This is a genomic window from Bacillus sp. SRB3LM, from assembly GCF_015712745.1.
Classification (GTDB): Bacteria; Bacillota; Bacilli; order Bacillales; family Bacillaceae_G; genus Bacillus_A; species Bacillus_A thuringiensis_K.
Genome location: NZ_VWVQ01000103.1, coordinates 892501 through 950001, shown reverse-complemented (window position 1 = coordinate 950001; position 57501 = coordinate 892501). Strand labels below are relative to the sequence as shown.

Below are 57501 nucleotides of genomic sequence, written 5' to 3'. Positions count from 1 at the left end.
TGAAAGAAATTGGTGGCACAAGTTCCAATATCGGATTTGTTGTCGGCATGTTTACCGTTGCGGCACTTTTTGTTAGACCGCTAACTGGGAACGCCTTGCAAAAATTTAATAAAAAAATCATTTTAATGATCGGTACTGCTATTTGTTTACTCGCTATGGGCAGTTACCTTTTCGCCTCAACAATCTTTCTCTTGCTTGCTGTTCGTATTTTACACGGAGCTGGTTTCGGTGTTACAACGACTACATATGGAACTGTCGTTTCTGATTTAATTCCCTCAGCTCGCCGCGGAGAAGGCATGGGATATTTTGGCCTTTCTGGAACAATTGCAATGGCCCTCGGTCCACTTATCGGACTATGGCTTATGCAAACATATAATTTCACAATTCTTTTTTTATGTGCATTATCGTGCACAATTGTTTCATTAATATTAACAAAGCTACTTCAAATCCAAAAAACGAAACAGCCGCCACAACAATCATCTAGTACTTTTCTCGATGGATTTATTGAGCGTAAAGCTTTACTTCCTTCATTATTAATATTATGTATTACATTAATGTACGGAGGAATCGGAAGTTTTATCACACTATTTGCTACAGAAGTCGGCATAGCTGATATTAGTCTCTTCTTTTTATGTAACGCACTAGCAATCGCTGTGACTCGTCCATTCTCTGGAAAGCTATATGATGCGAAAGGGCATACATTCGTCATCATTCCGGGAGTTATTATAACGTTTACAGGCATTATTTTATTGTCGTATACGACGACAATTCCGAGCTTAATTATTGCTGCAGCATGTTACGGAAGTGGTTTTGGAGCGATCCAACCTGCACTACAAGCATGGATGATTGACCGCGTAGCACCCCATCGACGCGGCGTAGCAACTGCTACATTTTTCTCCGCATTTGACCTTGGAATAGGCGCTGGAGCAATTATATTTGGATTTATTGCTCACTTTACAAACTATGCAACTGTATATCGTTACTCCTCTCTATTACTTATTGCTTTTCTCTTCATTTACATTACAAGCATAAGAAAACAAAAGCATGGCGATAAAAACACGGAAAAAGCTGCTGGATAATTCAGTGGCTTTTTTATCGTGTTAAAAAAATTGTTTTTCCTCGCTTTGCTATTATAAAACTACATGCATTTTCCTACATATTTTTTTAACTTTCCTCAAAAAATATACGATGAACTCGCAGACGCTTTCCTTGATATTCGACTGAACAATATTATTCTAAAAAGTGTGATTTCTTTACAAAATTAAGATTTAAATAAGATGTAAACCAATAAAATACAGCTGTTTCTTTAAGGGATTGTAAACTTTTCTTCTCTTTGTAAATTTAGTGTAAATTTTACTAGCAAACCGTTTACAGTAACTCAAGGTTCAGTTAATAATTACATCGTACATGAAATTTAAGGAGTGGAATGCGTGGAATATAATGTTCAAGATATGATCTTCCAGTTCATTGGTGGATTAGGTATTTTCTTATTCGGGATTAAATACATGGGCGATGGACTGCAACAAGCAGCTGGAGATCGTCTTCGCGATATTCTAGATCGCTTTACAACAAACCCACTAATGGGTGTACTAGCTGGTATGTTAGTTACTGTATTAATCCAATCCAGTTCAGGAACAACCGCTTTAACAGTCGGACTTGTAAGTGCCGGATTTATGACATTAAGACAAGCAATCGGTGTTATTATGGGTGCAAACATCGGTACGACGGTTACTGCATTTATTATCGGAATTAAAATCGGAGAATATGCTCTTCCAATTATGGCAGTTGGAGCAATCTTACTATTCTTCTTTAAAAATAAAAAAGTACATTCTTTAGGTCAAGTTATATTCGGTTTTGGTATGTTATTCTTCGGTTTAGAATTAATGAGCACAGGCATGAAACCTCTTCGCTCTTTAGAATCATTCCAAGAATTAACAGTTAGCATGAGTGATAATCCAATTTTAGGTATTGTTGTTGGTACAGTCTTTACTTTAATTGTACAAAGTTCAAGTGCAACAATCGGTATTTTACAAGAACTATTCGGTCAAGGTGCAATCGATTTACAAGCTGCCCTTCCTGTATTGTTTGGTGATAACATCGGTACAACAATTACAGCTGTATTAGCAGCAATCGGTACTTCAATTGCTGCAAGACGCGCAGCATTAGTTCACGTTATCTTTAATATCGTCGGTACAATCATCTTTACAATTTTATTAATACCTTTTACAAATTTAATTCTATACTTCCAAACGTCATTAAACTTGAATCCAGAAATGACAATTGCATTTGCACATGGAACGTTTAACGTAACGAATACTATTATTCAATTTCCGTTTATTGCAGTATTAGCATGGATTGTAACAAAAATTATTCGCGGGGAAGATGCAGCTATTGACTTCAAACCGCAACATTTAAATCCAATCTTTATTGAACAATCTCCTGCTATCGCATTAACAGAAGCACAAAAAGAGATTATTCGTATGGCTGAGTTTTCATTACATGGATTAAAAGAAGCAAACCAATTTTTGAACACACAAGATAAAAAACACGCTGACATGGCTACTCAATTAGAAGGAGCTATTAACAATTTAGATAAAAAAATTACCGAGTATTTAGTTTTACTATCAGAAAAGCCACTTTCACCTACGGATTCTGAAAAACATTCCGTTTTAGCAGGTGTTGTTGGAGATATTGAACGTGTCGGTGATCATGTAGAAAACCTTGTAGAACTTGTAGATTTCCAAATTTCAAACCGTGTTTCACTATCAGATGAAGCATTAGCTGAATTAAACGAAATGCTAGAATTAACTATTTCAACACTGCAAGACTCAGTTGAAGCTTTAACAAACTTCGATACTGAACTAGCTCAAACTGTTATTGCAAAAGAACGTAAAATCGATCAAATGGAACGTGTTCTTCGTAAACGTCACGTATTACGTCTGAACGAACGTAGCTGTTCAGGTGATGCAAGTATCATCTTCGTTGATATGGTAAGTAACTTAGAGCGCATTGGTGATCATGCTGTAAATATTGCTGATGGTGTTTTAGGTGAACAAGGTAAAATCAATTTAAAACAATCATTATGATAAGAAAGAGACGCTAACTTAAGCGTCTCTTTTTTCATTATATTTTAACAACTGTTCTTCCTTTTAACTTTCCTTGCAATATAAGTGCAAACTTCTTCTCTAGTTCTTCTAATGTACATTCCTCTGTATAAGATAGTAACTCTTTATTTCCCCATTCATTCGCTAAAAGCGTCCACACATCACTTCTCACATCTGCTGGACATTGCACAGAATCTATCCCTAAAAGGCTTATGCCTCGTAAAATAAACGGATATACCGTTGTTTGTAATTGCTGACCTGCCACATTACCGCATGTCGTTACACAACCACCATACTTTACTGTTTTTAAAGCTGTTTCTAACATACGTCCACCTACAGTATCGATAACCCCCGCGTATATCCCTTTTAACATTGGTCTTCCTGATTCATCATTCAATTCCACGCGATGAATCACTTTTTTCGCGCCTAGACGTAGTAGCATATCTTCCTCTTCCATTTTCCCTGTCGCTCCTACTACGTTAAACCCTAACTTACTTAATATACTAACAGCTACACTCCCTACGCCGCCTGTAGCACCCGTTACTAAAACATCCCCCATACTAGGGGTTATACCTGCTCTCATAAGCTTATATACTGATAAAGCCGCTGTAAAACCTGCTGTTCCGTACATCATACTTTCCTTTAATGACATTCCCTCTGGTAAAGGGACAATCCAAGATGATGGCACGCGAATATACTCTCCGAAACCACCAGAAGTATTCATTCCTAAATCATATCCCGTTACAATGACTTGATCTCCTGCCTTAATGGTAGCATCTTTACTACTTATAACCACTCCTGCTGCATCAATTCCTGGCGTATGAGGATATGTTCTCGTAACACCTTTATTACCAGTAGCTGAAAGAGCATCTTTATAATTTAATGAAGAATAATGAACTTGTATGAATACGTCTCCCTCAGGTAAACTACTTACTTCTCTCTCAACAACTTTTCTTACAAACTGATGATTTTCCTTTTCGTTCACAATGATTGCTCGGAATGATGTATGATTCATTATGCTCTCTCCTTTATCCGTCAAATTCTTCTTTATTATATAGAAGAAATAAGTAAGCTTACTCATTTCTTCTTGGCTATATTTCAACAAATCTTACTTCCCTATCACTTTCTCATAATATATATTTTCATTTCTACTAAAAGCCCTTATACTTATTCTACATCTAAAAAATAACATATAGAAAATCTGACTTTTTATAAATAAATTGAATTTTTACGAAATGTAAATGATTTGTAATGTTTTTTTTCGCTAAATTTCATTATAATAAGTGGATATGAGTGTCGTATTTCAATCCAAATGAAGGAGTACAGGAAATGGAGCAAAACCCATCTTTGCAAGAAAATACACGCAATAAACCGAAAAAAAATAAGAAAAAAATAAAAATTATTATAAGCGCTATACTATTCGTTTTATTAATAGGCGGCGGTTATACTTGGTTTTTAGTAAATAAAGCATCTTCTGCTGTTCGAAATGCCGCACACGATTTAGCACGCGGTGATAAATCTGATTTACGTGATAAGGCTGTAAAACCTATTACAAACAATGTCTCTGTTTTAATAATGGGTGTTGATGAAAGCGATGTCCGTGGAAAAGAATATGGTGAAGCTATAAGAACAGACGCGCTTTTACTTGCAACATTTAATAAAGATAGCAAAACTGTTAAACTATTAAGTATCCCACGTGACACATATACTTATATTCCAATAGAAAAGAAAAAAGATAAAATTACACACGCTCATGCATTCGGTTCTGCTAAAAATGGAAAAAATGGTGGACCACAAGCAAGCATTGATGCAGTTGAAAAATTAATGAATGTTCCTGTTGATTATTTTGTGAAATTTAACTTTAAATCATTTATAAAAATCGTCGATGACTTGGGCGGTGTTGAAGTTGATGTACCAGTTGAATTTACTGAGCAAGATAGCAATGATAATGCTGAGGCAATTCACCTAGAAAAAGGTGTTCAAAAGTTAAATGGCGAAGAAGCTCTTGCTCTTGCTAGAACAAGACACATCGATAGTGATGCAATGCGTGGACAACGTCAACAACTCGTTATCGAGGCTATTTTAAAGAAACTAACAAGTGTTGGTTCTGTAACAAAAGTTGGCAGCATCATTGATGATATTAACGGACAATTCGTTACAAACTTAACATTTGATGATATGCTTTCATTCTATAAATATGGATCGGATTCGGAAATTGAGAAATTACAAATCCAAGGTGATGATTGCTATATGGCAAAAGGTGACGATACTTGTAGCAAATCTGCTGGTGGTGGTCGAACTTACTATTACAATCCAGATAAAAAAGAATTAGCTAATGTTACAAATGAACTTCGTACTCATCTTGGACTACCTGCATATACAAAGTCTGACTCAGACTCTGATTCGAAAAAGACAAAAGAATCTAAGTCTGAAAATAAGAACGAGCACAAATCAAGCAAAAATGAAAATAGTAGTGAAGGTACAGAAACATCGTCTAATGACAATGAATAAAAGAAGCGGTTCTCTATGGAGGTAGAGAACCGCTTCTTTTATTCTTCCAAATACAAAAATCAGAACTTTCTAACTATCTTTTTTAATATTTTTAAATTATAATAAATAGTAGCAATCTATTCCAATTATCAGGGGGCTCATACATATGAAAGCTGCAGTAAAACATAACATCTCAGATTTTAAAGACTACTTAAAATCCAACGATATATACATGGAAGAAAATATAGATGAAAATGATGGCTCTGTTCATTTTTCAGTAGGATTAGAGACTGAAGCTGGCGCAAAAATTCAACTTATCGCTGCTTTCCAAAACGAACATCCTACGGTGGATATATACTGCTTCAATGTTGCTCACGTGCCTGATGCAACATCAACAAATGATATTTTACATGTCATCAATGAATTAAATACATCTTATCGCTTTGCAAAATTCACATTAAACAAGCAAAATGCAATTGATATTTCAACATCTCTTGCATTCTCAGAACCAAATTTTAATCCAGCACTTGTCTTTGAACATACAAGAATGCTATATAAATTAGCAAATGACGAGTATAAAAACTTAATGAAAGTTATTTGGGCATAAATTAAAACTATAATCCGTGGGGTTTACGGGTAATAAATAAAAGGATGGGCTGTAAGCAGCACCATCCTTTTATTTTGATAGCATATCGACCCACATTTTAACAGCGGTGCCTACAATTAAAATCGATAACATATATTGTAGTGCTTTTTGATTTATCCTCTTCCCGACTCGTGCTCCAAGTGGCGCAGCAAATATACTTGCAACCGCAATAATTAGAGCTGGAATCACAACTACTTGTCCAGTAATCATTTTTCCAGTCGTAATCCCTACTGAAGAAATAAACGTAATAGCGATAGATGTTGCTATCGTCATGCGCAATGGTAATTTTAAAATAACTAGCATAATAGGAACTAAAAGAAATGCACCGCCAGCTCCAATAATGCCCGAAACACCTCCTACAATAAACGCTAACACACTTGCTAACCATTTATTATAATTAATTGCTCCGCTATTATTTTTCTTCGGTACAAACATCATCATAGCTGCAATGGTCGCTAATACTGTATAAACAACATTTACAGCATGTTCATCTAATAGATTTGCACTAAAACTTCCTATAAAACTTCCTATTAATATACTAGCTCCCATATACACAACTAACGTTTTATTCATATCAGTACTTTTCCGATATGCCCACGCACCTGCAAAAGTTGCAAAGAATACTTGTACCGCTGTAATACCGCTCACTTCATGAGACGTATAGCCAGTAAATCCTAACAGTACTGGAATGTATAAAATCATTGGATAGTTAATAATTGCACCGCCAATTCCAACCATTCCTGATATAAACGATCCTATAAACCCAATTATAAAAAGTAATAATACTAAACTCACCTTACATCCCCCTCCTTCTAAAAAGAAGGTGATTTAAATGAATAAGTTCACATTCCCATCCGAAGCATCTGCTAAATATGCCCCTACACCTGCAAACTCTACCCCTTCCATAATCTCTTCCTCTTTTAACCCTAATAAATCTACTGTCATTTGACAAGCTACAAGTTTAATCCCCTGTTCCTTTGCCAAATCAATTAAATCTGGCAAAGGCATTGCATTATGTTTTTTCATAATGCCTTTAATCATCTTTGGTCCCATACCAGCAAAATTCATTTTAGATAACCCCATCTTATCAGCACCGCGTGGCATCATTTTTCCAAATACTTTTTCTATAAATGTTTTCTTTACATTCACATGTTCATCTTTCCTTAAAGCATTTAATCCCCAGAAAGTATGAAAAATAGTTACCTCTTGATCATACGCCGCTGCACCATTTGCAATAATATAAGCAGCCATTGCTTTATCGTAATCTCCGCTAAATAACACGATTGTCGTTTTCTTCTGTTGTTCCATATTGTTCTCCCTCCAATTACCTATAGGGGTATTTTTTTATTTATAAAAAATTGTTTCTCCCTATTCTACTTTTCCTTCCCAAGCTAACATACCGCCTACCATATTGATTACTCGAAAACCGTAACTTTCTAAAAATTGAACAGCTCTTGCACTTCTCCCGCCTGAACGACAAACGATAATATATTCCTGATTTTTATTTAATTCATGCATACGAAACTCTAATAGTCCTAGTGGAATATTACATCCTTCTGGAATTTTCCCTTCAGCTACTTCTTCTACTTCACGTACGTCCACAATATTTACCACTTCTTTACGCAACAATTTTTCTTCTAATTCTTTTGTAGTCATTTCTTTCATTTTAAAGTCCCTCCTCACAAACTATTCATACCACCTGAAACGTTTATTACTTGCTGAAACCCTAGTTTTTTCAATATCTTTGCTGCTTGCTTACTTCTCATTCCACTTTGGCAAATAACGATTACTTCCTTATTCTTATCTAATTGATTCGCCTTGCTTGCTAGATCATTTAGGGGGATATTTTGAAAGCCTTCCATATGATTCCCTCTATATTCACCTACTGTACGGACATCAATAAAATACTTCCCCTTTTTTCCCACTATACTTTTCAATTCTTTGCCATTTATATTTTGAACACCTTTCACTGGTAAAAATCGTGAAATAACAAACCATGCAGCAAGTACAATGAAAAGCGTACTTAATATTGTGTTCATATAACCAACCTCTCTATATTTACAAAACTATTGCTTCACTACGCCTTCTTAATCCAAAACTTCAGCACATCAGCTTCTTCTACATGCTTTACGATGTCATGACCAGTTTTATTTGCCCACGCTGGAATATCTTTCACTGATCCTTTATCCGTTACCTGTATTTCTAACACTTCTCCAGTTTGTAAAGTATCCATCGCTTTCTTCGTTCTTACAATCGGTATTGGACATGCTAATCCTTTCGCATCTAATACTTGTTTTACATTCATCATCTATTCCTCCATGTTTTATTTATTTTATTATTCATGAACTGCACAACGATTTGGACCAATCTCCATTTCACGTTCTTCCTCTGCACTCGGATGAATTTTACCCATATTCGTTTGACGAATTTCTTCGTAAGCATTTGGCTGAGGTGGTAAATTCTCCGTTACAACTTTACGAAACTCTCCCTCATCCTCAATATTTAATCCTGCATTATACGCAAATAAATCTTTTAATTTAGCACTAACAATACCACTCTCGTCCATTTCACTTATTTTTGAATAATGAGCCGGTAACACAACTAAGTTTTGAGATAGTTCTTTATATCGGCTATACAAAGTAGTACGTAAATCACTTACCCAATCTTCAGCTTTCCCAGCAAGGTCTGGACGTCCAATTGAATCTACAAATAAAATATCACCTGATAATAAATAGGAATCATCTACAATAAATGACGTACTCCCAATCGTATGCCCCGGTGAGTATAATGCGTCAATTTCAATTTTAGTACCCCCCACCGTAATAACAGATCCTTCAACAAGCGGTTTATATGAGAACACAACCTCCTCTGCATCTTTTGGCGGCAAACAATACGTACCACCTACTTTTTCCGCTAACTTACGTCCGCCAGAAATATGGTCTGCATGTAAATGTGTATCCATTACATTCGTAATCGTAACGCCATGCTCTTTCGCAAACTCTTCGTATGCTTCAACTGTTCTTACTGCATCAATAACTGCTGCTTCACCATTTGAAACGACCATATAAGATAAACAGCCTTTTCCAAGGCGGTTAAACTGATACATACTTCCACCATTTTTTAAATCTCCCACTTTTATAGGCTTTACATATTCACTCCAAGCCTTCATACCACCAGCTAAATAATAAATATTTTCTAATCCAGCCTCTGTTAATTGCTCTGCCACAAATATAGAAGATCCTTCTTTTGCACATACTACTAAAACATCTTTATCTTTAGGTAGTTCACCGATAATATGATCTACCCCCTCTAATAAATCAAAGTACGGTACATTTATTGAAGTAACTTCTTTTCCTTCAATTTTCCAATCTTCATAATCCGTCTCATTACGAACATCTAAAATAAACAACTCCCCGAATAAAACTTTCTCTGCAACATCTTTTGCTTGTAATGCTTTAACACTCATCTAATTACCCCCATAGGTATGTTTTTGTTTAAAAAATTTTATCCCGCTTTAATGGGCAGTAAGACCCCACTGATTAAAGTTTCACTTTATTTTTCCACATTCCCTTGCCACTCTAACATGCCTGGAATGACATTTTTCACATTTGCATAACCTTTCTCTTTCAACATGTGGCAAGCTACATCACTACGGTTGCCAGTTCGGCAAACAACATAAATTTGCTTCGTTTGATCTAACACTGCACCGTCTAATTCTCCTAACGGTATGGAAACAGCCGATGGAATATGACCAAAAGCGAATTCCGCCGCTTCACGAACATCTACTACAATACACTCTTCACCACTTAATACTATCTCTTCCACTTCCGAATTCGTAATTGTATGAGGATATTTCACTATTTCATTCATTTCATGCTCATTTGCTTTTCTAACGTAATGCATCAATACATCACCTTCATGTTTCGTCCCGATATATTGATGACCTACTTTACTCGCCCAACTTTGTATATCCACAATAGACCCTTTATCTGTTGCCTGAACCTCAATCACTTGCCCTGACGTCAATCCTTCCATCGCCTTCTTCGTCTTTACAATCGGCATCGGACAAGCCAAACCTTTACAATCTAGATTCATATCCACTTTTATACTCATAGTCGATTCCTCCATAATTTATATACATATACCCGTATGGGTATATGAAGGTGTTTTTGAAAATCTGTCAACAATTATGTTTGACAGATTATCGGCTTTTTACAAGTAATTGAACAGCTTCTTTAATTAATTCTTCATTTGAACCATTACCGCTTTCAAACTGCTCACGCAAACATTGCTCTAAATTCGTTCCAACAACGAGCCCAATTGTACGATCAAGGGCAGAACGAGATGCTGTTAACTGTGTAATAACTTCTCGGCAATCTTTTCCTTCTTCCATCATACGAAGCACACCACGAACTTGACCTTCAATACGTTTCAATCTATTTTTCATATCTTGATTATATTCCATGCTATAATCACCTCATTACCATTATGTCACTATTTATAGCCTATGACAATATATTATACCCTACAGGGTATTTTGTAAACCCCTATTTTAAATTTTCACCTTATATGTTCGCAAAACAAAAAATAAAACCTTAATCTATAAGTTTTTATCTTCCACTAAATCTTGAAGTAGCAGATGAAAAATATCAATATACAACACGTTCTGGCAGTACTGTCCCATACAATTTAAAACCACCATCTACATTCTTTACCTTATATCCTTTTTCCATTAACATGCGCGCTGCAACATACCCTCTCATACCAAGTTGACAAGTGATATATATTTCTTTGTCCATTGGCACTTCATCCAATCGATCACGTAATTCATCTAACGGAATATTAATAGAGCCTTTAATCATTCCTTGTTTTAGTTCATTGGGCTCCCGAACATCTATAAGATATCCACCATTGTCAACAATGTGATCTATTTCATGCCATTGTACCGTTTCCACAAAACCATCTACTATATTACTTGCGGCATACCCCACCATGTTTACTGGATCTTTTGCAGAAGAATACGGCGGGGCATATGATAATTCTAAATCCGGTAAATCGATTACAGTTAAGTTTGCCTTCATTGCCGTCGCGATAACATCTATACGCTTATCTACCCCGTCACGCCCTAAAGCCTGTGCTCCGTAAATTTTTCCGCTTTCTTTATTAAAGATTAATTTTATTAGTACTGGCGTAGCATTCGGATAGTATCCTGCATGCGAATTTGCCTGTACATGTACTACCTCATAGGGTATATTTAATCGTTTTAATATTTTCTCATTTACTCCAGTCGAAGCAACTGTTAAACCAAAAACTTTAGCCACAGAAGTTCCCATTGTACCTTTATATAAAGAATCTGTATGGCCATGAATAATATCTGCTAACATGCGACCTTGACGATTAGCGGGCCACGCTAAAGGAATCATCGTTTCTGTTTCTGTAACAAAATCTTTCACTTCAATCGCATCACCAATTGCATATACATATGGGTCAGATGTTTGAAATTTCTCATTTACCTTTATCGTTCCTCTAACTCCCAATGCTAATCCTGCATCTTTCGCTAAACTACTCTCTGGTTGTACACCAATTGCTAAAATAATCATATCTGTTTTTATAACTGAGCCACTTTTTAAACGTAAAACAGTCCCATTCTCTTCTAACGCATCTACACCATCTTCAAAAACAAGCTCAACATTGTGCACCTTCATATGCTCATGTACATATGCCGCCATTTCGTAATCAATTGGTGGCATCACTTGATTTGCCATCTCTACAAGAGTAACCTCAATCCCGCGTTCTCTTAAATTCTCAACCATTTCCACTCCAATAAATCCTCCACCAATAACCGTCGCATGACGTGGTTTCTTCTCATCAATGTACGCTTTTATACGATCTGTATCAGGTACATTTCGTAACGTAAACAACGCCTTCGCTTCTTCAATGCCCGGAATAGGTGGAACAATTGGTTTCGCCCCTGGTGAAAGAATCAAAACATCATATTCCTCGTTATATGTTTCATCTGTAGTTACACTCTTTATCGTAATTGTTTTCTCTTCTTTATTAATCTTTACAACTTCACTCAATACACGTATATCTAAATTAAAACGTTTTGACATCCTTTCAACAGTTTGTACTAATAACTTTTGTCTTTCTGTAATGACACCGCCAATATAATATGGCAATCCACAGTTTGCGAACGAAATGTATTCACCGCGTTCAACCATAATAATTTCATCTTCCTCACTTAAACGACGAAGCCTTGCAGCTACTGATGCCCCGCCAGCAACTCCGCCTACTACTATAATTTTTCTAGACATATTTCGAACCTCCATATTATTTAATTTTCTCATGCATCACACAGAAAAACCTATACCTGTATGGGTATATGATAGAGTATAAAAAATTTATTTTCAAGCAATATGTCTTTCTTTCACAAATTTGAAACAAAAAAAGAACTTAGATATTTCCAAGTTCTTTACGAATGAATCAATCCATCGTTCTATTGTCATACTTCCTATAATCTCTTTGTAAAACTATACTCCATGTTCCCGCCTAGGGCTGCCGCTGTATCACCAGTTTCTCTAAAATCATGTGTATATATTTTTTCAAATGAACCGAAATCTACTTGCTTATAAAATTCAAAACAAGGGAATCCATCATGCTCCCCTTGAATATCAATACTACCATCCTGTTTCACACATACATTTAATACATAATCCACAGGAGGTGCATATACATTTAATGGATTACTTGCACTCGCACTCATTTTGAATTGCACACCTTCAGAATTCCATGTGATATCAGTGCACACAATATTTTCTGTACTTGCTTTCCCTGTTCTTTTACTCACAGAACCATCTGGACTTGTAATCTTCTCGGTCGTAATACCCGTGTTCGCATATGAAAACACTTCTTCTTTATAGAAATCAACTACTACCTCTTGCTCAACTCTAGAGCGCATCGCATTTACCGCATACGGTGTGAATTCACGTGAATCACCTTCGAATTGAATTACTTTTCCTGTTTCCATATCCTTCTTAGCCTCAGTCCAAGACATTGGAATAAATACACTGGCTCTAATTTTCACGATATTAGTCATAAGAAACACCTCTATAATTTTATTTTAGATGCTGAATGCTTATTAAATAAAACAGACCATAATTTCAATCCTAAAACCAATAGATTTCTCTTTTACTTTTCTATTTCCTTCTAAAAAATAGCGCTATATTTATGTTTAGACTGTCGTTTTAAAGCTATATTCCATCTCTCCAGCTAGTGCTGCTGGGGTATCATCCGTTTTTCTGAAATCATGTGTGTATATCAATTCAAACGAACCAAAATCTACTTGTTTATAAAATTCATAGCAAGGGAAACCATCATGTACACCTTCAATATTCACAGTACCACTTTCATTAGCTCGTATAGTCAAAAAATAATCAGCTGCAGGTGCTGCTGCGTTTAAAGGATTACTTGCACTTGCTCTCATTTCAAATGAAACTTCATCTTCACTCCATACAATATTTGTACATACAATGTTTTCTGTACTTGTTTCTCCCTTTTGATACTCAATTGAGCCATCTGAATTTGTAATCTTCACGGTGACGATACAAGCATCTGCATATGTGAAAATTTCTCTTTTATAAAAATCAATATTCACTTCTTGTTCTAACCTTGAACGCTTTGTGTTCACAGCTTGTGGTGTAAACTCACGTGCATCTCCAGCATATTCAAACACTCTTCCTGTTGCAGGGTCCTTAATAGGTTCCAGCGATGCATACGGTGCAAATACACTCCCTCTAATTTTCACGATATTAACCATGTGAAACCTCCATTGATTCTATATTATATAAATCATTATTTGTTCTACCGACATAATATAGTCAATTTGATTGACTATATTATGTATAGTACAATAGGCATTACATATAGTCAACTTAATTGACTACAAGCGCGGAGGTTATATACATGGATCAAACATTCAACGAGTTAGATCTTACATCGCTTTTATCATTATCATTTAGCACATTAATCACTAAGCTACATGACAAATTAAGTGAATTAGGATTTGAAGATATTAGGCCAGCACATGGTTTTATGTTCAAACGCATCCTTCCGAATGGGGCAACTGGTATAGAGCTAGCTGAGTATTTGGGGATTTCCAAACAAGCTGTAAGTAAAATGGTGGATTCTCTTGAGAGTAATGGCTACGTTACACGCAAAACACATCCTACTGATAAAAGAGGTAAAATCATCGTTTTAACCGAACGTGGTTTGTCAGTAATGAAAGCAAAAGAAGAAATAGTAGCTGAAATAGAACAGCGATGGATTGAAAACATAGGTATAGAACGAATGCAAATACTGAAAGAGGATTTAACAACATTCGTTACTAAAGAAAATACAGAGAAATTATCATCAAATATACGACCTGTCTGGTAAACAAAAAACGAATCCATTTTGATTCATCTTCTTCAAAATGGATTCGTTTTTATTTCATCTTTTTCAAATACAAAAACTGTCCCATAAATACGCTCTTCAATATTATTTATTCCTGTCTCTCTATGATATCCGACAAAATCAATACCGACAGGTGGCGTAATATCTACCTTGCATACCCCTATTTTGCTCATTTGAATCGCTCCATTTCTCTATGTAACTCCCTTTTTTCAAGAATAGCATATTTTACCTTGTTCCAAATAAAAAAAGAACAGACATAGCATTCTATGTCCGTTCTTTCCATCACACATACTTCCGATGCACCATCTTCCCATCATAAGAAAACACAACGCCCTTACTCTCCACAATCGACTCCATATGCACTGTTCTTCCCCACAGCTGATGAAGGTATGGTAATACCTTTTCTAAGTATTTTAAATCAAGCTCGATTCCTTCGTAACTATGTTTAATGTATAATTCCCCGTTCTTTAAGTAGTCTCCATCTTCTACTACTAAGTACGGGAAGCCGCCATTTGTACGCATATTTACGAGCTGATCACGTACATGTTCCCACTCTTTATCTATTACTTTATATTCTTTTCCTTGGCGCTGGAATAAGTACATATCTTCTCTCATTACGAGATCTTTATTTAAGTAGTTTCTTAAGAACGATACGTCCCATTCGATTTCGCGCACTTCAAAGATTTTGTCACGACCAGATCCTGGTTTGACGCCTCTTCGTTTCATTTCTTCTGTCGGGTTGTTGTAGCGTTCTTCAATATCTTCAAACATTTTAATACCGAGGTAGTATGGATTAATGCTCGTTTTTGATGGCTGTACAACACCTGCATTTAATTTCGCAAATTCGATGGCTTCATCAGATGTTAAGTCCATTTCGCGAAGTATGCGTTGATGCCAGAAGGACGCCCAGCCTTCGTTCATGATCTTTGTTTCAAGCTGCGGCCAGAAATATAACATTTCTTCACGCATCATCGTTAATATGTCTCGCTGCCAATCTTCTAACTCACGGCTATATTCTTCAATAAAGAGGAGTAAGTCTTTTTCTGGCTTTGGTGGGATTTTCTTCTTTTTACGTACATTGGAACGTTCCCTTTTTTTATTTCGATCATCTAAATTCCATAGGTCATCGTATTGTGATGCCTTTTTCTTTTCTATTTCTTCCTCTTCTAAGTCATCAATACTCCACGCAAGTTTCGGACGCATGAGCGACGGATCAATATGCTCTTGGATAGCAAGTACGGCATCTAAAAATGTTTCTACCTCTTCTTTTCCGTACTTATGCTCATATGCTTTCACCCGTTCAGCTGTCGCCGACATACTTTCTACCATATCCCGCTTCGTATTTGAAAAACGAATATTATTTTTGAAGAAATCACAGTGTGCTAAAACGTGCGCTACAATTAATTTGTTTTGAATTAACGAGTTCGTATCTAATAAAAAGGCGTAACATGGATCAGAGTTAATAACGAGTTCGTATATTTTACTAAGTCCTAAATCGTATTGTAATTTCATTCTGAAAAATTGTTTTCCAAAACTCCAATGTGAAAACCTTGTTGGCATCCCATATGCACCAAATGTATAAATAATTTCCGCTGGACATATTTCATAACGCATCGGATAAAAATCAAGCCCAAATCCAGTCGCAATTTCCGTAATTTCCGCAATCGCATATTGCAGTGCTTTATCGTCACTTGCTCTCATTATTTTCCCTCCTTACACTTTCCCTTAAGAAAGTGTATGATGGAGAACAAGCTTTCATGAGGATTGATTGCATAATAAAAAGACACCCCCGCAAAAACGAGAATGTCTCATCTATTAACCTTCAATAATCTCCATCTTCTCCGTAATCGGAGTACGCGCTTTTCCTTCAGGCGCTTTATCAAAATAACCGATATGAAGAATTCCAACGATACGTTGGCCTCTTGTTAAACCGATTCCTTCTATAAATAATGGATTATAGTTTAATCCGCCTGATTTCCAAACACATCCTAATCCGCGTTCCCAAGCAAGAAGTTGGAAATTTTGCATAAATGCACATGTTGCAGCGTAATCTTCATCACGCTGAATTTGACGTGGATCTTCATTTATATACACAACGATTTGTGCAGGTGTGCTTAAGAAACGATCTGATAAAATTTTACCGCGTTTCGCTCTTTCTTCTTCTGTGAAAGAGTTTAATACTGCATCTACTAATTTCTTGCGGCCTTCTCCGATGTATAGTTTACAATTCCATGGTTCACGGTGCTTATGATTAGGTGCCCATGTTGCATCGTTTAATAGTTCAATTAATAAATCTTTTTCTACTGCTTTGTCTGTAAATGTACGAACAGAGCGTCTTTCTTTAATCACATTTGCGATGGAAGTATATGTAGTCATATTTTTCTCTCCCTTATTTTTATCTATATGTATAAGTTTATCGTTAGTATTGATATTGATTTTCAATTTCGATTATACCTTAGTTTTTTACTATTAATCAATGTTTTATGTTGGAAAACTTCTAAAAAACGTCATTCCATACTGTGAATAAAAAAACTTAACTTGTTCACAAGTATTTCACATTTTATGGAAATGATATGTGTACAGTTTTCTACATTATCCATCTAGGAGGAGTTTACATGTACAAAAAAATCGCTGTTTGTATGACTATGACAGCATTATTATGCGGGATATCTACCTTCCCCGCTTCCGCTGCCACGCCAAAAGAAGTAACATTCCATCAACATAAACCAATTTCAGAAGAAGAAATGCAGTCGCTCGAAAAACTCGGCTATAACAAACATGAAATTTGGAAAGCTGCTCACATTGCAAGAATGAGTAAAAAAGAAATTAAAGATGTTTTAGCTTACTATAAGCAAAATAAATCTTGGGAGAAAACAGCCGAGCATTTCGGTGTAGATCCAAGTAAGCTGAAAAAGCATCATATAAATAAAGAAACAAAGCAAGCGCTGCTACAACAGTTAGCAACTATGCAAAAATCCACACCGGATCAGCTAAAGCAAAAAATGAAAGAATATAACATCAAATTGCGTCATCTTACTGTGTTAACAATCATCTCTCAAAAAAGCAATACCCCACTTGATGATGTGTTAAAGATGAAAAAAGATGGAATGGACATGAAACAAATTGCCGAAAAATTAAATGTAAAAAGAGAAGATATACGAGCGGAAATGATGAAATTAGTGAAGTCTATTAAAGAACAAAAAACAAATTAAACAGCTAAAAAGGAAGAGACATTCACTACTCTTCCTTTTCTTTATGAACTTTCAATTTTTAAGTATAAATTCCCGTCTTTCCCAAAAACTAACACAAGTAAATGATGTAAGTTAGGGGTGAGAAAATGTTCGGTTTATCATCTAAGAAATCAAAAAAGACTAATACGAAAACACTTTGTTCTATTCCAGAATTTATACAAACCATGAAAGAATCAAGCGATTTTGTCTCTTATAACATACTTAAAGATGAAACGTTGTGCTTATTTTATTATAAATCTGTCGTGGAAGCACTTATTATTAAACAATTTATTTTAACTCCTCTAAAAAAGGAATCGGAACAAATCCAAAACATCTCTGATTTATGTAATATCATCTCTATTGAAGACATTATTACCTCCCCTTCTATTGATGATATTCGTGAAAAATTATTAGGTGGATATATTTTAATACGCTTAAAAAACAATGCGAATCCTGATCAATATGCTTTAATTCGTGCCGAAAGTACTGTTTTAGGAAAACGATTATATAACGATACAGAAAATGAGTATAGTGTAATCGGGCCTAAAATCGGTTTCGTTGAAAACCTTGATACAAATATCCACTTATTGCGCCGAAATATCGTAACGGAGCAACTCATTTTTAAAGAAGTTACCGTCGGATCTATATCAAAAACGAAAGTAGCAGTTGCTTATATAGAAGGAATTACAAATGAACAATTTATCAACACCGCAATACAACGGCTAGAAGACATTGATTTTGATGTCCCATTTGATGCAACTATGATTGAGCAATTTATTAGTGATAATAGCAATTCACCTTTTCCCGTTCTATTACCTACAGAACGATTAGATCGAGCTGTATTTGCATTAATTAACGGAGAAGTTTTAATTTTAACAGATGGCTCTCCATATGCTTTATCAGGACCAACAACGTTACTGGATTTTTTCATTTCACCAGAAGATTATTATTTACCGTGGATGATTGGATCTTTTTTTCGTGTTATTCGTTTTTTCGGAGCTATATTTTCTCTTTTTTCCTCCGCTATTTATACAGCGGCTTTAACATATCATTATCAAATGATTCCTGCTGATTTACTAGGTCCTATTATTTTCTCGAGAGCTAACGTACCTTTCCCTCCTATTCTAGAAGCACTCTTTTTAGAAATTACAATTGAATTGCTTCGTGAAGCAGGAGCACGTTTACCAACGAAAGTCGGACAAACGATTGGGATTGTTGGAGGGATTGTAATTGGACAAGCATCTGTTGAAGCAGCTTTAACAAGTACAATTTTATTAATTGCAGTTGCTTTATCCGCACTTGCATCTTTCACAACACCGACTGTAAAGATGTCTTCTACTATCCGTTTATTACGCTTTCCGCTTATTCTTTTAGCCGGTGCATTTGGAGGATTAGGCCTTATTGTCGGATTTGTATTTATTTTAGCTCATTTAATTAAATTAAAATCACTTGGATCACCTTATTTATTACCTTTATATCCATTTCGTGGTTTAGGTACAGCAGAAGGTTTTCTTCGATTACCATTTAGCCAAACGGCTCAAAGACCTTCTTTTCTGAGACCAAAATCAAAATGGCGCTATAATCCAAACAAATCGAAGCAAAAACATGATGGTGAGAATGAATGAAGAAAATTTTATTGCACCTTATCATTATCTTCTTCGTTTTACAAACTGGCTGTACACAAACGTATATAGTAGATGCACAGCGTATTATTCATATTGCTGGATTTGATATCACAAAAAACAAAAGATTCCAAGGAACTATTCTATTCCCAGAGTACACACATGGTGTAAAGTCTAAGCCAGAGACTCAAACAACATCTGCCCGTTCACTTGAAACAATTGCTTCACGATTGAATGCGAAATCTCCTCACAATGTTGTTGTAGGTCAAATGCGTGTTGTCCTATTTGGAAAGGCTCTAGGAGAACGCGGAATGGGAGAGATTATTACTAACTTACAACGTGACCCAAATATCGGGCGTGATGTACAACTAGCAATTGTAGATGGATCGGCTGAAGAGCTTTTAAATTACGGAAAAAAAAATGGGTCTTTATATATCGCTGATTTACTCGAGCAAAATATAAGAAATGAGAACATCCCACAAACCACATTAAACATTTTTTTATATAATTATTACTCTTCTGTATGTGATGCCTATGTTCCTTATATTAAAATGGACGATAATCATTCTATCGCTGTCAAAGGACTTGCCTTTTTAAAAGGCGATAAAGTAGTCATGTATACAGATAAAAGACATTCTGTTTTAGCAAAATTACTTATTAATCCTACGAAAAATGGACGTTACGAAGCAGTAATAAAAAAGGATAAGCATAAAGGTATGGTTGTTATACAAAACTTAGCTGGAGAAAATAAGTATGATATAGATCAAACTGGCGACATACCAAAAGTAAAAATTCATTTAAAATTAAATGGATTAATTAAAAACTCTCCTAATTGGATTGATCTAAGAAAAAAAACAAATATCAATTATATAAAAAAACAAATTGAACAAAATGTTGAAAAAGACTGTGAAGATTTAATAAAACAATTTCAAGAAAAGGAAATTGACCCTTTAGGAATACGAGATGAAATTAGAAGCCATACAAGAAAATGGAATATAAAACAAATTCGAAATATGTATAAAAACGTAGCGGTGGATATAAATTTAGATCTTAATATTGTACAATCTGGAATCGGGGAATAGTGAGGTGAAATGAGCAATGAATACAATGAATAAGACAAAAACTGTCTCTCCATATTTTGCATTTATTTTATTGCATTCTCTCCAAATCGGCATAGGAATTCTCGGCTATCAACGTGTAATTTTGAAAAATGCAGGTTATGATGCTTGGATTTCTCTTATTATTGCGGGGATTGCAACTCATATTGTACTGTTTTGTATGTTAAAAATGCTTGAAAAAGACGGAGATTTAATTAGCATTCATACAACCACCTTTGGAAAATGGATTGGCTCTATATTTTCTGTAATTTTCACTCTTTATTGCTTATTATTTTGCCTTACTGTTCTTCGTACATATATGGAAGTAATACAAGTTTGGATTTTCCCTACCATTAAGTTATGGAAACTAACCTTTATGTTTTTATTAGTGACTTGCTATATTATAAAGGGTGGATTTCGCTCTGTAACCGGAATATGTTTTTGGGGAGTCGTTCTACCTATTTTCGTTGTATTCTTTTTAATTTATCCAATGAAATATGCACATTTCCGCAATATTTTACCTATTTTTACACATTCACCTTTTGACATGCTTATATCAGCAAAACACTCTGCGTTAGAGTTTCTTGGTTTCGAGACAATCTTAATCTTCTATCCATTTATTAAAAAAGGAAAATCCTTAAAAAGATGGGCCCATGCTGGAATTGCTTTTAGCACCTTAATTTATGTAATTTTAGCTATCGTATCTTTTATGTATTATAGCGAGGGACAATTAAACCGTACTATTTGGCCTACTTTAACGATGTTAAAAATAATTAAAGTTCCTTTTATTCAGCGTTTTGAATATATTATTATTTTCGTTTGGTTTTTAATTATTTTACCAAACCTTTGCTTAACTATTTGGTCATCATGTCAAACGATGAAGCGCTCCTTTCATATTTCATTTAAATTTACATTACCGTTTTTTATTTTCATCATATTTTCAGCTTCTCTGCTTTTCACAAACCGTGAAAGTATCAACACATTAAATACCATACTATCTCAAGCTGGTTTATATATTGTATACGCTTATATCCCAATTTTATTTCTATTTCATTCGCTAAGATGGCGCTTCAAAAATCAGTCAAAAAAATCTTCAACCGATACACCGTAATCTCTGATACAATTTGATTAATACATTTGTAAAGGGGACAAGCGAATGAAAAAGTATGTATTTTCTTTACTTGCAGTACTAAGTTTAATTCTTGCTGGATGCGGAAGTACTGGTACAAATGACCAAAAATCTTCTGAATCAAAAAAAGAAGAACATGACCATGCATCGCACACTCAGCAAGCTGACATTCAAGAGAAAACAAAAGGAGTCGACACACTTCCGGCCTTCCTAGATAAGCTTGATCCACAAATGAAAGATATCTACACCGTCGCTGGACAAAATGCAGAGCTATTAGATTGGATTCCATGCTATTGTGGTTGCGGTGAAAGTGTAGGACATAAAAATAATAAAAACTGCTTTATTCGTGAAATTAAAAAGAATGGTGAAGTTGTTTGGGATTCCCACGCAACGACTTGCGTCAATTGCCTAGAAATCGCAGTTGAATCTGCTTCCATGAAACAAAAAGGAAAATCAACGCTTGAAATTCGTAACTATATCGATAATAAATACAAAGAAGGTTATGGCAAACCAACACCTACGCCAATGCCAAAAGCTTAAAAAACGAGGAAACTCCTCGTTTTTTCTTTTCATTCACTTTTTTTCTTAACAAATTCTTTCAAGTGTATTTCCCCTTACTTATCACACACTATATATAACTCTCGGTAAGGAGGGTACACAGTGCAAACATACAACGACTATGATAAAGCTCTCTATTACACGTATTGCTGTAATTGGGATAAATTACTCGTTCTCATGGTTCAAACGAACGATCAATTATTTTCTAAGCGTATTGAGCATTTTTTACACGCTTATCAATACAGTAAAGAACTGCCAGAAGTTGATAAACAATTGCAGCTCCTATTTCAATATATTGACCACGCATCCCAAAAGTCGCATGTAGAAGAAGTAGAACAAATTCAAATGTAAAATATAGCGCTATTCTCTTCCAGAGAATGGCGCTTTTTTAAAATATTAATACTAATAAATGTTTCCTCTTATAAAACTTTTATTGATAAACATATTTTTTCTTTCTTTTCTATACCACTTCATACTATAATTTAGTATGTAACTATTATAAGAGAGGTATAAAATATGGGACGAGAAAAAAAGCAAGAATATGCTTTACTTACCGCATGGGGAGCTTCTTTTATTGCTACACTAGGAAGTCTGTACTTTTCCGAAATCATGAAATTTGAGCCTTGTGTCCTTTGTTGGTATCAACGCATTTTTATGTATCCATTCGTTTTATGGCTTGGTATTGCTGTAGCAAAAAAAGACTATCGCATCGCAAGTTATTCTTTACCAATCGCAACTATTGGCGCTTGTATTTCTTTATATCACTATGCAATTCAAAAAGTCGCAGCATTTTCATCTGCTGGGGCAGCTTGTGGACGTGTACCATGTACGGGAGAATACATAAACTGGTTCGGCTTTGTGACAATCCCGTTTTTAGCACTTATCGGCTTTATTACAATCGCTGTTTGTAGCTTTATTGTCATCAAAAACAAATAAGGAGATGAAAGAATGAAAAAAATGCTTATATTTGGTGGTATTATTATCGCCTTGTTCGTGGCAATTTTTGCAGTAACACAAATGGAAGAAAAAAATGCTACTAGCCAAAAAATTGATAATCCTACTGAAAGTAAGACAAACGGTTCTGACTACTACACAAATAAAATTTCTCTTTCAGATCTTCAAAAGAACTTAAAAGAGAAAAAAGAAGAAACAGTATACTTTTATCAAACATCTTGCGTTCATTGTCAAAAATTATCTCCTGTCGTAGTACCAATGGCTAAAGACTTGAACGTTGATATGAAAGTTATGGATATTGAAAAATTAGATGCTCCTTGGGATGAATATAAAATTCAAGGTACACCAACAATCATTCATTTTAAAGATGGCAAAGAAGTGAGCCGTATTAGCGGTGAACAGCCGAAAGACAAATTAAAAGAATGGCTTGAGCAAACGAAAAAGTAACGAGAAAAGGAAACTCCTTCTACACATGAAATGGGCGTAAAATCCCAAACTAATGTATAAGGAGGGGGTTTTATGCCAGAAGTAAGATGTTCTGTTTCCAACTGTTCTTTTTGGGGACAAGGTAACTTTTGTCAAGCAAGTGCAATCATCGTTCAGCCTGATGCAGATGAAACTGGTCAAACTGAAAATGATTCATATACAGCTGCTGTTTTAACAAACGAGACGCTAGAAAGTTCTGTAGCAACGAGTGTAGAGACTTGTTGTCATACATTTAAGCCTAGATATTAACAATTATTCCACCTCATATACGTGAGGTGGTTTTTTCTTTCCCTCTTCTTGTTTACGTCATCTCTAATTCTCCCTATAATAAAGTTAACATTTTTATGAATACGAAGGTGAAATACTATGGCTAAAACAATTGCAGATATCGCCAAATTGGCTGGAGTTGCAAAAAGCACAGTCTCTCGTTACTTAAACGGCGGATATGTAAGTGATAAAACAAAACTTAAAATCGAAGGTATTATTCAGGAAACAAATTTCTCTCCCAATACATTTGCTCAAAGTTTAAAAGCAAAAACAACAAATTTAATTGGTGTCATCATCCCCCGATTAGACTCCTTCGCTACAATGAAAACACTTATCGGGATTGATAAAACATTACAGGAAAATAACTATCAAATGCTTGTAGCAAATGCAAATCAAACAACCGAAACTGAAATACAAGCTATGGAAAACTTTATAAAACAAAGAGTAGCTGGCATTATTTTATTAACAAAAACATTAACGAATGAACATCAAAAAATTATGGCTAATTCAAACATCCCTATTTTATTCGTCGGGCAAGAATATAAAGATCAATATTGCCTCGTTCACGATGATTATGATGCAGCTTATGAGTTAGGGGCATACGTGTTATCACAAGGTCATCGACATATTGCCTATTTAGGGATAGAAAAAGATGATATTTCTGTTGGAATAAATCGAAAAAATGGTTTTCAAAAAGCAATTGAAAATTTAGAACCGGCTTGCAACGTTTCATATTACGAAACAACTTTCCGCATAGAAGATGCCATGAAACAAGTACAACATATTTTAGATAATAATCGCCCAACTCTTATCGTATGTGCTACAGATAACATCGCTCTTGGCGCAATGAAAGTGATTCACTCCCACTCCCTTTCTGTACCAGGTGATATTTCTGTAACAGGATTCGGTGGATATGATATTTCAGAAATGGTACACCCTAGCTTAACGACAATTGCGTTTGACTATGAGTATGCTGGAAAGCTTGCTGCCACTTCTCTTTCACAGCTTGTTGAAAACAAAACTATACCAAAAATATTACACTCTCGTTATACATTAAAAATCCAAGAAAGCGTTGACAAAATATAAAGGCGCTCTATAATAAAATTAAAACCGGTTCCACATTTTAAAAACAGGATTTTCAACATCATTTCCCTGTTTTTTATTTTAACTTATTGCGGAACCGGTTCCGCAAGAGAAATTTATAGTAAGGGGGAATTTTTATAGATATGAAACAAATTGCAAATCAAGTATTACAGAACATTGGTGGAAAGGAAAACATTGTTCGTGCCACACATTGCGCGACTCGCCTTCGTCTTATATTAAAGGATGATACGAAAATAAACGCTGCAGAAATCGAAAACATCGATGGAGTAAAAGGTGCTTTCGCAACGACCGAGCAATATCAAATTATTTTTGGAACTGGCATAGTAAACAAAGTATATGATGAATTCTCAAAACTAATTGGAATAGCCGAACTAGATTCTACAACATCAAACGATATACCTAAGAAAAAAATGAATCCTATCGCCCGCCTAGCAAAGACACTATCCAATATTTTCGTTCCAATTATTCCAGCTATCGTCGCAAGCGGTTTACTTATGGGTCTACTCGGAATGTTGAAAGCGTTTAAATTAGTTCCTGGAGATCACTCACTTATCCAATTACTTGATATGTTCTCAAGTGCAGCTTTCATTATTTTACCTATTTTAATTGGAGTAAGTGCCGCTAAAGAATTTGGTGGAAATATTTTCTTAGGGGCAGTTGTTGGTGGTATATTAACTCACCCAAGCTTAACAAATCCTTGGACTCTTTCAAATGCAAAACCAACTGTTTTACATTTCCTTGGCATGGATATTGATATGATTGGCTATCAAGGTACTGTTTTACCTATTTTATTATGCGTATACGTTATGAGTACAATTGAAAAAGAACTTCGAAAACGTGTTCCGAACTCTTTAGATTTATTAGTTACACCATTCTTAACAATTATTATAACTGGCTTTTTATCACTTATTATTATTGGACCAATTGGATATAAAATCGGTGACGGTATTACGTACCTTTTAAATACAATTTATCAATTTGCAGGACCAGTAGCTGGTCTTATATTCGGTGGTCTATATTCAACAATTGTTCTTACTGGCTTACATCATAGCTTCCATGCTATAGAAGCAGGCTTACTCGCAAATAAAGATATCGGTGTCAATTTCTTACTCCCTATTTGGTCAATGGCGAACGTTGCACAGGGCGGCGCTACTTTAGCTGTCTATTTCAAAACAAAAAACAAAAAAACGAAAGAAATTGCAATTCCGGCAGCAGCTTCAGCATTTTTAGGAATTACAGAACCAGCTATTTTTGGTGTCAATTTAAAACTAGGTAAACCATTTATTGCAGCAGCTATTGGCGGCGCAATTGGAGGCGCTTACGTTGTTTGGATGCAAGTAGCAGCTAACGCATACGGTTTAACAGGTATTCCGATGCTTACAATTGTTGCACCTCTTGGCATGATGAACATGATTCACTATATAATTGGCTTCGCTATTGCAGTTATCACTGCTTTTGTTGCCACATTCATTTTATATAAAGAAAGTAAATAATAACGGGGTGAAAACCTATGTCAAAATATAAAACAATTCTGCAATCTAATAAAGACGAATTACATTCTTTATATGAAATTGCAAACCAAGATTCATGGAAACCAATTTATCATATCCATCCACCATTTGGATTAATGAATGATCCTAACGGTGTATCATACTACAATGATGAATATCACGTTTTTTATCAATGGTATCCATTTGGTCCCATTCATGGAATGAAGCATTGGGGACATGTGAAGTCAAAAGACCTTATTAACTGGGAGCGTATGCCTGTAGCCATCATCCCTACTGAAAGCTATGAATCACACGGTGCATATTCTGGTAGTGCTATCGTAAAAGATGGCCTTCTTCATTTACTTTATACAGGGAATATAAAAAATCCTGATGATTCCCGTGATGCAAAACAATGTATGGCAACAATGGATTCACAATATACGATGACGAAATATAGTAATAATCCTGTTATTGATATAATTCCTGACGGATATACAAAACATGTACGTGATCCAAAAGTCTGGAAACATAATGATATGTACTATATGTTACTCGGTGCCCAACGTGAAAATACAACAGGAACTCTATTACTATACAAATCACAAGACCTATACAATTGGCATTTCCAAGGCGAAATTACAACAAATTTAAAAGAATTTGGATTTATGTGGGAATGCCCCGATTACTTCCAATTATCAGGGAAAGATGTACTTCTCTTTTCACCGCAAGGAATTGAAAAAGACGGAGAAAACTTTCACAATGTATACAATGTCGTTTATGCTATAGGTCATTTCGATATTAAAAATTTATATTTCCATATTGATTCCTATTACGAAGCTGATAAAGGATTCGATTTTTATGCCCCTCAAACTTTAGAAGACGCTACTAGTCGTCGCCTATTATTTGCTTGGGCAGGATCAAGTGAAATCACATATCCTTCTGATGATTATATGTGGGCTCATTGCCTAACACTTCCACGTGAATTAACATTAGAAGATAACATCATAAAACAAAAACCAGTTTCAGAATTAACAAAACTACGAACAACAAAAAAAGACATTTCAGGAGATATAACAGCTGGATTAAATGTATTATCAACGCTTGATGATGAAGGCTCCTATGAATTAATTGTTACACTTAAAACAGAAGATGCAAAGCGTTTTGGGCTTTCTCTCTTCCACAATGAGGAGGAATGTTTCCCCATTACATTTAATCGGGAACAAGGTACTATTTCTATAGACAGGAGCAACTTCTACCATCAATTTGGCGGAGAATATGGATTTGAACGCTGTAAAAAAATCGATATTCAAGATACGATAGAACTACAAATATTTGTAGATAAAAGCATCGTGGAAATTTTCTTATACGATGGTTCAACAGTCTTTACGTCCCGAGTTTTTCCTCGAAAAGACATGAAACATCATATCGCAATCTTTTCAGATGCAAAACTAAACTTTACCATCACACAATATAAGCTGAAAAGAGGGATTGTATGAGAAATGTCTTTTGTATAGGTGAACTATTAATTGATTTTGTGTGCCGAAATACTAACGTTTCTTTAGTAAACGGTTCAGATTTCGAAAAAAAAGCTGGTGGAGCACCCGCTAACGTTGCTGCTGCGATTACAAAATTAGGTGGACACGCTACATTTATGGGGCAAGTAGGAAACGATCCATTTGGTGAGTTTCTTGAACAAACTTTACAGCGTGCGCAAGTCGATACATCCATGCTCATAAAAGATAAACAAACAACACTTGCATTCGTATCCATCGATCAAGATGGCGAACGTGATTTTACTTTTATGCGTGGTGCAGATGGTGAATATCAATTCAATAGCATTGATTTATCAAAAATACAAACAAATGATTTAATACATTTCGGTTCAGCGACAGCTTTACTATCAAGCCCATTAAAAGAAACGTATTTCCAGTTGTTACAATATGCGAAAGATAACGGCCATTTTATTTCTTTTGATCCAAATTATCGAAGTGCACTCATTACAAATACAGAACAATTCTCTCAAGATTGTCTAACCTTTATAAAACATGCACACTTCGTAAAAGTAAGTCAAGAGGAAGCTACTATGCTCTCTAAAGAAAGTGATTTACAACAAGCTGCACTCAAATTATTAAATTATGGCGCAAAAGTAGTAGCTATTACACTTGGAAAAGACGGTACCCTTCTTGCGACAAATGAAGGTCAAACCATTGTCTCTTCTATTTCCATTCAACAAGTCGATACAACTGGTGCTGGTGATGCTTTCGTTGGAGCAATGTTATATCAGATTGCCCAAAGTGAACATACACTTTCGTATCATTTCAAAGACTTAACAGCGTTTATCTCCTTTGCAAATAAAGTAGGCGCTATCACATGTACAAATTACGGTGCAATTGCCTCTCTTCCATCATTAACAGATATAAAAGCATACGATTAATCGTATGCTTTTTTTACATTCCTCTCCAAAAATCATGCATAATAAAAAAGTACAAAATAACGAGAACGGCCGTCCCGCATAGGGTAATGCGCCGATATATACTCTTCTCTCCTTCCCTTGCTTTCACAAACGCCCAAATAAATCCGAAGAACAATATTAAATCAACATATGGAACATAAAAAGAAAAGACGAGAAACGCATATAAATACACGATAAATAAACAGGTCGTTACTAAGAAAACTTTAAACGCAAATTCACTTTTCATAATATAACCGCCCCCTATCTGTACTGTATTATATTCAGCAAAATACAATAGTTGCAGTTAAACTCCAAGTATAAATAAGCTACCGTCTATAATACGGTAGCCATTACGGAACATTGTATTTCCGTTTATATATATTACTTAAAATCGAAGAAGGAATTTGCTCGTAACGAATTTTCTCTCCTGTTTCATCTATAATATACGAATTGTTTCCTATATAATATATTCCATCTTTTCGTTTTGAGTACACTGGATATCTTTCATTTGGCAATACCGTTTTCACTTTCGTTAACTGTCCATTTGGTTCTTGCCAATATATATCCGCGCGGTCTACTAGCGTAAGTACTCCAATTTGTTCTTCTTCTATTTTTCGACCATTCCAGCTCACAACGCGATAACCAAGCTTATTCGCTTCATATTCGGGACTCGTATGAAAACGAGAAATGATTACTTTTGTTTGTAATTGTACTCGGTCATATAACCATTGTATATCCCTGTCATGCATGCGAATACAACCATTTGATTCCCTACTTCCAATCGTCCATTCCCGATTTGTCCCGTGAATCGCATATTCATTCTTATCTAGTCCCAGCCACCTCGTACCGAGAGGGTTATTCGGTGCACCCCCAGGTATTTTTTTTCGATGGTATTCTTTATTTTTAAATTTAGTTATAATACAAAAGTTACCTTCAGGCGTAGGTGTACGCTCTCTTCCAGTCGTTACTGGAAATGTTTTTGTGTAATTTCCATTTTCAAAAAAAGACAACTGGTTTGTCGTAAGATTTACTAATATTAAATGATCTGTATTAGCAAAAGCACTAACCGGTAGGATGAAAAATAATAGTATGACGAAACATGACTTTTTCAGCTATATCCCCCCTAGTGCTCACTATAATAAGTGGAATTAACATTACTTTGCTCTTATAAATGAAAACTATCCATTTACAATAACTCCCCCATTTACATGTATCATTTGTCCGCTAACATAGGATGAATCACTAGACGCTAAATATACATATGCTGGCGCTAATTCATATGGTTGACCAGGTCTTTGCATCGGAACATTGCTCCCAAACTGTGATACTTTTTTCTCATCAAAGCTTGATGGAATAAGTGGTGTCCAAATTGGTCCTGGCGCAACACCATTTACACGAATCCCTTTTTGCACTAACGATTGGGAAAGTGATCTTGTAAAAGCTACGATTGCCCCTTTCGTTGCGGAATAATCAATTAAAGTTTCATTTCCTTCGTATGCAACGATAGACGCTGTATTTATAATGACATCACCTTGCTTTAAATGAGAAAGTGCGGCTTTCGCAACGTGAAAATAAGAAAAAATATTAATACGAAAAGTCTTCTCTAGCTGTTCTGCTGTAATATACTCTAAGCCTTGCTGCGGATATTGCTGCGCGACATTATTTACCAAAACCTGTAAACTACCTAACTGCTGGACGGTCTCTTGAACAACATCTTTACAATGCTGTTCATCACTTAAATCACCCGGCAACAATACACACTTTACACCTTCTTTCTCAACATATTGCTTCGTCTCATTAGCATCCCCCTCCTCATCTAAATACGCAATCGCAATATTTGCTCCCTCTTTCGCAAAAGCGATGGAAACAGCTCGTCCAATTCCGCTATCTCCACCTGTAATTAATACATTCTTTCCTTTTAACTTTTCGCTTCCTTTATAATTGGGATCTTCAAACTGCGGTAGAGGATTCATTAATGATTCAATGCCAGGCTGTTTATTTTGATGTTGCGCCGGCATTGTTACAAAGTTTTTTTGCTGTGGCATAGCTTCTTTCAACTCCTTTTTCTTATAATGTGCATAATAAAAACTGGAATTCGCACATCATATTACGATTAATATTCGAATTTAAGACACAAAATATGAATTGTTGTAAACTTTTTATGCAAAACTATTGCAAAATAGTTAAAAAACGAATATTATATATAACTGTTGTGAAAATTATTCGTAAACAGAAAGGATGTTTATATGTTTAACCTTTCAAAACATAAAACTTCTATTAAAACTGAAATTATGGCAGGTATTATTACCTTCTTAACAATGGCATATATCATTGTCGTAAACCCTGTCATCCTTGGGGATGCAGGTGTTCCATTTGAACAAGCATTTACAGCAACAATTATTGCTGCTGTTGTCGGAACATTATTTATGGCAATCTTTACAAACTTACCAATCGCAATCGCGCCAGGTATGGGATTAAATGCTTACTTCTCTTACTCTGTTGTAAAAGCACATGAAGGCATGACTTTCGCAATTGCATTCTCTGCTGTATTCGTAGCAGGTATGATTTTAATTTTGCTATCATTTACATCTTTCCGTACAAAATTAATGGAAGCAATTCCTGAAAACTTAAAACATGCAATTACTGCTGGTATCGGGCTATTTATCGCCTTTATCGGTTTACGTTTAACAGGTATCGTTACAAAAAATGATGCAAACTTAGTTGGACTTGGTGATCTTCACTCTGCTCCAGTTCTACTAGCATTAGCTGGACTTGGAATTACTATTATCCTTATGTCTTTAAATGTAAATGGCGCACTATTTATCGGCATGCTATTAACTGGTATTATCGCTTTCTTCACAGGACAATTAACATTCTCAAATGGTGTTACATCAATGCCTGGATTACCAGAAGGAATTATCGTTTCAAATCCAATTACTGCTGTATCTGATGTAATTAACTACGGATTGTACGGCGTTGTATTTTCATTCTTCCTTGTTACATTGTTCGATACAACAGGTACATTACTTGGGGTAGCTCAACAAGGTGGATTTATGAAAGATGGGAAACTTCCAAAAGCTGGACGAGCTCTTCTATCTGACTCATTCTCGGCAACAATCGGTTCTATGTTCGGAACAACACCATCAACAGCTTACATTGAATCTTCTGCTGGCGTTGCAGCTGGTGGTCGTACTGGTTTAACAACTGTTACAGTAGCTGTTCTATTCGCACTAGCAGCATTCTTTGGACCATTAGTAAGTGCCGTTTCTGGTGTATCAGCTATTACTGCCCCATCATTAATTATCGTTGGTAGTCTTATGATGGGTTCAGTTCGCCACATCGATTGGGACGCATTTGATGAAGCATTCCCAGCATTCTTAGTAATATTAAGCATGCCACTTACATCAAGTATCGCAACAGGTATCGCACTTGGATTTATTTCATACCCACTTATGAAAGTAGCAAAAGGTAAATTCCGTGCTGTTCACCCACTTGTATATGTATTTGGAATTTTGTTTGCTTATCAATTAATATTCTTACCACATTAAAAAAGTAGAGCATCGAAATCCGATGCTCTACTTTTCTTTTATAACAATCATTCAAACTATAACGGTCCCTCCAAAATATGAAGGAGCTTATAACCTTTTAATATTTCTCTTCTACCTGTAATTCTTTACTATACTTTTGAATGAAAACTGATGAAATAACCATTACTATGCCCACACTAAAACTAATAAGTTGATCTAATAACATTTCATCATGAATAAACCAGCGAAGTAAAAATACGCTACCAAAAATAAACATCATAATAAATCCAGTATGTCTAAGTCCTTTATATACATTTTCCATATGTATCACCTCTTCACATACTTTTATCCATATTATACCATAATCTAAAAACGTGTATAACCAACATTCGGTATTGAAACCAATAATAAAAAGACTGCAGAGAACTCCATCTCCACAGCCTAATTATTATTTTTGCAAAAACGCCTGCAAATCTGCAAACTGTCTCTTTGCATCTTCATAGCCTTGCTCATATAGATTTTGTAGTTTTGCTGTATCTTTTTCCATACGATCTACTTGAAGCGGCACTTCTGGACGAATAACAAATAAATTCCCAGCTTGTTCTTCTTTTTCAATGTAGTGAAGTGTTTCATTATACACTTCATAACGATTCAGCATCGTGTTAACAAGGTTCGGATATTTTTTATAAGCTTTCGCTGCAACCCATCCAAACTTTGATTTTTTCTTCGCGTAACCATGATTTCTCGTTAAAATAACGACTGATTTTTTAAAACCATCTTCCTGTGCTTTACGAACTGGAATTGGATCCGAAATCCCGCCATCTAATAATTGCTTACCACGGTAATTTACTACAGGTGCAATGAAAGGCAATGAACTAGATGCTTGTAATAAATTTAGTGCATCATCATTCGTTCCTTCTTTTTCAAAATAAATAGACTGTCCTGTTTCACAATCTGTCGTTCCTACAAGGAAACGCTCTTGGCTATTAAAGTATGTTTCAAAATCAAACGGAACATGCTTTTCTGGAATCTCATGAAAAATGAACTCCATATCGAATAACTGGCGTTTTCTCCATAAATTTTTATACGATAAGTATTTTGGGTGTGATGCATAATCAATATTTACTGTTTTATTTCTATTTCTTTGTCTGGAAAGATACGACGCTGCATGACAAGCACCAGCTGATACACCGATTACATATGGAAAATATAAATCTTGTTCCATAAAGTATTCTAATATCCCGCCCGTGTACACACCACGCATACCGCCGCCTTCTAATACTAACCCCGTATTTTCAAGCATGTTACTCTCTCCTCTATATATATTGACTCTTTAATTATTCACCATGTTAAGTATCTTTTTCTATTATATATGAGTTCTTTCAGAAATTATATTCAAAAGACTTGAGAAAAAGGAGTTTTTTCTTCCAATTATATTTCCAAATGGTTGGAGACATCCTTTATAAATCTTTGAATAAAATCTTGCTCTTCTTTCGTATATCTATCTAAAAATAACAGCCACTTTTCTTCAGCTTGTTTATGTAATTTATCATGAGCTTTATATATTTCATTTCCGCTTTCCGTTAAACGGAAGAAGATTTCTTTTTGATTATCTAACATTTGCATCTTCTCAACGAATTTCTTTTGAAACAACTTTGTACAAATTTTAGAGATTGCACCCTTCGTCATTCCCATTTCTGTCGTAATAGCAGTTACATTCATCAAACCATTTTTCCCGATACACTCGATCACATGTAACTCAGATAAAGACATACCACTTATACCTGTCTCACGAAGAAATTTCTCATTTTGCCCTTTCAAATGTTCTTCTTTTTTATGCAAAAGTGTACGAATGTCCGAAAGTATTTCCATTTGTTTCGTTGCATAATCCAATCCGTTCGCCTCCTGAGTTTCTAAAGAAACAAATTAACTATATACCATTTTAAAATCATTTTTTCATATTTACAAGTGAGAAAATCATGTTAAAATAAATTTAGTTTCCAAGGAAACTAAATGACAAGGAGGTTAACATAATGAAAAAATCCAAAATACATTTCATTTTATATGTCGTCTGTATGAGTGCCTTACTCGGTTCCTTCGCTCAAAATATTTACACGCCTATCTTGCCCATGATTCAAGGTTCTTTTCACACTTCTCTTTATCTTGTAAATGTAACAGTTTCCCTTTTCACATTCGTTCTTGCGATTATGCAGCTCATATATGGACCTTTGATTGATACAAGAGGGAGAAAATCTGTCCTTATCCCTAGTTTGATCATTAGTACAATTGGTTCAATCGGATGTGCTTTTTCAGCGAACATATATGTATTTCTATTTTTCAGAGCTGTTCAAGCTATAGGAATAGCAGCTATACCTGTAGTAGCAGCAACGATTATCGGCGATTTATTTGAAGGAAAAGAACGAGGAGAAGCAATGAGCCTGTATCAAATGTTACTTGCTCTTGCACCTGCAATCGGCCCTCTCATTGGTGGTTATCTAGGCAGTATAAATGGCCACGTATCCGTATTTCTCTTTTTATCTATACTTGGCATTCTCTTATTAACGATAAATATTTCACTACTTCCAGAAACAAAACCAACTGTAAGTAAACAACCGCAAGCAAAAAAGAATTACTGGTTTATCTTAAAAAATAAAACTGGATTTTCTATTACTCTTATTGGCTTCATTCAATTTTGTATTTACTTTTGCTTCCTCGTTTTTTTACCGAGCATTTTAACAAATTCATTTCACTTAACTGCAAGTGAAATTGGTCTTATGTTTGTACCGATGTCTCTTTCTATTATGCTAGGAAGTTATTGCTACAAGTTTTTGCAAAAACGCCTCACAACAAAGCAAGCTTTATTCATTACAAGTTTCTTCAATATTATATGTGTCACTTTATTCTCTTTCACATATAACATCAATATCACGTTCATCATTATCGTTACATCTTTGTACGGTTTTAGTATGGGACTTTCTATGCCAACTCATACTACTTTATTAACAGAAGAATTTGTACAAGAACGCGCAACAGCTATCGGTATGTACAACTTCATCCGCTATCTTGGTATGGGTACAGGGCCACTTATAGGTGGATTTCTTTTATTTAACCAAAAATACTTTTGGATTTTCTTCCTAGGCGCAATTATGTTTTTACTTGTAATCTTATATGCAATGAAAATGCTACGCTTTCATGCTGTACAAAAAGTAAAATAGGGCCCCAAAAAGGTCAGCTCTATTTTACCCTCTTTGATCCGCAACAATATGAATATCAATAAATTTTGTTTGTCTCATAATTTCATTTACAATAGAGCCTTTTCGTATTTCTTCCCACCTTGTTCTTGCCGATTGTCCAAGTAAAATTTGCGTCACCTGTAATCTTTTTGCCACTTCAATAATAACATCTGCTGGCTTTCTTCCTTTTGCTTCTTCTAATACAAAGCTTGCATCAAATTGATTCGTTAGCAACTTCCACTCTTCAATCGTCTGCTTTTTTCCAGCTGAAATAGAATCTATATTTTCCCTCTCAACGTTTAATACGTACAATTCAGCATTTAACCGATCAGCCATGCGCCATCCCCGTCTTATTAATTTCTCCGCTGTTGAACTGTATTGTACACAAACGAGAATTTTTTCTTTTACGCCAATTGGTTCTATTACTGTTTGGCTAATTTTCTCGTCCATATCATCGGCAACTTCTCGAAGTGATAATTCCCTAAGTGCTCCTAAATTATTAAGTGTAAAGAAGTTTTGTAAGCTTTGCTGAATTTTTTCTTCTTTATATATCTTTCCGACTATTAGTCTCTTCCTTAATACCTCAGGCGTTGCATCAACGAGCTGAATTTCATTTGCTTTTTGTAAAATAAAATCTGGAATTCGTTCTCTTACTTTTACATTCGTAATTTGAGCTACAATATCATGAACACTTTCTAAATGTTGAATATTAAAAGCTGATAATACCGATATACCAGCCTCTAACAATTCCTGCACATCCATATAACGTTTCTTATGTTTAGAACCAGGAACATTACTATGCGCAAGTTCATCCACAACAACGACTTGCGGTGCCCGTTTTATAATTCCTTCCACATCGAGTTCATAAAACACTTTCCCTTTATAATCTATTTCTTTTAAAGAAACTTGTTCTAAATCAGCAATTGCGTCTTCTGTCTCTTTTCTCCCGTGCGTTTCAATTAAACCAATTACAATATCCGTACCATCCTTTTTCATCTCTCTAGCATCATAGAGCATTTTATAACTTTTTCCTACGCCTGGAGCTGCTCCTACATATAGCTTTAACTTTCCGCGATTTTGCTGACGAATATATTCTAAATATTCCTCTGGCGTTCGCCTTTGAAACTTCGGTTCATAATCATCTGCATACAAAATAAACACTACCTTTCATTCGAAACAACGCTACCTCAATCCATTAGATTGAGGTAGCACTGTTACTATTTCATTAATTTCTGTAATGCCAAATTTAGCTTTAAGACGTTCACTCGATCTTCTCCAAATAAACCAAGTGCTGCACCTTCTGTTTGATCTTTAATCAACTGATCCAGCGTTTCTTTCGGGATTCTCGTTAATTTCGAGATGCGCTCTACCTGTACGGACGCCCCCTTCGGACTAATATCAGGATCTAGCCCTGAACCTGAATTCGTTACTAAATCCATCGGCACTTCTGTAACTGGAACAGTTGGATTTTGTTTCTTCCACTCTTCAATACTTTTCTCTACCCGTTTTGCTAAATCTGGATTAGATGGTGCATAGTTATTTGAACCAGATGCTTCAGCCTTATATTCAATACTAGAAACACGCCCTTGAAAATAACGTGGATCCGTGAAGTTTTGACCAATTAATTTAGAACCAATCACTTCATTTTTATCATTATATATTAGACTTCCATCCGCATTATCCTTCATCACTGCTTGTGCAATACCAGTAACAATAAGTGGGTATACAAGTCCACACAACACTAGAAATGTAAAAGTAATACGGATAATTGGTGATAGTATACTTTGTTTCTTCTCCATCTTTTTCCCCTCTTCCTTATATAAACAAGCCGACAATCATATCAATTACCTTAATTCCAATGAACGGAACGATAACTCCGCCAAGCCCATAAATAAGTAAGTTTCGGCTAAGCAATGCATTAGAACTCATCGGTTTATATGCAATACCTTTCATCGCTAACGGAATGAGTAATGGAATAATAACAGCGTTAAATATTAATGCTGATAAAATCGCTGACAGTGGTGATGTTAATTTCATAATGTTCAATGCCTCCATTTGCGGAATCGCAAGTGTAAACATTGCTGGAATGATTGCAAAATATTTCGCTATATCATTCGCAATACTAAACGTCGTTAACGCACCTCGCGTCATTAACAATTGCTTACCGATTCCTACAACCTCAATAATTTTCGTCGGATTCGAGTCTAGATCAATCATGTTCGCCGCTTCTTTCGCTGCTGTCGTACCACTATTCATCGCTAATCCAACGTCCGCCTGTGCTAATGCCGGCGCATCATTTGTACCATCACCTGTCATCGCTACAAGTTTCCCTTTATCTTGCTCTGCTTTAATAACAGCAATCTTATCTTCTGGTTTACACTCGGCAACGAATTCATCTACTCCTGCTTCTTTTGCAATCGTTGCTGCTGTTAACGGATTATCACCTGTACACATAACCGTTTTAATCCCCATTTGGCGCAACTGTTCAAAACGATCACGCATACCCGGTTTTACTGTATCCTTTAAATAAATTAAGCCATAAATACGATTATCTACTGCAACTACAAGTGGTGTTCCGCCCTCTTTTGAAATTAAGTCTGCTTTTTGATTTACATCTTTCGGAATTGTTCCGCCTTGTGACTCAACCCATTCAATAACGGCACCTACAGCACCTTTTCTCACTTTCGTTCCGTCTTGTAAATCAACACCACTCATTCTCGTTTCTGCTTTAAACGGAACAAACTCACCTTGTTCTGCAAGTTCTCTATTATATGATATAGATTTTCCCTGCACATACTCGATAACAGATCGGCCTTCTGGTGTTTCATCTAAAACAGAACTAATAGCAGCCCACTTTCCAACTTGCTCAATCGTTTCATTTCCTACAGGTAATAATGTATGAGCCATTCGGTTCCCAAAAGTAATCGTACCTGTTTTATCTAAAATAATTGTATTAATATCGCCCGCAGCTTCTACTGCTTTCCCTGACATCGCTAACACGTTAAATTTTGTTACCCGGTCCATCCCAGCAATACCAATTGCCGATAATAGCCCACCAATTGTCGTTGGAATTAAACAAACTAATAATGCAACTAGCACAGCAGTATCAATTTGAAAACCTAAATAATTTGTAAAAATCGGCAACGTCACAACGACGATCAAGAAAATAAGAGTTAAGCTCGTTAATACTGTATTTAAAGCAATCTCATTCGGCGTTTTTTGACGAGCAGCTCCTTCTACTAAAGAAATCATTTTGTCGATAAATGATTCACCAGGATTACTCGTAATGACAATTGTAATTTCATCACTTACGACCATCGTTCCACCTGTTACGGAACAAAAATCACCGCCTGCTTCTTTTATAACAGGAGCTGATTCCCCTGTAATTGCAGATTCATCTACAGATGCTAACCCTTTGATTACTTCACCATCACTTGGAATCATTTCTCCTTGTTTTACGATAACAACGTCACCTTTTGTAAGATCAGTTGCTGAAACTTGGACAATGTCTCCATTTTCTTTTACAACATTTGCAAACACATCTTTCTTCGACTGCTTTAAAGAATCGGCTTGCGCTTTACCACGACCTTCTGCTAATGCTTCTGCAAAATTCGCAAATAAAACTGTAAATAATAGAATGAGAGAAACTGTTATATTAAACCAACCTGGTATACTACTAGAACTACTTGGAAGAAAAGATAAAATGAACGTAATGATAAATCCAATTTCCACAACGAACATAATCGGATTCTTTATCATGACTTTCGGATTCAATTTCGCAATGGATTGCTTCATAGCATGTGTTACGATATCACGATCCATCGTTTTCGCTTGTCTAACTTCATCTTCTACAGCATGTATTTGTGACTCATTTAATTGTTTTTCTTTTACTACTACCGGTCTCATCATTTACCCTCCATTACTTCAATGTAAGAAATTCTGCAATTGGTCCGAGTACTAACATCGGGAAGAATGTTAATGCACCAACAATTACAATTGTTCCGATAAAGATACCACCAAATAAACTATTATCTGTACGGAACGTTCCGACTGTTTCTGGCACTACCGTTTTTTCTTTCAACGAAGCTGCCACAGCTAGCATCGTAATTAAACTGAAGTAACGTCCTAAAAACATAACTAAACCAGTCGTAATATTCCAAAACGGTGTATTATCTCCTAATCCTTCAAATCCAGATCCGTTATTCGCAGCTGACGATGTATATTCATATACAACTTGCGTTAAACCGTGGAAACCGGAATGAGAAATAGCATCCGTCCCTAAATTTGTTGAAAGAGCTAATGCCGAAAAGCCTAAAATGAGCAATGGATGAAATAAAATCGTGACCGCAATTAATTTCATTTCCTTACCTTCAATCTTTTTACCTAAAAACTCTGGTGTCCGTCCAACCATTAACCCAGATATAAACACTGCAATAATTGCATACATAATAATATTTACAAAACCTGCTCCAACGCCGCCATATACTGTGTTTAACATCATATTTACAAGTGGAACTAAACCGCCAATTGGTGTTAACGTATCATGCATCGTATTAACGGCGCCTGTTTCAGCAGCTGTCGTTACCGTTGCGTATAGTGAAGAAAATACTGTTCCAAATCGTACTTCTTTCCCTTCTGTACCTCCTTGTACATGTTCGATACCCATTCCATTTAATGCCGGATTCCCGTTTAGTTCAGATGTCGTAATTGTTATAAATCCTAGTAAAAACACCATAAAAAGTGAAACGAAAAGGATGCGACCTTGTTTTTTATTTCCTACCATTCGTCCGTACGTAAATGGAAGTGCTGTTGGTAATAACATCATAAGCATCATTTGCAAAATATTACTCATTTGTCCTGGATTTTCAAAAGGATGCGTAGAGTTTGCTCCGAAAAATCCACCGCCGTTATTTCCAAGTTCCTTAATGGAAACGAATGATGCAACAGGTCCACGTAATATACTTTGTTTTGCCCCATCAATCGTTTGTGCTGTAACCGCTCCATCTAACGTTTGCGGTACGCCAAGTGCGACAAAAACTAGTGCCGCAATAAATGCGATAGGAAGAAACACTCTCGTTAACGCTCTCGTAAAATCAACGAAAAAGTTACCAAGTTCTTTTCCAGCAAGTCCTCTTATAAAAGCCATAACGAGCGCCAATGTCGTTGCTGGTGCCGCAAACATTAAAAATGTAATCCCGATTAATTGTGATAAATAGGATAAACCATTTTCACCGCTATAATGCTGTAAGTTTGTATCAGCCATAAAACTAATCGCTGTATTAAAAGCGAGCGTAGGCTCCATCCCTTCAATATGCGCTGGATTTAGCGGCAACACACCTTGTAATCTGAAAATGAAATATACAATAACAATCATAAATCCGTTGAGTAAAACTAATGATAATGCGTACTGTTTCCACGTTTGATTGTATTCTTTTACACCCGTAATTTTAAAAATAAGTTTTTCAAAAGGCCCGAATACTTTATCTAGCATTTTGCTACCTTGAAAAGCTTTTTCTAAATAAATCCCCATTGGCTTTGCTACTAAAATAAACAAGAGCATTGTAATAATGACTGCAACCCAAATCATAATGAATGATTCCCCCTAATTAAAACTTCTCTGGATTTAATAATGCATACACTAAATACACTGTAATTGCTGCGACAATAACCGATAAGACAATCATCATGATTGCTTTCCTTCTTTCACAACTTTATCTGACCAACTTGCAAGACTTGCCATTGATGCAACTAATAAAATAAAAATCCCGACCATTACAACATCTAACATAGCTATCCCTCGCTTTATTTTTTGTTAAAATTTACCATTTGAATATTAAAAAAGAACACTGAGCTCTACTCAGTGTTCAAAAAATGAACAACAAAAAGTAAACCTCCTCTCTAAACGCTTACGAGGTTAGCTGTCGGATTCGGGCCTAAAGAGTAGCCCTACTTTCAAAACTGAAAGATTCACCCCAAGTGACGATGCACAAAATTGGTTCCCCCGCTCCATTTCTGGAACTCAGCGATTTTAGGTTTTTTTGGAAATTTTATGAATGATTTATGAGAGTAAATATACTCCTCTATATTTCACTTGTAAAGGGTTAAATTACTGAAAATAATAATATTTAAATCCATTTAAACGCTTACATTGAAGATTATTATTATTATTTCATCTATTTTCTTTATTTCTCTTCTCTTTTCTTAAAAATGACCTTTTAGATATGAAATAAAAAGAGCGAATGAGATGAAGTGCATAGCTTGTTGCACTCAGCATTCGCTCTTTTTTATTCAACCTTTATTCTCCTCGTAAAAATGCACGTAAATTTCTCCCACGAATATAAACTTGTGTCAATTCTGCATGTAGCTGCTCATACTCGGTAATATCCACCTCTAAATACAAAGCATCTTTTGATGGTAATATAATATACGGCCCTGGAAAAAGGGGATCGATCTTAACCAATTCTTGAACTCGCTCTACCGATACTGCCCAACGATTTGCTATATCTCCAAGTAATAGTACCTTCATCATTTCTTCCCCCGCCCTATTCAAAAAATAAAAAAGAAATATTATCACAATTTGTAAACACGACAAACTTAGCTCCAATTGTTTCATAGAGCCTCGCTGGATATCGTTTATTCCTTGTAACAACAGTAATAGGTGCTTGAAAAGAAAAGCGAATGTGTTCTGTGAAAAAACTAACGATTGGAAGCTCATCCCCTAGTAAAATCACCTTCTTAATACACTCAAAAATACTAGTAAAGTCCTGCTCCTTACTGCAGCTATAAGTCCAATCAAACCCACAATTCCTAACTTCAGCCGCTATCTCTTCATTTGCTGTAAAAATAATTAACTCATGTTGAAATGATACTAGATCTCTTAAACTATCTACCTTACTTTCTTCTCCAACACAAATAAGTGTTAGTTCCATGTACCTCATCCTCCTTAGTATAAAAGAAATCAAACATAAATTGATATTCCCCTATACTAATCAGATCGATGAAGTGATGTATCCATCATGGCACCGTCCTCTCTCAAGACGCTTACGAAGTTAGCTGTCGGATTCGGACTTTGAGAGTAGCCCTACTTTCAAACTTGAAAGATTCACCCCGAGTGACACTGCACAAATTGGTTCCTCCGCTCCATATAATTGGACTCAGCGTTTACAAAAAAATGTATTCTGGCTGATATATTACTCCTGTATTTTGAAAAAGTAAACAGAAAAAAAGCCAGTTATAAAACTGGCTTTTCACTTACCTATGCACGCGTTCTATTCACTTTATATGCAAAATGATTCGTCGGTCCATGACCACTACCAATATTCAATGGCTCTTCAATTGCTATACTAATAAATCGTTTTGCTTCTTGAACAGCATCTTCAATTGAGTATCCTTTCGCAAGTCCTGCTGTAACCGCTGAAGCAAATGTACACCCACTTCCGTGCGTTTGCTTTGAAGGAATTCGCTCGCTTCTAAACTCAATAAATTTTTCTCCATCAAAGAGGAAATCAATTACTTCATTACCTTGATATTCTGCATGTCCGCCCTTCATAAGCACATATTTAGCACCTAATTCGTGCAATACTTTTGCAGCTTCCTTACTATCTTCAACATTATGAATCTCCATCCCAGTTAACACTTCTGCTTCTGGGACATTCGGTGTTATAACAGTTGCTACTGGTAATAAATATTCTTTTAATGCTTGCACTGCTTCTTGTTGTAATAATGATGCACCGCCCTTAGCAATCATAACAGGATCTAGTACAATATTATTCCAGCCAAATTTATTAATATGTTCTGCTACAATTTGAATAACTTCGCTGCTAAATAACATTCCTAGTTTCACAGCATCTGGTGTTAAATCCGTACCAATTGAATTCAACTGTTCCGTAATACCTTCTAACGAAACTGGATATACCCCTTGAACGCCAAGCGTGTTTTGAGCAGTAATTGCCGTAATAGCCGTCATTCCATACACACCAAGCTCTTGGAATGTTTTTAAATCTGCTTGAATGCCGGCACCGCCGCCACTATCAGATCCTGCAATTGTTAAAGCTTTATTTATTTTCATCCCACTCATCCTTTTCTATCCAAAATAGCGATGATAAATTGTTTTTGCTTCGCTTATATCTTTCGTTCCATGTACAAGTACACGACCATCTTTAAAAGCAACTAATCTCTTTTCTTCCACAGAAAATGATAATAAATATGGATTTACATTTAAATCCTGCACACGATCATTCAGCAGCTCTTTATATCTTTCAAAATCTATTTCCTCTTTATGAGGTGGTCTAATTTGAACTGTATTTCTCCCGCATAAAACTGCTGTTTTCGATGTGTTTTCTTTATTTAAATACGGGTATATCGCATTCTCTCCGCACGAAGGACAATTGTGTTTACGAAGCTTTTGCACATTCATACATGAATATTCATTCTTCCATACATCAAATGACACAAGTCCATCTCGCAGTGATTCGTAATCTTCTACTAACAGTTTAAGAGCTTCTGTTACTTGATGAGAAACGACGAGAGATACAGCAGGTGATATAATACCCGCTGTATCACATGTTGCCCCGCCAAGCGGAATCGACTGTAATAAACATGATAAACATGGTGTTTTACTAGGAAGGATTGTGTAAGAAAGACCGTAACTACCTACACATGCACCGTAAATCCATGGAATAGAATATTTTTGTGCTATATCATTCACAATAAAGCGTGTTTCAAAATTATCAGTCGCATCAATAATTACATCAACATTTGTAACAAGTTCTTCTAGCTCTTCAGCTGTTACATCTTGAACGAGAGCTTCTATTGTTACATCACTATTGATCTCTTCTAAACGTTTTTTAGCCGCTATAGCTTTTGGAAGATTATTCTTTACGTCGCTCTCTGCATACAATTGTTGTCTTTGTAAATTACTCCAATCTACATAATCACGGTCAACAATTGTTATCTTGCCAACACCTGCTCTTACAAACATCTCTGCATTTGCACTACCTAATGCACCTGCACCGATAATAAGCACATGCTTTTCTCTTATCTTTTGCTGTCCTTCTTCTCCAATTGGAGAAAATAGTTCTTGGCGAGAATATCGATTATTCAACTACGCTCATTCCTTCTAAAGGACTACTTGCAGTTGCACAACGCTTACGTGCAATACGACCTGCTTCAAAGCCTAAACGTCCTGCCTCAATACTTAATTTCATTGCTTGTGCCATTTTAATAGGATCTTTTGCTCCTGACACAGCCGTATTTAATAACACACCATCCGCTCCTAATTCCATTGCAAATGCCGCATCAGCTGGACTACCAATACCGGCATCAACGATAACTGGTACTGTCGCTTGTTCAATAATGAAGTTCAAATTTAATGGATTTACAATACCAAGCCCTGAACCGATTGGTGATGCTCCTGGCATAATCGCATGCACGCCAAGCTCTTGTAATTTACGTGCTAATACAACATCATCAGATGTATACGGAAGTACGATAAATCCTTCTTCTAGTAACATTTCAGATGCCTTTAACGTTTCTACCGGATCAGGTAATAACGTTCTATCATCACCAATAACTTCTACCTTTATCATGTCACAAAGCCCAGAGGCTTTTGCTAATTTTGCAATACGAACAGCCTCTTCAGCGTTTTTTGCCCCTGCTGTATTTGGTAATAACGTATATTTTTTCACATCAAGTTTCTCTAATAAATTAGGTTGCTTTGCATCAAAGATATCCATACGACGTACTGCAAACGTTAAAATTTCAGCTTGAGAAACGTCAATTGCCTTTTGCTGCACGTCAAAATCAGGGAATTTACCTGTTCCTAATAAAAGTCTAGAATGAAATGAAAATGGTCCAATGTTTAACATAATCAACCGCCTCCTACGAAAGTTACAATCTCAATTTGGTCTCCATCAAAAACAGATGTATCTGTATGATCATCTTTTTGTAAAATATCTTTATTACGCTCTACTACAACAATTCTGTTATCTAGCTCTAAATGTATAAGTAGCTCGGCTACTGTTTTTACACTCTCTGGCACTTCAATTTGATTACCATTAATTTTCAAATTCAAACTTCCATCCCCTTTCTAAACCGTTTTAGAAAGCAACGAATCTAGCAAATGATTCTCTTGCTTTCCTTCTATTAAATCAGCCATATATTGGCCAGAAACAGGACTTAATAAAATACCGTTTCGATAATGGCCCGTGCAAGCATATAAACCTTTTATTTCTTCATGCTCTCCCATATAAGGAGCTTCATGATTCGATTGTGGTCGTAATCCTGCCCACGTGCTTTCCCATTCTGCTTCTTTTAAAGCTGGCAATATTGTATAAGCACGCTCTAATATAGAAGTTATACTTTCTGGCTGCACAGTTTTATTGAACGTATGTGGCTTCATTGTTGCCCCAATTACGTAACGTCCACCGCGCTTTGGAGTAATGTAAAATCTTTCTTGAAAAATAGGTGCTTTTAAAAGTTGTTTTCTACTTTTTACCGCAACCACTTCTCCTTTAACTGGATATGTACCCCAATCACGGTGAAAATAACTGAGTAACTGCGTACTCCATGAACCTCCTGCAATAACGACTTTCTCACATGTGACAATACCTTCACTTGTAATAACTCCAGTCACTTTATTATTTTCAATACGGATATCAAATACTTCTGTTTGCTCATATATATCCGCACCGGAAATTGTCGCAGAATGTGCAAATGCTTTCGTAAGCTCTGGTGCAATAACATGACCGTCTTTCGGATAATATACTGCTCCTATAATAGATTCGGATAGATATGGCTCTTTTTCCCGCACATGGTCTCCCGTTAGAAAATAAGAATCTTCACCTGTTTTCTGCTGCCAATCCATAATGTGAAGAATTCTTTCCTTCTCATCTGCATTTTGAGCAATACGATAAATTCCTTTTTCTTCATATCCAATATCAATACCCGTCTTTTCACGTAAAACTGCTGCAAGTTGTGGAAATATAGCTCGGCTTTCTCTAGCAAGTTCAAATAGCGGATCATACGCATCCCATTCTGCTTGAACACCAAGTAAACCAGCAGCTGCTTTCGAAGCTTCCGATGCAATTCTTTGCTTTTCTACAATCGCTACTTTATGTCCTCTTTCTGCTAGAAAATGTGCAACTGAACTACCAATTACACCACCACCAATAATCGCTACATCATACTTCTCACACATGTTTTCCCGCCCACTTTCTTATTGATTCCTTATAAGACTTCGCTTTGCTATACGGGTTACTACTACTTAAAATTCCAGACATAACAGCAATTCCACTTACTTCACTTGCCAGAATATCCTTTGTATTCTCAGGAGTAATCCCTCCAATAGCTATAATTGGTATCGATAAGCTCCTTGCAATGTCCGAAATTTCTTCAAGCCCTCTCGCTGGCACACCTTTTTTACAATCTGTCGGAAATACATGGCCATAAACGAGTGAATCCGCTCCATTTTTAAATGCTACTATCGCTTCATCTAGCGAATGCACAGAATAACCGACATGCAAATAAGAAAACTTTTCTTTCACTGACTTTACATCTGTGCTTCGATATCCTAGTTGAACACGAGGAATATTTAATAAAATTGCAATATCAATTCGATCGTTTATGACAATTTTAGAAGCCGGAAAGCCCTCCATTAACAGAATTTCCACACCTTCATATAATTCCTTTGTACTCTTCTCACGCTCACGAATATGCAAATAATCAATCTCACTCTCAATTTGCATCGCTACATTCACTAACTCTTCGAATGGCATATGGCCATTTGAGATTACGTGGAGCTCATTTTTCATATTCATTCGCCTACTTTAAAATATTTTCGAATAGTTCATCGGCTGGGACGGTTTCTTTTGTCATTCCTTTGTCCTTCAGCCACTTATTTTGTTTCTCCCAAGACTCTTTTGAATCTGATAAGAATGGCTCATCTTTCGTTTCCATCTTCTCTAATAAAATTTTCATACTTTCCTTTTCAACTTCTGGCACAAGTGGGAAGTTTTCTTTTTCTTGATGATTTAATAAAATATTTAATGCTTCATCTGGATTTTTCTTCATGAAATCATAGCCTTTTTTCGTACCACGTAAGAAGGCTTGCAACGCTTCTTTATCTTTTTTCAACGTTTTATCACCTGTTACAAATACAAGCTCATGATAATTCGGTACACCATAATCTGCTGGATTAAAGTACGCTGGTTCATGACCTTCATGACGCATAACAGGTACTTCATGGTTAATGTATGCCCCTGTTACCGCATCCACTTTTTTCGTAATTAATGCTGGTACTAAATCAAAGCCAACATCGACTACTTTCACTGTATCTGGATTACCACCAGCTTCTTTTACCATCGTTTTTAAATACATCTCACTTAAAGGTGTTCCAGAATATCCCACTGTTTTCCCCTCTAAATCTTTTGGCGATTGAATGCCTGCTGACTTCAGTGATACAACATGATTTAATGGGGAACGTACGACAGCTCCAATTGATTTCACTGGAATTTGTTCGTTTGCTTTTGCCATAACAACATCTGGTTGATAATATAGGCCAACCGTTACTTTTCCTGCAGCTGCTAAAGTTAATGGGTCAGTCGGATTGGAAGGGAATTTAATATTCACCTTTACACCTTCTTCTTTAAAGTAGCCTTTTTCAATTGCTGCATAAATAAAGCTATGTACCGCATTTGGGTACCAATCAAGCATGACCGTTATTTCTTTTTCTTTTTTACTCTTATCTGATGCTGAATTACTAGAACATCCAGCAATCATTGCAACTAATAATGTAAACACAAAGATGCGTTTTAATAATTTCATGAATGCTTCCTCCAACTAATGAATTTCTTTTCTAATATCGAAATAAGTATGACGAAGAAAATAGCTAATAACGATAACAATACAATGGGTGCAAATACACCTGCTCCGTCTAACTGCGTCATCATTCTTTTACTGAAATATCCTAGCCCAGCTTGTGCACCGAGCCATTCACCAATTGCTGCCCCAATTACACTAAGCGGAACTGCGATTTTTAAAGCTGAGAAAAAATAAGGAAGAGCAGACGGCAATTTTAATTTAAGAAAAACATCTTTTTTCGTTGCCCCGTATGTAACTAAAAGCTCTTCCCATTCTTTTTTCGTACTGCGTAGTCCATCATACGTATTGACCGCAATCGGGAAAAACGTAATTAAAACCGTAACAACGACTTTACTCCAAATCGTATATCCAAACCATAAAACGAAGAGCGGAGCAAGCGCTGTAATAGGAATCGTTTGTGAAGCGACTAATAATGGATAAAATGCTCTCTCCATCCATGTACTCGCATTCATTAACATCGCTAGCCCTACCCCAAGTACGATAGAAATTGCCACACCTATTAAAACGACATATAATGTTGCCGGCAAATGAACCGTAAATAATATATCTTTTAGTTTCCATATCTTCATTACAATTGCAGACGGTGACGGTAAAATGTACATTTCATCTACAATTATTGCTCCTACTTCCCAAAGGGCAAGTAAGATACTAGAAAGTGTAAGAGCAGGTAATAGCTCCTTCAACCAGTTCATCATACGAGTACCTGCCTTTGTAACATACTAAGAAGCTCATCTTTCAGCGCCAATACTTCCGGTTTATATAAATCTTTTCGTGTTCTGTTATGATCAAGCGGCACTATCCGCTCAGTCAAAGTAGTTATCGGCTGCTGCTCCACTACTAAAATTCGATTAGAAAGAAACAATGCTTCTTCCACATCATGAGTAATAAATAAAATTGTTTTTTCCCACTCTTTCCATTGTTCAAACAGCCATTCTTGCAAAGATGCCTTCGTTAAAGCATCCAACGCGCTAAACGGCTCATCTAATAACAATATCTCCCCGCCTGTTAATAAAGTTCGAATAAAAGATACACGTTGTCTCATACCCCCAGATAAATCTTTCGGATATTTTGTCTCATACCCTTGTAAACCAAATTTATGCAATAGTTCCTTTGCCTTTTTGTGCTTCTTTCTTCGGCACGCCTTGGCATTCTAATGGCAAAGCAGCATTCTCAATAATCGTTCTCCACGGCAAGAGCATATCTTTTTGAGGCATATACCCTACAGGATGGCTCTTTGTTTCTATCAGCTCTATCTGACCAGTACTTACTTCTTCTAAACCTGTAATAAGGCGAAATAAAGTACTTTTCCCACATCCACTCGGTCCGATAATACTTACAAACTCTTTATCTTGTATAGAAGCATTTAATTCATTGATGATTGGTTTCTCATCATAATGAAAACAAACATTATGAAATTGTAGTATGTTCTTGCTCCTCAAATCCCCACATCTCCTTACGATAGGACATATCCCAGAATAAATATTCAAATCGACTGGAATATAGGAAAATCTCCTCTAATCGGTCAAGCTCTTTTTCAGACTTTCCAACTGCCATTTCATTTAATAAATCTATTAACCAAATACAGAGGTTGCCGTATTCTTCAGAACTATATCCTTGAATCCACTCACCAAAGAATTCATGATCCCTTGCTCCCGGAATATCATTTAAACGCTTTCCAATCTCCCAATAGCTCCACATACACGGAAGAAGTGCTGCTATTAATTCTGCAAGTGTGCCATTTTGAGATACAGACATCATGTAATTTGTATAAGCTAAATTTTTAGCAGATGGCTTTGCAGACTCTATCTCCTCTATAGAAATTCCAAGTCTTTTTGCATACTGTTTATGGATTGTCATTTCTCCATTTAATATTCCATCAATTTGTTCAGCAAATTTCCCCATAACTTGTGGATTCGTTGCCTTTACAACACCGATAGCATATAACTTTGCATAATCTAACAAGTATAAATAATCTTGAATAATGTAATACTGAAACTTATCTTTTTCTAACGTACCATCCCCCATACCTACTACAAATGGATGATTATGACTCATCTCCCAAACTGGTTGTACAGTTTCTAATAATCTATCGCAAAATTTCATTTCTCTATCCCCTTCCAGTATGTGTATATAAATAAAAAACCACTTCTCTATATAAGAAGTGGTTACAGCCAATAAAATTATAATTTATTCGTTGTTCCACTTCCCTTCGCTAGTATTACCTAGATCAGGTGTTATAAGGGTTAAGGATTATTCCTCTCTCAGCACAACAAGCACCCCTAGTGGTTTCAATATGAAATTTTCAAATAAAAAAGCCCCGTTTCTATACGCAAAGAAACGGGGACTCATTATTAGTGTCCGAATTGCTTCCCTACGCTAGCATAATCTAGATCAGGTAATAAAAAGGATCAAAGACTTAAGGTCTTACTCTCAGCTGGCAACACCAGCTCTCCTAGCAAACTATAAAATTATCACTGTCAGTATAACACCGTAATAAGACATCATCAACTTTTTTAATTTTCTTAATTATCAACATAATATCGAAGTTATACAATACATACATTCTATTTTAGAAAATAAAACACCAATTAATTGTATAAAAAGGAATCATTATCCTCAAAAAATTTATTTTTATATTGATTTCATATTACATTTATGTGAATACACCCACTATATTATATCTTTATACTATAATAAAATTACAACTATACAACTAGAGGAGGTCTCTATTCCATGAATATGAAAGCTACTGCTTTAACAGCAACTACTGTAGCGATTGCTTCTTTACTTCCTTCTATGGGTGAAACAAATGTACAAAAAGCAAACGCTGAACAATTATCTAATATTAAAACTGGGTATGTCAAAGTCGATCAAGTAGCATTACATACAGAAAATAACGTAAAAAGCACATCAATTGATACAATTCGCTTTAATACAAAAGTGAACATCCTTGAAACAACTAATGGTTGGTATAAAGTATCTGTTCATAATAAAGTAGGTTATGTACAAAAAGATGCTATTTTACTAAAAAACAAACTTCAATCTAATGATCAATACATCGTTAATGCTAATGCATTAAACGTTCGCTCTGAACCTAATTTAGAATCTTCCATTTTAGATGTATTACCAAATGGCAAGTTTATTACCGTTCAAGAAGATCAAGGCGAATGGTATAAAATCTCACATAATGGCCAAACAGGTTACGTACAAAAAGCATTCATCTCTAATGGTTCACAACCCTTAGTAAAAGGAATCACCGTTCAAAATAATACAAAATATACCGTTGCAACACCTAATCTAAATGTACGTAGCAACGCTAGTACAAGTAGCGCTCTACTCGGTTCATTACAAAACGGTACACAAGTACAAGTAGTAGAAACTGTAGGAACTTGGTATAAAATTCGTTTTGGCACAGGATACGGATATGTAGCAAAACACTATGTAGTACAAAATCAACCACAAGCTAAAACAGATCAGCCTTCATCAATTCCAGCTGCTTTCAAATTCCCCGCTCAAGGAAGAATTAGCTCAACCTTTGATATACGCTGGGAACAAATGCATTATGGTATAGATATTGCCGCTCCAGGAAACGTCTCTATCCAAGCTGCTGCTGCAGGTAAAGTTGTGAAATCTTATTATTCAGCTAGCTATGGCAATGTTGTTTTCATTGCGCATCAAATCAATGGGAAATTATATACAACTGTTTATGCTCATATGAAGGATCGCACTGTACAAGCTGGTGATCAAGTACAAACTGGACAATTAATAGGTCATATGGGAAACACAGGTCATTCATACGGGCAACATCTTCATTTTGAATTACATAATGGAGAATGGAATTTTGAAAAAACAAATGCAGTAAATCCACTGCCATATTTAGTTAGGTAAATTGTATGCCACGCAATATACCTCTTATAATTGAATACGTAGCCTTTTTAGGTTTAATCTGTTGTTTAATCATTTACAATACAAACATTGTATTTTTATCTATTATTATTGCTTTTGTTGCATTAGAAATTATGATGGAATCATTTCAAGTGCAACTAAAACAAAAAATTGCCCATATTTATAATGCTATTTTTCTTTTAAGTGCTCTCATAACAAATATAATTAGTAATGGCTTTTATTTATCTACTGTATTTCCAGTATTCTTTATGGCTGTTTTATTATTTGTAGCTAGATATATTAATGTCCCTTATAACCAAAAACAAAAACAAGAAGCTTAGAAAGAGGAGACACTGTGTACCAATCTTTCAAAGATACTCCAATAAAATACATATTGAATTTGTATAAGAAAACCAATACTTTTTTTGGTATACAAGGAAGTTATACTGCACAACTCCTCCTATATGGAATGCTTTTTCTTGTCTTAATCACTTTCTCCTTGTTTTACTAACAAAAAAGGATCTCACATAAACTGGAGATCCTTTTTAATTTATATGAATTTTTCATATCGAAAATATTGTTTATCCACAAGCATATTTTTCATAAATAAAGCTCAGATTATATTTTTTCTCTAAACTCATTCGTTGTTCGTCATCGCACCAATAGAAAAGAATATCATGAATCGTTGCGTAACGCTTATTTTTAAGAAATAGCCTAAAGAATGATGGTAAACAATCATGTAATTGTATAAATATATAATTGCGTAGTATTTCTTCTTTATATTCAATGCCCTTACAAATATACAGTAATTCTTCACAATAATATGCATGCTGTGGAACTTGTATCATTTCGAAAAATGGCACATAAGATAGTAGCTTTCCAATAAAATGACCGTATCGATCCATTACTCCTATCGTCATATGCTCCATCATTTCTTTCATCACATATAAATAATCATCTACATGCGTTGTCTTTAATGGGTCTAAGCGATCGGAAATTTGAGATAATACAGCTCTTTGACATGCTAAAACTGCCTGACTAGGTCCATAATATGATAGGAAATCTGTACACTTACGATATTTCCGTAATAAATCATGTGTATACAAATCATATACAAAAGTATTACAATACATCGCTAAACTCATCATATCACTATTTAATTGCTCTTTTGATAATGATTTCGCTCTCTTGCACATATAAAAGAATGTAAATTCCAATACTTCTTTATGAGATAATAAATGTTTACAATCGGTTATACACTTCTCATTAAATTTAACTCTATCCCAAATTTCAATATCCCTATCTGTCAATTCACCTATACGATATTTAATAATTAAATAATTTAAAGCAACTGATTGCGTCAAAAGATCCCATGTTTCATATTCCAATGAAGTATGAACAAACTCAGCTAATCCTTGCGCTATCATAAAATCATTTGCCTCTTCATACCAACCAATCTCTTGGCATAAGCGAAGAATACGCACTAAAGTTGGAATTTCATCTTTATGAAACTGCGGTAATTTCTTTGCTTTATTCATGCCATATACGATAAATGACGCTAAATTTTCTTCTTTATAAAATTCTTTCTCTTTCCATACTAATATAGTTCGTTCTTTCCCCTCACCTTTTGGGTGACAAGGTACAAGCAAAGAAAATAATTCAGCGAAATTATTTGGTTCTATATATGTATCTGTAACCAAATTCCAATTTGGATCGCCCTGTACAGCCTTCATATAATTCCCCTTCCCTTTTCATCTATGTAGGAAATATTAATTTATTATCGCGCCACTAAAAATTAATATTGTTATATTCAAAATCTCTCATAATACTTATATCTATCAGTATATCATCTTTTCTCTTATTAAAAATGAAGAATAACAAATTTTAAAAAACTGTCGAAATTATTAACCACATACTTATTATATAATGTCTCAGATACATCACGCTAACATATTAGTTTAATCCATATATGCTAGAATAATGTATCTGAACTTTATATATAATTTAGCTCTTTATGAGTGACCATCAGACTCTCGGTTAATGAAAGTTTCAATTTACTCTGTATGCTCTGAGATTTCGCTCAAGGCAAATCCAGCTTGATCATCTGCTGATTCCCTTATAGCTAAATCTCCTAGTGCTAACATGCCAATAAGTTGACCACTATCAACTACTGGTAATCGTCTAATTTGATGTTGTGCCATTAGCTCTGTAGCTTTTTCAATAGAATCATTTGGAGAAACTGAGATAATATTTGTTGTCATCACATTTGTAATTTTATTAGATCCAGGATGTTTTTCAGCAATCCCTCGAACGACTAAATCTCGATCAGTAACAAGCCCAACAACTTGCTCATTTTCAACAACTGGGATTAATCCAACTGATTCTTCCTTCATTTTAACAGCTGCCTCATATACATTGTCTAGCGGTGTACAATGTACAATATGGGTACTCATTAAGTCTCTAACTCGTGTCATTATTTATTTCCTCCTTTTTATACATACCATAGCTTTTCCAAAATCCCTTTATTTATTTCTGGAAAGTAACGTAATAAAAAGGATTAACAAAATAAAAAAGAGCCAGCATAATGCTGACTCTTTTTTGTATGACCCGTACGGGATTCGAACCCGTGTTACCGCCGTGAAAGGGCGGTGTCTTAACCACTTGACCAACGGGCCATGGCTCCGCAGGTAGGACTCGAACCTACGACCGATCGGTTAACAGCCGATAGCTCTACCACTGAGCTACTGCGGAATAATATATGGTGGGCCTAAATGGACTCGAACCATCGACCTCACGCTTATCAGGCGTGCGCTCTAACCAGCTGAGCTATAGGCCCATATACTTTACAGGGGCAGTAGGAATCGAACCCACACTGGAGGTTTTGGAGACCTCAGTTCTACCTTTAAACTATGCCCCTAAATGATGCCGGCTAGAGGACTTGAACCCCCAACCTACTGATTACAAGTCAGTTGCTCTACCAATTGAGCTAAGCCGGCATAAAAAAATGGTGGCTCGGGACGGAATCGAACCGCCGACACGAGGATTTTCAGTCCTCTGCTCTACCGACTGAGCTACCGAGCCAACATAAATGGCGGTCCCGACCGGGGTCGAACCGGCGATCTCCTGCGTGACAGGCAGGCATGTTAACCACTACACCACGGGACCATTTGGTTGCGGGGACAGGATTTGAACCTGCGACCTTCGGGTTATGAGCCCGACGAGCTACCGTGCTGCTCCACCCCGCGATAATACTATTTATATAAAATTTATATGGTGGAGGATGACGGGATCGAACCGCCGACCCCCTGCTTGTAAGGCAGGTGCTCTCCCAGCTGAGCTAATCCTCCAAAGTGGTGACCCGTACGGGATTCGAACCCGTGTTACCGCCGTGAAAGGGCGGTGTCTTAACCACTTGACCAACGGGCCAAATATTATAAATCCTATGGCGGAGAGCAAGGGATTCGAACCCTTGATACGCTTGTGACGTATACACGATTTCCAATCGTGCTCCTTCGGCCAACTCGGACAGCTCTCCAATGGCTCCGCAGGTAGGAATCGAACCTACGACCGATCGGTTAACAGCCGATAGCTCTACCGCTGAGCTACTGCGGAATAATATTTGCCTGGCAACGTCCTACTCTCACAGGGACAAGGTCCCAACTACCATCGGCGCTAGAGAGCTTAACTTCCGTGTTCGGTATGGGAACGGGTGTGACCTCTCTGCCATCATCACCAAACTATTGAAGGCATATTCCTTCAAAACTAGATAACATTGCTACATATTATATGGTTAAGTCCTCGATCTATTAGTATTCGTCAGCTCCACATGTCACCATGCTTCCACCTCGAACCTATCAACCTGATCATCTTTCAGGGATCTTACTAGCTTACGCTATGGGAAATCTCATCTTGAGGGGGGCTTCATGCTTAGATGCTTTCAGCACTTATCCCTTCCGCACATAGCTACCCAGCTATGCCCTTGGCAGAACAACTGGTACACCAGCGGTGCGTCCATCCCGGTCCTCTCGTACTAAGGACAGCTCCTCTCAAATTTCCTACGCCCACGACGGATAGGGACCGAACTGTCTCACGACGTTCTGAACCCAGCTCGCGTACCGCTTTAATGGGCGAACAGCCCAACCCTTGGGACCGACTACAGCCCCAGGATGCGATGAGCCGACATCGAGGTGCCAAACCTCCCCGTCGATGTGGACTCTTGGGGGAGATAAGCCTGTTATCCCCGGGGTAGCTTTTATCCGTTGAGCGATGGCCCTTCCATGCGGAACCACCGGATCACTAAGCCCGACTTTCGTCCCTGCTCGACTTGTAGGTCTCGCAGTCAAGCTCCCTTATGCCTTTGCACTCTACGAATGATTTCCAACCATTCTGAGGGAACCTTTGGGCGCCTCCGTTACACTTTAGGAGGCGACCGCCCCAGTCAAACTGCCCACCTGACACTGTCTCCCGGGTCGATAAGACCCGTAGGTTAGAATTTCAATACAGTCAGGGCGGTATCCCACCAGCGCCTCCACCGAAGCTAGCGCTCCGGTTTCAATGGCTCCCGCCTATCCTGTACAAACTGTACCAAAATTCAATATCAGGCTACAGTAAAGCTCCACGGGGTCTTTCCGTCCTGTCGCGGGTAACCTGCATCTTCACAGGTACTATAATTTCACCGAGTCTCTGGTTGAGACAGTGCCCAAATCGTTACACCTTTCGTGCGGGTCGGAACTTACCCGACAAGGAATTTCGCTACCTTAGGACCGTTATAGTTACGGCCGCCGTTTACTGGGGCTTCAGTTCAGAGCTTCGCTTACGCTAACCCCTCTCCTTAACCTTCCAGCACCGGGCAGGTGTCACCCCCTATACTTCGCCTTACGGCTTCGCAGAGAGCTGT

General features: G+C 36.1%; 61 protein-coding genes, 12 tRNA genes, 2 rRNA genes, 2 pseudogenes and 4 riboswitches (2 of these 81 cut by a window edge). Of the genes and pseudogenes, 22 read left to right on the top strand and 55 right to left on the bottom strand.

The window, feature by feature from the left end:
• Positions 1-1079, top strand: the 3' portion of a protein-coding gene (locus F3I02_RS32030; protein ID WP_000503246.1) for an MFS transporter. 124 nt of this gene lie to the left of the window's left edge; 1079 of the gene's 1203 nt are visible here — the last part of the coding sequence; its start codon lies beyond the left edge, outside the window; the stop codon is at positions 1077-1079.
• Between the two features lie 351 nt (positions 1080-1430).
• Positions 1431-3086, top strand: coding sequence for a Na/Pi cotransporter family protein (locus F3I02_RS32025; protein WP_000456252.1), 1656 nt, complete (start codon positions 1431-1433; stop codon positions 3084-3086).
• A 37-nt stretch (positions 3087-3123) separates the two neighbouring features.
• Here F3I02_RS32025 and F3I02_RS32020 read toward each other — a convergent pair whose 3' ends face one another.
• Positions 3124-4119 carry a YhdH/YhfP family quinone oxidoreductase gene (locus tag F3I02_RS32020; RefSeq protein ID WP_196478782.1) on the bottom strand — a complete coding sequence of 332 codons (996 nt, stop codon included), beginning with the start codon at positions 4117-4119 and terminating at the stop codon, positions 3124-3126.
• A gap of 314 nt (positions 4120-4433) precedes the next feature.
• Between F3I02_RS32020 and F3I02_RS32015 the strand changes: the two genes are divergently transcribed.
• A complete protein-coding gene (locus F3I02_RS32015) occupies positions 4434-5615 on the top strand; it encodes an LCP family protein (protein ID WP_000437394.1) in 1182 nt (393 codons plus the stop codon).
• Positions 5616-5760: 145 nt separating this feature from the next.
• Positions 5761-6201, top strand: a complete 441-nt coding sequence (locus F3I02_RS32010) for a hypothetical protein (RefSeq protein WP_000642362.1) — start codon at positions 5761-5763, stop codon at positions 6199-6201.
• A 69-nt stretch (positions 6202-6270) separates the two neighbouring features.
• On the opposite strand, the gene F3I02_RS32005 is transcribed toward F3I02_RS32010, so the two are convergent.
• The 11 genes from F3I02_RS32005 to F3I02_RS31955 form a co-directional block, all read right to left on the bottom strand.
• Positions 6271-7035 carry a sulfite exporter TauE/SafE family protein gene (locus F3I02_RS32005; RefSeq protein ID WP_000060623.1) on the bottom strand — a complete coding sequence of 255 codons (765 nt, stop codon included), beginning with the start codon at positions 7033-7035 and terminating at the stop codon, positions 6271-6273.
• A gap of 33 nt (positions 7036-7068) precedes the next feature.
• The gene (locus tag F3I02_RS32000) at positions 7069-7548 is read right to left on the bottom strand and encodes a DsrE/DsrF/DrsH-like family protein (RefSeq protein ID WP_000437741.1); all 480 of its coding nucleotides are present in this window, start codon (positions 7546-7548) and stop codon (positions 7069-7071) included.
• A 60-nt stretch (positions 7549-7608) separates the two neighbouring features.
• Positions 7609-7905, bottom strand: a complete 297-nt coding sequence (locus F3I02_RS31995) for a rhodanese-like domain-containing protein (protein ID WP_131250552.1) — start codon at positions 7903-7905, stop codon at positions 7609-7611.
• 14 nt (positions 7906-7919) lie between these two features.
• Positions 7920-8279: a rhodanese-like domain-containing protein gene (locus F3I02_RS31990; protein WP_001092316.1), complete on the bottom strand. Its 360-nt coding sequence runs from the start codon at positions 8277-8279 to the stop codon at positions 7920-7922.
• A 38-nt stretch (positions 8280-8317) separates the two neighbouring features.
• Positions 8318-8548, bottom strand: a complete 231-nt coding sequence (locus tag F3I02_RS31985) for a sulfurtransferase TusA family protein (protein WP_002163852.1) — start codon at positions 8546-8548, stop codon at positions 8318-8320.
• A 27-nt stretch (positions 8549-8575) separates the two neighbouring features.
• A complete protein-coding gene (locus F3I02_RS31980) occupies positions 8576-9706 on the bottom strand; it encodes an MBL fold metallo-hydrolase (protein WP_196478781.1) in 1131 nt (376 codons plus the stop codon).
• An 86-nt stretch (positions 9707-9792) separates the two neighbouring features.
• Positions 9793-10368: a sulfurtransferase TusA family protein gene (locus tag F3I02_RS31975; RefSeq protein WP_131250556.1), complete on the bottom strand. Its 576-nt coding sequence runs from the start codon at positions 10366-10368 to the stop codon at positions 9793-9795.
• Between the two features lie 73 nt (positions 10369-10441).
• Complete coding sequence (locus F3I02_RS31970) at positions 10442-10705, bottom strand: metal-sensitive transcriptional regulator (RefSeq protein ID WP_000456206.1); 264 nt, start codon at positions 10703-10705, stop codon at positions 10442-10444.
• Between the two features lie 184 nt (positions 10706-10889).
• The gene (cdr, locus tag F3I02_RS31965; protein WP_196478780.1) at positions 10890-12554 is read right to left on the bottom strand and encodes a CoA-disulfide reductase; all 1665 of its coding nucleotides are present in this window, start codon (positions 12552-12554) and stop codon (positions 10890-10892) included.
• A gap of 197 nt (positions 12555-12751) precedes the next feature.
• Complete coding sequence (locus tag F3I02_RS31960) at positions 12752-13336, bottom strand: DUF3238 domain-containing protein (RefSeq protein ID WP_006914827.1); 585 nt, start codon at positions 13334-13336, stop codon at positions 12752-12754.
• 135 nt (positions 13337-13471) lie between these two features.
• Positions 13472-14056 (bottom strand): DUF3238 domain-containing protein, encoded by a 585-nt coding sequence (locus F3I02_RS31955; protein WP_000247265.1) that lies wholly within the window; start codon positions 14054-14056, stop codon positions 13472-13474.
• Between the two features lie 146 nt (positions 14057-14202).
• Here F3I02_RS31955 and F3I02_RS31950 point away from each other — a divergent pair, with 146 nt between their 5' ends.
• Positions 14203-14673, top strand: a complete 471-nt coding sequence (locus tag F3I02_RS31950; protein ID WP_196478779.1) for a MarR family winged helix-turn-helix transcriptional regulator — start codon at positions 14203-14205, stop codon at positions 14671-14673.
• Positions 14674-14717: 44 nt separating this feature from the next.
• On the opposite strand, the pseudogene F3I02_RS31945 reads toward F3I02_RS31950, so the two are convergent.
• From F3I02_RS31945 to F3I02_RS31935, 3 genes and pseudogenes are all read right to left on the bottom strand, one after another.
• A pseudogene (locus F3I02_RS31945) lies at positions 14718-14864 on the bottom strand (neutral/alkaline non-lysosomal ceramidase N-terminal domain-containing protein); the annotation flags it as partial.
• Positions 14865-14973: 109 nt separating this feature from the next.
• Complete coding sequence (gene spoVR, locus F3I02_RS31940; protein ID WP_001202709.1) at positions 14974-16392, bottom strand: stage V sporulation protein SpoVR; 1419 nt, start codon at positions 16390-16392, stop codon at positions 14974-14976.
• Positions 16393-16506: 114 nt separating this feature from the next.
• Complete coding sequence (locus tag F3I02_RS31935; protein ID WP_000214819.1) at positions 16507-17067, bottom strand: nitroreductase family protein; 561 nt, start codon at positions 17065-17067, stop codon at positions 16507-16509.
• Between the two features lie 239 nt (positions 17068-17306).
• Here F3I02_RS31935 and F3I02_RS31930 point away from each other — a divergent pair, with 239 nt between their 5' ends.
• The 13 genes from F3I02_RS31930 to F3I02_RS31870 all read left to right on the top strand — a co-directional run bounded on the left by F3I02_RS31930 (position 17307) and on the right by F3I02_RS31870 (position 29062).
• Positions 17307-17903 carry a hypothetical protein gene (locus F3I02_RS31930; protein ID WP_196478778.1) on the top strand — a complete coding sequence of 199 codons (597 nt, stop codon included), beginning with the start codon at positions 17307-17309 and terminating at the stop codon, positions 17901-17903.
• Positions 17904-18028: 125 nt separating this feature from the next.
• A complete protein-coding gene (locus tag F3I02_RS31925; protein ID WP_000467498.1) occupies positions 18029-19546 on the top strand; it encodes a spore germination protein in 1518 nt (505 codons plus the stop codon).
• Positions 19543-20625: a Ger(x)C family spore germination protein gene (locus F3I02_RS31920; RefSeq protein ID WP_000722250.1), complete on the top strand. Its 1083-nt coding sequence runs from the start codon at positions 19543-19545 to the stop codon at positions 20623-20625. Before F3I02_RS31925 ends, F3I02_RS31920 begins: the two co-directional genes overlap by 4 nt.
• Before the next feature lie 16 nt (positions 20626-20641).
• Positions 20642-21751 carry a GerAB/ArcD/ProY family transporter gene (locus F3I02_RS31915; RefSeq protein WP_001095033.1) on the top strand — a complete coding sequence of 370 codons (1110 nt, stop codon included), beginning with the start codon at positions 20642-20644 and terminating at the stop codon, positions 21749-21751.
• A 45-nt stretch (positions 21752-21796) separates the two neighbouring features.
• The gene (locus F3I02_RS31910; RefSeq protein WP_000761025.1) at positions 21797-22309 is read left to right on the top strand and encodes a PCYCGC domain-containing protein; all 513 of its coding nucleotides are present in this window, start codon (positions 21797-21799) and stop codon (positions 22307-22309) included.
• A gap of 120 nt (positions 22310-22429) precedes the next feature.
• Positions 22430-22678, top strand: coding sequence for a YhdB family protein (locus F3I02_RS31905; RefSeq protein ID WP_001195459.1), 249 nt, complete (start codon positions 22430-22432; stop codon positions 22676-22678).
• Between the two features lie 165 nt (positions 22679-22843).
• Positions 22844-23263: a disulfide formation protein C gene (locus F3I02_RS31900; protein WP_000532266.1), complete on the top strand. Its 420-nt coding sequence runs from the start codon at positions 22844-22846 to the stop codon at positions 23261-23263.
• 12 nt (positions 23264-23275) lie between these two features.
• Positions 23276-23728 (top strand): thioredoxin family protein, encoded by a 453-nt coding sequence (locus F3I02_RS31895; protein WP_000738451.1) that lies wholly within the window; start codon positions 23276-23278, stop codon positions 23726-23728.
• Between the two features lie 72 nt (positions 23729-23800).
• On the top strand, positions 23801-24016 hold the full coding sequence (locus F3I02_RS31890; RefSeq protein WP_001115482.1) for a DUF1540 domain-containing protein: 216 nt from the start codon (positions 23801-23803) through the stop codon (positions 24014-24016).
• A gap of 117 nt (positions 24017-24133) precedes the next feature.
• On the top strand, positions 24134-25120 hold the full coding sequence (locus F3I02_RS31885) for a LacI family DNA-binding transcriptional regulator (protein ID WP_001140399.1): 987 nt from the start codon (positions 24134-24136) through the stop codon (positions 25118-25120).
• 134 nt (positions 25121-25254) lie between these two features.
• The gene (locus tag F3I02_RS31880; protein ID WP_000367316.1) at positions 25255-26631 is read left to right on the top strand and encodes a sucrose-specific PTS transporter subunit IIBC; all 1377 of its coding nucleotides are present in this window, start codon (positions 25255-25257) and stop codon (positions 26629-26631) included.
• Between the two features lie 17 nt (positions 26632-26648).
• Positions 26649-28124: a beta-fructofuranosidase gene (gene scrB / locus F3I02_RS31875; protein WP_196478777.1), complete on the top strand. Its 1476-nt coding sequence runs from the start codon at positions 26649-26651 to the stop codon at positions 28122-28124.
• Entirely contained in the window at positions 28121-29062 is a 942-nt protein-coding gene (locus F3I02_RS31870) for a carbohydrate kinase family protein (protein ID WP_001246642.1), read from the top strand. Before scrB ends, F3I02_RS31870 begins: the two co-directional genes overlap by 4 nt.
• A gap of 13 nt (positions 29063-29075) precedes the next feature.
• Here the strand turns inward: F3I02_RS31870 and F3I02_RS31865 are convergent, their stop codons facing one another.
• From F3I02_RS31865 to F3I02_RS31855, 3 genes are all read right to left on the bottom strand, one after another.
• Positions 29076-29327: a hypothetical protein gene (locus F3I02_RS31865; protein ID WP_000834195.1), complete on the bottom strand. Its 252-nt coding sequence runs from the start codon at positions 29325-29327 to the stop codon at positions 29076-29078.
• 103 nt (positions 29328-29430) lie between these two features.
• The gene (locus F3I02_RS31860) at positions 29431-30192 is read right to left on the bottom strand and encodes a L,D-transpeptidase (protein ID WP_033669406.1); all 762 of its coding nucleotides are present in this window, start codon (positions 30190-30192) and stop codon (positions 29431-29433) included.
• A gap of 66 nt (positions 30193-30258) precedes the next feature.
• The gene (locus F3I02_RS31855; RefSeq protein ID WP_001136284.1) at positions 30259-31125 is read right to left on the bottom strand and encodes an SDR family oxidoreductase; all 867 of its coding nucleotides are present in this window, start codon (positions 31123-31125) and stop codon (positions 30259-30261) included.
• 201 nt (positions 31126-31326) lie between these two features.
• Here F3I02_RS31855 and F3I02_RS31850 point away from each other — a divergent pair, with 201 nt between their 5' ends.
• Positions 31327-32628: an NCS2 family permease gene (locus F3I02_RS31850; RefSeq protein ID WP_000482710.1), complete on the top strand. Its 1302-nt coding sequence runs from the start codon at positions 31327-31329 to the stop codon at positions 32626-32628.
• A gap of 97 nt (positions 32629-32725) precedes the next feature.
• Here F3I02_RS31850 and F3I02_RS31845 read toward each other — a convergent pair whose 3' ends face one another.
• From F3I02_RS31845 to F3I02_RS31835, 3 genes are all read right to left on the bottom strand, one after another.
• Positions 32726-32929, bottom strand: coding sequence for a hypothetical protein (locus tag F3I02_RS31845; protein ID WP_000432808.1), 204 nt, complete (start codon positions 32927-32929; stop codon positions 32726-32728).
• Positions 32930-33055: 126 nt separating this feature from the next.
• Complete coding sequence (locus tag F3I02_RS31840) at positions 33056-33910, bottom strand: patatin-like phospholipase family protein (protein WP_000892694.1); 855 nt, start codon at positions 33908-33910, stop codon at positions 33056-33058.
• A gap of 128 nt (positions 33911-34038) precedes the next feature.
• Positions 34039-34500 (bottom strand): MarR family transcriptional regulator, encoded by a 462-nt coding sequence (locus tag F3I02_RS31835; protein ID WP_000384217.1) that lies wholly within the window; start codon positions 34498-34500, stop codon positions 34039-34041.
• Between the two features lie 140 nt (positions 34501-34640).
• Between F3I02_RS31835 and F3I02_RS31830 the strand changes: the two genes are divergently transcribed.
• Positions 34641-35822 (top strand): MFS transporter, encoded by a 1182-nt coding sequence (locus tag F3I02_RS31830; RefSeq protein ID WP_046946543.1) that lies wholly within the window; start codon positions 34641-34643, stop codon positions 35820-35822.
• 24 nt (positions 35823-35846) lie between these two features.
• Here the strand turns inward: F3I02_RS31830 and kdpDN are convergent, their stop codons facing one another.
• The 18 genes and pseudogenes from kdpDN to tenA all read right to left on the bottom strand — a co-directional run bounded on the left by kdpDN (position 35847) and on the right by tenA (position 50822).
• Positions 35847-37001 (bottom strand): KdpD-like non-kinase potassium sensor, encoded by a 1155-nt coding sequence (kdpDN, locus tag F3I02_RS31825; protein ID WP_196478776.1) that lies wholly within the window; start codon positions 36999-37001, stop codon positions 35847-35849.
• Positions 37002-37057: 56 nt separating this feature from the next.
• Positions 37058-37639 (bottom strand): K(+)-transporting ATPase subunit C, encoded by a 582-nt coding sequence (gene kdpC, locus F3I02_RS31820; protein WP_046946542.1) that lies wholly within the window; start codon positions 37637-37639, stop codon positions 37058-37060.
• Between the two features lie 16 nt (positions 37640-37655).
• Positions 37656-39746 (bottom strand): potassium-transporting ATPase subunit KdpB, encoded by a 2091-nt coding sequence (gene kdpB / locus F3I02_RS31815; protein WP_001247995.1) that lies wholly within the window; start codon positions 39744-39746, stop codon positions 37656-37658.
• Between the two features lie 13 nt (positions 39747-39759).
• On the bottom strand, positions 39760-41427 hold the full coding sequence (gene kdpA / locus F3I02_RS31810; protein ID WP_196478775.1) for a potassium-transporting ATPase subunit KdpA: 1668 nt from the start codon (positions 41425-41427) through the stop codon (positions 39760-39762).
• Positions 41428-41446: 19 nt separating this feature from the next.
• Positions 41447-41524 (bottom strand): K(+)-transporting ATPase subunit F, encoded by a 78-nt coding sequence (kdpF, locus tag F3I02_RS31805; protein ID WP_223153441.1) that lies wholly within the window; start codon positions 41522-41524, stop codon positions 41447-41449.
• Positions 41524-41628, bottom strand: coding sequence for a SipW-dependent-type signal peptide-containing protein (locus F3I02_RS31800; RefSeq protein ID WP_000887894.1), 105 nt, complete (start codon positions 41626-41628; stop codon positions 41524-41526). The genes kdpF and F3I02_RS31800 overlap by 1 nt, the downstream gene beginning before the upstream one ends.
• A 101-nt stretch (positions 41629-41729) precedes the next feature.
• A riboswitch (cyclic di-AMP (ydaO/yuaA leader) is annotated at positions 41730-41875 on the bottom strand.
• Between the two features lie 260 nt (positions 41876-42135).
• The gene (locus F3I02_RS31795) at positions 42136-42369 is read right to left on the bottom strand and encodes a hypothetical protein (RefSeq protein ID WP_002163849.1); all 234 of its coding nucleotides are present in this window, start codon (positions 42367-42369) and stop codon (positions 42136-42138) included.
• A gap of 13 nt (positions 42370-42382) precedes the next feature.
• A complete protein-coding gene (locus tag F3I02_RS31790; RefSeq protein ID WP_000424070.1) occupies positions 42383-42769 on the bottom strand; it encodes a hypothetical protein in 387 nt (128 codons plus the stop codon).
• A gap of 93 nt (positions 42770-42862) precedes the next feature.
• Positions 42863-43010, bottom strand: a riboswitch (cyclic di-AMP (ydaO/yuaA leader).
• A gap of 85 nt (positions 43011-43095) precedes the next feature.
• Complete coding sequence (gene thiD, locus F3I02_RS31785; RefSeq protein WP_003300058.1) at positions 43096-43917, bottom strand: bifunctional hydroxymethylpyrimidine kinase/phosphomethylpyrimidine kinase; 822 nt, start codon at positions 43915-43917, stop codon at positions 43096-43098.
• 6 nt (positions 43918-43923) lie between these two features.
• Positions 43924-44943, bottom strand: coding sequence for a thiazole biosynthesis adenylyltransferase ThiF (gene thiF / locus F3I02_RS31780; protein ID WP_074594513.1), 1020 nt, complete (start codon positions 44941-44943; stop codon positions 43924-43926).
• Positions 44936-45706, bottom strand: coding sequence for a thiazole synthase (gene thiG / locus F3I02_RS31775; RefSeq protein WP_196478774.1), 771 nt, complete (start codon positions 45704-45706; stop codon positions 44936-44938). The genes thiF and thiG overlap by 8 nt, the downstream gene beginning before the upstream one ends.
• Before the next feature lie 2 nt (positions 45707-45708).
• On the bottom strand, positions 45709-45912 hold the full coding sequence (gene thiS / locus F3I02_RS31770) for a sulfur carrier protein ThiS (protein ID WP_001049504.1): 204 nt from the start codon (positions 45910-45912) through the stop codon (positions 45709-45711).
• 15 nt (positions 45913-45927) lie between these two features.
• Entirely contained in the window at positions 45928-47037 is a 1110-nt protein-coding gene (thiO, locus tag F3I02_RS31765) for a glycine oxidase ThiO (RefSeq protein WP_000333300.1), read from the bottom strand.
• Entirely contained in the window at positions 47030-47650 is a 621-nt protein-coding gene (tenI, locus tag F3I02_RS31760) for a thiazole tautomerase TenI (RefSeq protein WP_074594517.1), read from the bottom strand. Before tenI ends, thiO begins: the two co-directional genes overlap by 8 nt.
• A gap of 10 nt (positions 47651-47660) precedes the next feature.
• Entirely contained in the window at positions 47661-48662 is a 1002-nt protein-coding gene (locus tag F3I02_RS31755) for an ABC transporter substrate-binding protein (RefSeq protein ID WP_000771336.1), read from the bottom strand.
• Positions 48659-49411 carry an ABC transporter permease gene (locus F3I02_RS31750; RefSeq protein WP_196478796.1) on the bottom strand — a complete coding sequence of 251 codons (753 nt, stop codon included), beginning with the start codon at positions 49409-49411 and terminating at the stop codon, positions 48659-48661. The genes F3I02_RS31755 and F3I02_RS31750 overlap by 4 nt, the downstream gene beginning before the upstream one ends.
• Positions 49411-50158, bottom strand: a pseudogene (locus F3I02_RS31745) (ABC transporter ATP-binding protein). The gene F3I02_RS31750 and the pseudogene F3I02_RS31745 overlap by 1 nt, the downstream one beginning before the upstream one ends.
• Positions 50127-50822 carry a thiaminase II gene (tenA, locus tag F3I02_RS31740; RefSeq protein WP_000666825.1) on the bottom strand — a complete coding sequence of 232 codons (696 nt, stop codon included), beginning with the start codon at positions 50820-50822 and terminating at the stop codon, positions 50127-50129. Before tenA ends, F3I02_RS31745 begins: the two are co-directional and overlap by 32 nt.
• Before the next feature lie 84 nt (positions 50823-50906).
• Positions 50907-51010: riboswitch (TPP riboswitch) on the bottom strand.
• Positions 51011-51070: 60 nt separating this feature from the next.
• A riboswitch (TPP riboswitch) is annotated at positions 51071-51183 on the bottom strand.
• 269 nt (positions 51184-51452) lie between these two features.
• Between tenA and F3I02_RS31735 the strand changes: the two genes are divergently transcribed.
• Both F3I02_RS31735 and F3I02_RS31730 read left to right on the top strand, forming a co-directional pair.
• A complete protein-coding gene (locus tag F3I02_RS31735) occupies positions 51453-52607 on the top strand; it encodes an SH3 domain-containing protein (protein ID WP_001056039.1) in 1155 nt (384 codons plus the stop codon).
• A gap of 5 nt (positions 52608-52612) precedes the next feature.
• Positions 52613-52945, top strand: coding sequence for a hypothetical protein (locus tag F3I02_RS31730; protein WP_001137823.1), 333 nt, complete (start codon positions 52613-52615; stop codon positions 52943-52945).
• A 240-nt stretch (positions 52946-53185) separates the two neighbouring features.
• Here F3I02_RS31730 and F3I02_RS31725 read toward each other — a convergent pair whose 3' ends face one another.
• The 16 genes from F3I02_RS31725 to F3I02_RS31650 all read right to left on the bottom strand — a co-directional run.
• Entirely contained in the window at positions 53186-54337 is a 1152-nt protein-coding gene (locus F3I02_RS31725; protein ID WP_046946538.1) for a DUF3965 domain-containing protein, read from the bottom strand.
• 321 nt (positions 54338-54658) lie between these two features.
• Positions 54659-55078, bottom strand: coding sequence for a CBS domain-containing protein (locus F3I02_RS31720; RefSeq protein ID WP_000199010.1), 420 nt, complete (start codon positions 55076-55078; stop codon positions 54659-54661).
• Between the two features lie 129 nt (positions 55079-55207).
• Positions 55208-55279: transfer RNA gene (locus F3I02_RS31715), tRNA-Glu, on the bottom strand.
• 1 nt (position 55280) lies between these two features.
• Positions 55281-55355: transfer RNA gene (locus F3I02_RS31710), tRNA-Asn, on the bottom strand.
• 8 nt (positions 55356-55363) lie between these two features.
• A tRNA-Ile gene (locus F3I02_RS31705) sits at positions 55364-55440 on the bottom strand.
• A 10-nt stretch (positions 55441-55450) separates the two neighbouring features.
• Positions 55451-55521, bottom strand: a tRNA-Trp gene (locus F3I02_RS31700).
• A gap of 6 nt (positions 55522-55527) precedes the next feature.
• Positions 55528-55600: transfer RNA gene (locus F3I02_RS31695), tRNA-Thr, on the bottom strand.
• Positions 55601-55609: 9 nt separating this feature from the next.
• Positions 55610-55685, bottom strand: a tRNA-Phe gene (locus tag F3I02_RS31690).
• A gap of 8 nt (positions 55686-55693) precedes the next feature.
• Positions 55694-55769: transfer RNA gene (locus F3I02_RS31685), tRNA-Asp, on the bottom strand.
• A 3-nt stretch (positions 55770-55772) separates the two neighbouring features.
• Positions 55773-55849: transfer RNA gene (locus tag F3I02_RS31680), tRNA-Met, on the bottom strand.
• A 26-nt stretch (positions 55850-55875) separates the two neighbouring features.
• Positions 55876-55951, bottom strand: a tRNA-Val gene (locus F3I02_RS31675).
• A gap of 4 nt (positions 55952-55955) precedes the next feature.
• Positions 55956-56030: transfer RNA gene (locus F3I02_RS31670), tRNA-Glu, on the bottom strand.
• A 17-nt stretch (positions 56031-56047) separates the two neighbouring features.
• Positions 56048-56139, bottom strand: a tRNA-Ser gene (locus F3I02_RS31665).
• A gap of 2 nt (positions 56140-56141) precedes the next feature.
• Positions 56142-56216 (bottom strand) — tRNA-Asn (locus F3I02_RS31660).
• A 9-nt stretch (positions 56217-56225) separates the two neighbouring features.
• Positions 56226-56341 (bottom strand): 5S ribosomal RNA (gene rrf / locus F3I02_RS31655).
• 49 nt (positions 56342-56390) lie between these two features.
• A 23S ribosomal RNA gene (locus F3I02_RS31650) occupies positions 56391-57501 on the bottom strand; it runs 1812 nt beyond the window's last position.

Coding starts and splice junctions, on each gene's coding strand:
- F3I02_RS32020 (WP_196478782.1), bottom strand. CDS start 4,119: ATGAATCATACATCATTCCGAGCAATCATTGTGAACGAAAAGGAAAAT.
- F3I02_RS32015 (WP_000437394.1), top strand. CDS start 4,434: ATGGAGCAAAACCCATCTTTGCAAGAAAATACACGCAATAAACCGAAA.
- F3I02_RS32010 (WP_000642362.1), top strand. CDS start 5,761: ATGAAAGCTGCAGTAAAACATAACATCTCAGATTTTAAAGACTACTTA.
- F3I02_RS32000 (WP_000437741.1), bottom strand. CDS start 7,548: ATGGAACAACAGAAGAAAACGACAATCGTGTTATTTAGCGGAGATTAC.
- F3I02_RS31995 (WP_131250552.1), bottom strand. CDS start 7,905: ATGAAAGAAATGACTACAAAAGAATTAGAAGAAAAATTGTTGCGTAAA.
- F3I02_RS31990 (WP_001092316.1), bottom strand. CDS start 8,279: ATGAACACAATATTAAGTACGCTTTTCATTGTACTTGCTGCATGGTTT.
- F3I02_RS31985 (WP_002163852.1), bottom strand. CDS start 8,548: ATGATGAATGTAAAACAAGTATTAGATGCGAAAGGATTAGCATGTCCA.
- F3I02_RS31980 (WP_196478781.1), bottom strand. CDS start 9,706: ATGAGTGTTAAAGCATTACAAGCAAAAGATGTTGCAGAGAAAGTTTTA.
- F3I02_RS31975 (WP_131250556.1), bottom strand. CDS start 10,368: ATGGAGGAATCGACTATGAGTATAAAAGTGGATATGAATCTAGATTGT.
- F3I02_RS31970 (WP_000456206.1), bottom strand. CDS start 10,705: ATGGAATATAATCAAGATATGAAAAATAGATTGAAACGTATTGAAGGT.
- cdr (WP_196478780.1), bottom strand. CDS start 12,554: ATGTCTAGAAAAATTATAGTAGTAGGCGGAGTTGCTGGCGGGGCATCA.
- F3I02_RS31960 (WP_006914827.1), bottom strand. CDS start 13,336: ATGACTAATATCGTGAAAATTAGAGCCAGTGTATTTATTCCAATGTCT.
- F3I02_RS31955 (WP_000247265.1), bottom strand. CDS start 14,056: ATGGTTAATATCGTGAAAATTAGAGGGAGTGTATTTGCACCGTATGCA.
- F3I02_RS31950 (WP_196478779.1), top strand. CDS start 14,203: ATGGATCAAACATTCAACGAGTTAGATCTTACATCGCTTTTATCATTA.
- spoVR (WP_001202709.1), bottom strand. CDS start 16,392: ATGAGAGCAAGTGACGATAAAGCACTGCAATATGCGATTGCGGAAATT.
- F3I02_RS31935 (WP_000214819.1), bottom strand. CDS start 17,067: ATGACTACATATACTTCCATCGCAAATGTGATTAAAGAAAGACGCTCT.
- F3I02_RS31930 (WP_196478778.1), top strand. CDS start 17,307: ATGTACAAAAAAATCGCTGTTTGTATGACTATGACAGCATTATTATGC.
- F3I02_RS31925 (WP_000467498.1), top strand. CDS start 18,029: ATGTTCGGTTTATCATCTAAGAAATCAAAAAAGACTAATACGAAAACA.
- F3I02_RS31920 (WP_000722250.1), top strand. CDS start 19,543: ATGAAGAAAATTTTATTGCACCTTATCATTATCTTCTTCGTTTTACAA.
- F3I02_RS31915 (WP_001095033.1), top strand. CDS start 20,642: ATGAATACAATGAATAAGACAAAAACTGTCTCTCCATATTTTGCATTT.
- F3I02_RS31910 (WP_000761025.1), top strand. CDS start 21,797: ATGAAAAAGTATGTATTTTCTTTACTTGCAGTACTAAGTTTAATTCTT.
- F3I02_RS31900 (WP_000532266.1), top strand. CDS start 22,844: ATGGGACGAGAAAAAAAGCAAGAATATGCTTTACTTACCGCATGGGGA.
- F3I02_RS31895 (WP_000738451.1), top strand. CDS start 23,276: ATGAAAAAAATGCTTATATTTGGTGGTATTATTATCGCCTTGTTCGTG.
- F3I02_RS31890 (WP_001115482.1), top strand. CDS start 23,801: ATGCCAGAAGTAAGATGTTCTGTTTCCAACTGTTCTTTTTGGGGACAA.
- F3I02_RS31885 (WP_001140399.1), top strand. CDS start 24,134: ATGGCTAAAACAATTGCAGATATCGCCAAATTGGCTGGAGTTGCAAAA.
- scrB (WP_196478777.1), top strand. CDS start 26,649: ATGTCAAAATATAAAACAATTCTGCAATCTAATAAAGACGAATTACAT.
- F3I02_RS31870 (WP_001246642.1), top strand. CDS start 28,121: ATGAGAAATGTCTTTTGTATAGGTGAACTATTAATTGATTTTGTGTGC.
- F3I02_RS31865 (WP_000834195.1), bottom strand. CDS start 29,327: ATGAAAAGTGAATTTGCGTTTAAAGTTTTCTTAGTAACGACCTGTTTA.
- F3I02_RS31855 (WP_001136284.1), bottom strand. CDS start 31,125: ATGCCACAGCAAAAAAACTTTGTAACAATGCCGGCGCAACATCAAAAT.
- F3I02_RS31850 (WP_000482710.1), top strand. CDS start 31,327: ATGTTTAACCTTTCAAAACATAAAACTTCTATTAAAACTGAAATTATG.
- F3I02_RS31845 (WP_000432808.1), bottom strand. CDS start 32,929: ATGGAAAATGTATATAAAGGACTTAGACATACTGGATTTATTATGATG.
- F3I02_RS31840 (WP_000892694.1), bottom strand. CDS start 33,910: ATGCTTGAAAATACGGGGTTAGTATTAGAAGGCGGCGGTATGCGTGGT.
- F3I02_RS31830 (WP_046946543.1), top strand. CDS start 34,641: ATGAAAAAATCCAAAATACATTTCATTTTATATGTCGTCTGTATGAGT.
- kdpC (WP_046946542.1), bottom strand. CDS start 37,639: ATGGAGAAGAAACAAAGTATACTATCACCAATTATCCGTATTACTTTT.
- kdpB (WP_001247995.1), bottom strand. CDS start 39,746: ATGAGACCGGTAGTAGTAAAAGAAAAACAATTAAATGAGTCACAAATA.
- kdpA (WP_196478775.1), bottom strand. CDS start 41,427: ATGATTTGGGTTGCAGTCATTATTACAATGCTCTTGTTTATTTTAGTA.
- kdpF (WP_223153441.1), bottom strand. CDS start 41,524: ATGATTGTCTTATCGGTTATTGTCGCAGCAATTACAGTGTATTTAGTG.
- F3I02_RS31800 (WP_000887894.1), bottom strand. CDS start 41,628: ATGTTAGATGTTGTAATGGTCGGGATTTTTATTTTATTAGTTGCATCA.
- F3I02_RS31795 (WP_002163849.1), bottom strand. CDS start 42,369: ATGATGAAGGTACTATTACTTGGAGATATAGCAAATCGTTGGGCAGTA.
- F3I02_RS31790 (WP_000424070.1), bottom strand. CDS start 42,769: ATGGAACTAACACTTATTTGTGTTGGAGAAGAAAGTAAGGTAGATAGT.
- thiD (WP_003300058.1), bottom strand. CDS start 43,917: ATGAGTGGGATGAAAATAAATAAAGCTTTAACAATTGCAGGATCTGAT.
- thiG (WP_196478774.1), bottom strand. CDS start 45,706: ATGTTAAACATTGGACCATTTTCATTTCATTCTAGACTTTTATTAGGA.
- thiO (WP_000333300.1), bottom strand. CDS start 47,037: ATGTGTGAGAAGTATGATGTAGCGATTATTGGTGGTGGTGTAATTGGT.
- tenI (WP_074594517.1), bottom strand. CDS start 47,650: ATGAAAAATGAGCTCCACGTAATCTCAAATGGCCATATGCCATTCGAA.
- F3I02_RS31755 (WP_000771336.1), bottom strand. CDS start 48,662: ATGAAATTATTAAAACGCATCTTTGTGTTTACATTATTAGTTGCAATG.
- F3I02_RS31750 (WP_196478796.1), bottom strand. CDS start 49,411: ATGAACTGGTTGAAGGAGCTATTACCTGCTCTTACACTTTCTAGTATC.
- tenA (WP_000666825.1), bottom strand. CDS start 50,822: ATGAAATTTTGCGATAGATTATTAGAAACTGTACAACCAGTTTGGGAG.
- F3I02_RS31735 (WP_001056039.1), top strand. CDS start 51,453: ATGAATATGAAAGCTACTGCTTTAACAGCAACTACTGTAGCGATTGCT.
- F3I02_RS31730 (WP_001137823.1), top strand. CDS start 52,613: ATGCCACGCAATATACCTCTTATAATTGAATACGTAGCCTTTTTAGGT.
- F3I02_RS31725 (WP_046946538.1), bottom strand. CDS start 54,337: ATGAAGGCTGTACAGGGCGATCCAAATTGGAATTTGGTTACAGATACA.
- F3I02_RS31720 (WP_000199010.1), bottom strand. CDS start 55,078: ATGACACGAGTTAGAGACTTAATGAGTACCCATATTGTACATTGTACA.